This is a genomic window from Psychrobacter aquaticus CMS 56, from assembly GCF_000471625.1.
Classification (GTDB): Bacteria; Pseudomonadota; Gammaproteobacteria; order Pseudomonadales; family Moraxellaceae; genus Psychrobacter; species Psychrobacter aquaticus.
This window is the reverse complement of sequence record NZ_AUSW01000014.1, coordinates 57,672-114,373: the sequence shown is the minus strand read 5'-3', so window position 1 is coordinate 114,373 and position 56,702 is coordinate 57,672. Positions and strand designations below refer to the sequence as shown.

Genomic DNA, 56,702 nt, shown 5'->3' with positions numbered 1-56,702 from the left:
GCCCAGCGATTTGCATCGGATATACATGCTCATTACGATCAACACAAACGTCAATAAATACCAGTCTGTCTTTTATAGCCATAGCTTCAGCCAACTGTGCTTCCATGGTTGCAGGATCAGTAATCTTGATACCAACGTGACCATAGCTCTCAGCCAATTTCACAAAGTCTGGTAGTGAGTTCATATAAGATTGGGCATGGCGACCTTCGTACAACATGTCTTGCCACTGTTTTACCATACCCAACTGTGCATTATTAAGGTTTAGGATTTTGACTGGTAAATTGTACTGTAGACAGGTTGACAGCTCTTGGATATTCATTTGAATAGAGCCTTCACCAGTAATACAAACCACATCGCGCTCAGGACAGGCAAGTTTCGCTGCCATGGCATATGGCAGACCAACACCCATCGTGCCAAGACCACCTGAGTTCAACCATTGACGAGGCTCATTGTACGTATAGTAAAGAGCCGCAAACATTTGATGTTGACCGACATCGCTTGTTATAATAGCTTTGCCATCCGTCACTTTACATAAGGCTTGTACGACACTTTGCGGCTTAATACCATTATCGGTGTTGGTGTCATAACGCAATCCATGACGTTTGCGCCACTCATTAATTTGTGACCACCAGTCTAATAAAGCATGTTGCTCAAGTTCTTTATCGTCACCAATAATGTCTAACATATCGGTCAACACAGATTTTACATCGCCGACGATCGGGATATGCGCAAGAATCGTTTTAGAAATCGAAGCAGGATCAATATCAATATGGATAATCGTCGCGTTCGGACAGAATTTTTTGACATTATTGGTCACACGGTCATCGAAACGCGCACCGACTGCCAAAATAACATCGGCATGGTGCATGGTCATATTGGCTTCATAAGTACCATGCATGCCGAGCATACCTAAAAACTGACGATCAGAACCAGGGAAGGTACCAAGACCCATCAACGTGTTGGTGACTGGTAGATTTAGTCGATGCGCCAGATCGGTAAGCTCTTCATGAGCTTTACTCCAAATCACGCCGCCGCCAGCATAAATAACAGGGCGCTGTGCTGACAGTAAGGTCTCAACTGCTTTCTTAATTTGACCAGTGTGGCCTTTTACCGACGGCTGATAAGAACGTATAAATACTTCTTTTGGATATTCGTAAGCAAATTTTTCGCTGGGTGCCGTCATGTCTTTTGGTACATCAATTACGACAGGACCTGGGCGTCCAGATTGGGCGATATAAAAAGCTTTTTTGACAATCATTGGGATTTCGCTGGCATGGCGTACTTGAAAGCTATGCTTAACGATAGGACGCGACACACCGACCATATCTGTTTCTTGAAAAGCATCCTCACCAATTAGGCTGCTTGGTACCTGACCTGCGATAACAACCATAGGCACAGAGTCCATATACGCTGTGGCAATGGCCGTCACCGTATTGGTTGCACCAGGGCCTGACGTTGCCAATACAACACCAGTGTTGCCAGTCACTCGCGAATAGGCATCTGCCATATGACCAGCCGCTTGCTCATGGCGTACTAAAATATGCTCGATGTTTTCTTGTTGAAACAAAGCATCATAGATGTGAAGAACGGCACCGCCTGGGTAGCCAAAAATGTATTTAACGCCTTCATCAGTCAGTGATTGCACCAACATCTCAGCGCCAGACATCATTACAGGCTGATGATTGTTTTCAGCAAGGCGTTGTTGCTTTTCTTCAAAATTTTTGGCAGCATTACCCGTTTGGGTATGTCCAGTCATATTTGGACTTTGCGTGGTTTGCGTCACTGTCGTCACCTTTTTTTGTGGCAAAGATTGCGTTATTTTATAAAAGAAAACAACCACGTTTGCACATTGTTATTTCTCTTGTAAAAATAAATGCTAATCCTTGTCCATACCAAGAATTTATGCCCGCTACATTTGGTTCATGCCGCTTTATAGAACAGCATATCACTCAAACACAGCAATATATTTTGGGTCAGCGTTGTGACAGAAGGTTATCGGTATACAGTGACAAGATAGATGCAGGCGCATCTACAAAAGAAGCTTATTATTGATGATGAATATCAGCAAGCACTTGTATAAATTGATTTATACAGATGCATTGATATAGACAAAAAAACTTTCATAGCAAGTACTACTCACGATATCAATAGATATCCTTATAGACTCATGAAGAAAATCCAATATCTAAACATATTGCCATATTTAATACGATCGCTAGAATCGCATTTAGCACTTTCAAATAATAAGTTTGTCTTAGTCATTGTAGACAGATAAGTCCGGAGACAATATACAAAGTGATCAGTAGGAGTAAATAGAACTACGACCTTCTTTGTATGATTGTCACAAAGAAAATAGAACCGCATAAGCTACCGATAAGTAACGCATGATTCTCATTTTCGAGTGCCACGGCAATGTCATAAGAGCCGTTCACTGACCAATCAACTGCTATCATATTCGATGGTTTGAGTGCTATTGTCAAGAAAAAATTCTAAAACCCATACCTAACTATTGGTTATTAAATAATATGCATTCATAATAATTATTTGTTAAAATAAAACGCTCGTACATTTTTAATACTAATAAAATGTTTAAATGTTATATTTACGCGTGTATACACATTTGTTTTTACCTATTAAGAGGATTGCCACCATGGCATACGCATCTAAAATCAATACCGCCGTCAAACTGCTTATCAGCACTGCGTGTATGCTAATGCTGTCGATGAATGCCAGCCAGGCTATTCAAGTTTATAAATCTATTGGTGCATATGGTGAAGTCAAATACAGCCAACATGCGCCACAAAATGGTAAAAACATTGAGGTGATTGAATTTCGTAGTGACGGTAGACAGAACAATACAGGACAGTTGGCCGGTAAAACAGATGCCAATCAAGATGTCAACGCCCAAAGCGCAGAAGAACAGCGGGTTGCACAGTTAGAAGCGCGTATTAAAGAACAAGAAGCCCAAGCCAATGCTCAACGTTGTCAATCATTACGCAATAATTTGACCAACTTAAATGTCGGTGGGCGTATCTATGAGATGGATGCCAATGGCCAACGTCAATATCTAGATGGCCGTGAAATTGAGCTTAAGCGTGAGCGTGTGCAGCAAGCAATCAACCAGTATTGTGCCAATCCTACTACCTAGTATTGATATTAGTGTTAATTATAGACATCAACGCCCAACTGCATAACATGACGAATGGCTGCTGGCATATCCTGAGCCTGTAGCCCTCGCTGTCCAATCAATAGCGCGTTATTGTCACTGTCAGCACGCCTCATTTGGTTAACAAGCGTATCTCCTGCTAAACCATGTATCATAACGGCTTGATGTAAGCTGCGCATATCTGATGTTAGATCTTGCTGCGCTAACAAACCCGCAATGACGCCAGACAGTACATCACCCATGCCAGCCGTTGCCATACCAGCATTACCCACGCCGCAAACGTAAATTTGCGCGCCCTTTGACTGCTGCTCTAACACCAAAGAACCAGCCCCCTTTAGCACCCAATCACCGCCATAAGTCGCAGCGCACTGTTTGATCGTTGCCAACCTATCGCTTTCTACCTCGCTTATATTTTTATCAAGCAATGTGGCAGCTTCTCCACTGTGCGGTGTCAAACGAACTGGATAGTCAACGCTGTAGTCTCGCAGTTGAGTGATAAGTTCATGATTGTCCCTACTCAATGAAGCCAAATGATATAGACCGTCAGCGTCAATCACTAATGGCTTTTTTTCTGCAATAGCGGCGTTAATGTAGCTGATAAATAGCGCCTTCGCCTTTTCATCACGGCCCAATCCCATACCAATAGCAATGACACTGGCTTCTTTAATTAAAGCTTCTACCCCATCTGTATCATGCAGATTAAGAGTCATTGCGTCTGGCAATGAGGTCAATAAAGCCCCGTGAAATCTCTCATGACAGGCGACTGTGATTTTTCCCGCTCCTGTTGCCATTGTACTAGCCGCAGACAGTATTGCAGCGCCGCCCATACCTTGTGACTGATCAACACGATTACCACCAATGACCAATACATGACCATAGCTGCCTTTATAGCTATTTTGACGACGTGCAGTTAAACGATGTGCCGTCTTTAATAACATGGCAACTGGTACATTTGCTTGATTGACGTCTTGACCATCGTTTTTATCAGACGCGGCTTGGTCAAAAACCTTTTGAAAAGGTATCAAGGGTATATCAATTATTCCTCCGCTGTAATCCATTCCATCTTTGGTATGCAGACCGAATTTTCGTGCAATCAAACAGAGCGTTATATCAGCCTGTATCGCTAAACGGTCAAATACCTCGCCAGTATCAGCCACCAACCCACTCGGAATATCGACGGCGATTGCTAAGGCGTTATTTTGTTGTACTGCATCATTAAACCTGCGGATTACCTGCTCATACACCCCTTCAGGTGCACGATCAAATCCAATGCCAAATAGGGCATCAATATAGACATCAGCAGATAAAGCTATGCCTAATGAGTCATTTGGACAGCTGTTGCTATCTTCAAAGCGCTGATAATCACAACGAGCAGCCAAGGCTACTTGTAGAGCTTTAGTCGCATCCGTCATTGGATGTGCTGTATTAGAAACTTCCGCTGTATGATTTATATCAAAATTTTGAGTTTCAAAACCGACGGTTATTACAGTTACCTGCCAGCCAGCTTGACGCAGATAATAAGCGATAAGCCAACCATCACCGCCATTATTGCCCCTTCCTACCCAAATACTGGCCTTGCGCTGGCTTGTGTCAGAACGATACATGCTAGTGCTCATTGATGATTGCGTATTTAGATACTTTTGCTCGTAAAGCTGTTCGATATGTTGCGCCATTTGCCAAGCGGCTTGTTTCATCAACCCGAAACTGTCATGACCTTCTGTAAACCATGCTTGTTCCATAGCGTATATCTGCTTGCTGCTATAAAGCGCTATGGGTGTTGTAGTTTTTGTATACAGTAAATTGCAGTGCGATTGCATAATCGATCCTCAGCTATTTTTACTATAGTCAGTTCAGTATAAAAACGAGTCAGCGGGACTGGCATAAATTTTTTGCAGCATCGAGCTGCGCAGGCACAGCAAGCCAGAGAAATTTATGCCAGTTCAGCGTTGGAATATAATGTATTTGTTTTATTTAGAATCGACTATATAGTATTTTATATTGCGTTAATTTTTTACTTATATTAGCTTAGCAAAAGCTTACTTTGACTTATGTATCAATATGAATACGAGTTTATTTGCTTTTATGCTTGCGCTCTTCGCTCACAGGCTTATCATAACGGTATTTACTTCAATACCTAGTGCCAAACATGAATAATGACTCTCAACCAGACTTGCCATTTTTATCAACCAAGCAGCTATCTTCTACCCCTAACGATGCGTCGACAAAAAAGATTGCCATCACTCATGCGCCGGTATTTGCAACTGCGACAGATGTCAAGCAATGGATTAAAACTCAAGCACAGGCGCTCGGGTTTGCTGACTGTGGTTTCTTATCCGTTCACCACCCTCTATTTACTCAGCAGATTGTACAGTTGCAGCAATGGCTAGATAAAGGCTATGAAGGTCAGTTGCAGTTCATGCACAATAACCATCATCTGCGCGCTCATCCTGAACAGTTGGTAGAGGGCGCAAAGACTATCATTAGCGTGCGTATGGATTATCTAACGCAAACCCCGACACCGCGCACTATCAGTGACAATGACCACCCCAATCAAGGCATCATTGCCCGTTATGCCAGAGGGCGCGACTATCATAAGACGATGCGTAGTCGATTAAAGCAGTTGGCATTAACCATCGAAACCATGCTGCCTGAATGGCGGCATCTCAACATTGGCTCAGAAAAAGATTTTATTTTTAGACCCTTTAGTGATTCTGCGCCCATTTTTGAACGTCCCATTGCAGAGGCAGCTGGCCTTGGCTGGACAGGAAAGCATACATTATTAATCAACAAGCAAGCTGGCTCATTTTTTGTACTGGGTGAGCTATTTATAAGCCTTGAGTTGCCTGATGATGAGCCAGTAAAAGAGCACTGTGGTAGTTGCAGCGCTTGTATCGATATTTGTCCTACCCAAGCGATTGTCGCGCCTTATGAGCTAAATGCTTCTGCTTGTATCTCGTACCTGACTATTGAGCACGATGGTATCATTGATACTAAATACCGACATGCGATTGGCAACCGAGTCTTTGGTTGTGATGATTGTCAGCTTATCTGTCCATGGAACCGTTACGCCAATATCACGCCTGTAGAAGACTTCGCACCACGGCACAATCTTGATAACAGTAGTTTGCTTGAGCTATGGCAATGGTCAGAAGAAGAATTTATGAGAAAAACTGAAGGCAGTCCACTGCGACGCACAGGTTATGTCAATTTTTTGCGCAATATTACTATAGGCCTTGGCAATGCGAATGGCAGTCAACAAACTATCGCGCAACTACAATCAAAATTGGGTGTACATAATGAGATGCTCGATGAACATATCACTTGGGCGATAGCTGAACAGCGCGATAAATTAAAGATGGCTGAATCGTAGATTTCTACTGATCTAAACTAAAACCCAAACCAAAAAATACCTCTTAATAAGAGGCATTTTTTATTGGCTTATATTTCTAAAACATTCTTACATCTTTAAAAGCCCAAAAGCAACATTACGGCTTAGGAATACGTAGCACTTGACCTGGATAAATTTTATCAGGCTCAGAAAGCATAGGTTGATTGGCTTCAAAAATCTTCATATAGTCATTTGATGAACCATAAACATCTTGCGCAATTTTAGACAAACTATCGCCCGACTTTACGGTGTACATAGTAGATTCAGGTGCATCTTCTTCGATATCAATATTGTCGATTACTTTGGCCACGTTTTGCACATTGCCAATAGCAATAATCGCTTTTTCACGGTCTGCTTGGGTTTTGGCCTTACCACTAATTTCCGCAGTATCTGTTGAACCATTATATTTGATTTTTAGATCGCTGATATTAAGGTTTTGCTGTTGAATGCGACGCAGCAATATATTAGCGACTGATTGAGCAGAAGGCTCACTGCTTTGTACTGGTGTATTAGCATCTGCTTTCGTTTCCGCTTTGGCATCATGTTTGGCGTCATCACGATTAAAAATCTTATCGCCAATATCTTTTGCAAAACTGAACATACCCATATAATTATTCCTTAAAATATTATTATTTATTATTCATCGTTTTTTTTGTGATGATACAGATAATTAACTATCATCACTTCGCTGCTTTTACCGATACAAGTATAGACAAAGGAAAATGACATGGATAGTAAGAGTATGTTGAGTAATGTTGATTTGGCGTAGCTTATGTTAATGTATGGTCATAAAAAAACCGCCTATCTATCAAGATAAGCGGTCATATAAATCTTGTTGAGCCAGTAGCTAATTATAGCTGCGCTTGTACATAATCAATTGCTTTTTGAACTGTGGTCAATTCTGCTGAATCTTCATCAGGAATAGTAATGCCAAAATCACTTTCAAATGACATAACCAGTTCAACTAGGTCTAACGAATCAGCGCCTAAGTCTTCCATAAATGAAGCATCATTGCTGATATCTTCAACGTTCATACCCAATTGCTCAGCTACTGCAGCTTTAACTCTTAGCTCGGTATCATTACTCATGTAGATTTCTCCTTTTTGATCTATAATTTTGACAGATTGCCATAGCCCTATAATTAGGCTCTATAGCATTGTATATAAAATGGGATTTTCAGACTAGCATGGCTGTCTAAGTGCTTTATAACAAGTTATACGTTTTGACCAATATCTGGTAGAGCCTCGCTATAATACAGGGCTTTGGCATAAAAGTAACCGCCATTATAGCATTCTTTATTATAGTTTACACTCGTTCACACAGTTTTTTATTATAACTGTGTAACGCTTGTGTGTTACCTACATGTACATGCCACCATTGACAGGAAGAACCGCTCCTGTGATATAGCTGGCCTCATCACTGGCCAAAAAATGCACTGCGGCGGCGATATCTTCTGGTTGACCAAGACGACTGATTGGTACGGCATCTAACATAGAATTTAATAGACGTTCATCAAGCTCATCCGTCATATCTGTCTCGATTAAACCTGGAGCGACGCAATTAATCGTCACTTGTCGTGAGCCAATTTCACGTGCGAGCGTACGGCTAAAGCCTTCTACACCAGCTTTGGTCGCAGCATAGTTAGACTGACCAGCGTTACCCATTTGAGCGACAACAGAGGTAATATTGATGATGCGGCCACGGCGCGCCTTCATCATACCGCGTACGGCACGTTTGCTCATGCGATAAACTGAGGTCAAATTGGTATCCATGACATTTTCCCAATCTTCATCTTTCATGCGCATCAGCAGTCCATCTTGGGTGATACCGGCATTATTAACCAATACCTGTACCGCACCATAAACGCTTTCAATCTCTTCGAACAGTTTGTCAATTTGGGCAGTATCACGCACATCCAAGACACGACCAATACCGCCAGTATCGTGAAGGTAATCATCAATAAGCTCTGCGCCTTTTTCAGTGGTCGCTGTACCAATGACAAAATGCCCTTCTTTAGCAAAGCGTTTGGCGACTGCCTTGCCAATACCGCGGCTAGCGCCAGTAACCAATGTAATCGTACGGCTCATAATAATACCTCCAATAGTTTCTCTAGACGGGCAGGCTTGTCAGTAGGATAGCTTGTAATTGGCTGTGCTTGACGCTTCGCCAAATTACTCAGTACGTTGCCACTGCCACATTCGATTAATATGTTAATTTGCTTGTCAGCCAGCTCTTGCATGGTTTTCGACCACAATACAGGCTCACTTAGTTGCTCAGTTAATGCTTGCTTAATGCCTACCGCACTGGTCTCGACGCGTGCATAGCGATTTTGAATAACAGGAATGGTTGCTTGATCGAACTTGATGCCTGCTAATATTTCAGCCAAGGCATTGCTTGCAGGTTGCATCAATGCACAATGAGATGGCACACTCACTTTTAGAGGCACAGATTTTTTGCCAGTATTTTTTACTTTATCGATCACCGCATTAACGCCCGCAGCATTACCCGATATGACCACTTGTCCTGGGCTATTAAAGTTGGCAGCACCAACAATAGCACCGTCGACATGTTCAGTCGCTTGCTCGCACAGGTTTTCTACTCTGTTATCTTCAAGTCCCAGTACGGCAGCCATCGCAGTATCGACGCCAACGACCGCCTCTTGCATCAGCTGGCCACGCTTATGTACTAGATTTACTGCATCACCAAGCGATATAACATTGGCGGCACACAGAGCACTGTATTCGCCTAGAGAGTGACCAGCTAAATAACATGGCTTTTCTTTTATTTTTTGTTGTAAGACACGCCAAATTGCAATGCTAGCGGTTAGTAGTGCAGGCTGAGTGTATTGGGTTTGATTGAGTTTTTCTTCATCTTGACAGATTGCCCATAAATCCTCACCAAGCGCATCACTCGCTTCGGTAAAAGTATCACGTATCTCTGGATAAATATCAGCAAGCTCACTCGTCATCGCGACTGCTTGAGAGCCTTGTCCAGGAAAAATGACCGCGATACGAACGGGTTGCTTTTTTACCATATCGGGTACAGACGCCATAACCAATATTCCTTAGTTGATTACAAATATCCCTAAAAACACTGAGGGTATTATATTATTAGATTTCATACAAACTACTACTTTACGATAATCAATTCAAAGAAAAGACAATCTTAAAATAGCGTTCTTTTGCAAAGCACAGATTGTCTGTCAACTATACACTGACACACTCTATTATCATAGCGAATGCAAACTGAACAACAGTAGCAGAGCGCCATCCAAGTTAAAAGTATTCATTATATCAGCGTATTTTTCAAGTACTAACCATAGAACTTAGTGAGACAACAATCTAAATCTCAAATAACAAAAAGCCAAGTTATCCAGCTACATAATATATGATAGCGAAATAACTTGGCTTTTTTTAACTCAAAACTGATTGCCTAACAACAGCCAGACAAAGATAACAACAGTCACCAGTACTATCATTACTTCGCCCAAGCCATCATACAGCCAATGTCTTAGACGTCTTGGCTGACTTTGAATAACTGACGACCACGGTAGAAACCATCTTTAGTCATGTGATGACGGCGATGTTTTTCACCAGTAGTTGCATCTACGCTTAGCTCAGCAATTTCCATACGATGATGTGAACGGCGCATGTCACGACGAGAACGGCTTTTACGACTTTTTTGAACAGCCATGATATAGCTCCTATACTTAAAAGGGATAAGCTTGAAATTCAGCTTTAGTCGATACTGACAGAGGCTATATAATCACAACAACCTAAGTCTTAAGCATCATTAGTTAAATAGATTGTCGCTCACATAAAGCGCTGACTTCATCTAAAATTTATAAAAAATTCAATCAGTCAGCTTCTATCAGCAAGCAACAGGTTGCTCGAATGCAATAAACCGGATATTATACGCATGTTTATTCAATTAATAAAGCCCTGCCTTTCACTCTTCTGCACAAAGCTAATAAAAGACACTTAAATACATTAAACAAATCACTTTTATAGCTTGCCTTTTAGCGAAGCCAACGCAGCAAATGGATTTTCACTCTCTTCTTCTTCTGGTATTTCACCAAACTGCTCAACCGACATTTCACAATCATCATGTTTTGGTGCCATTGGAGTTTTGAGCAATATCTCATCTTCTACCAGTTTCTTGAATGGTAATAAGCGCTCTGGTGATTGCTCAGTAACGACTTCATCGAGCAATAAATAATCTTGCTCTTCATTAACTGAGCGCACCTGGCTGTCATTTTCAAGTAGCGCAACATCATAATCATCAGACAAATCTATAGCGACTGGTTGTAGACAGCGTTGGCAAGTTAACCAGACTTCACCTGTCAGTGTAAATGCTAAATGCAAGACGTTATTACGGCGATACAAATGAGCATCTAACTGTGTTTTTGACTGCTCATGCTCAGTACTTAGGGTGGCAGCAAGACGATCAAAAGAGTTTGGCTCGACCTCTCCTGACCATTCGAAACCCGCATCCGCCCACTTATCCAAAGAAATATGCTCAGGCATGCTGGTAGATACAGGCGCTTTTTTATTGTCGGCTTGAAGTGCTGACGGTTTAATTGCTGGAGTGCTTGACATGCGCGACCTCATTCATAAAAACGATGTATAATATTGCCTGCCATACTAATGGAAAGCGCCGAGCTGCGCCAGCGCTAGTGTGTTAATATTTTTTTATCTCTAGGTTGTTTTAGTCTCCTATTCCTTATTCTCTATTTGATCAGTATTTTATCTATGAGCTCATTCAACAATCAAACTAATTTTTCTAACTTGCTATCTGATATCGAAGCCAATAATCTACTGCAACATCTGACCGATCTGACAAACCATATTCAAGAAAATGCTCCCGCCTCATTAATTTTTAAACGAGATGAACATTTAAGCGAATGGAAAAAAGAATGGCAAAGACTCTCTAGCGTGAAAATATATGATAACGCTCAACAAGCATTAGATCAAAATGAAAGAGCGGCGACAGACTGGCTTATGAAATTATTCAATGTCTTATTTGATGATCAAAAAGTCTTATTAACTCGCAGTGCTGGAGAACCAGAATACTTCCCTCATCAACATAATGAACCAGCAAGAATTGAATTTGCGCATGGTTTTTTTGCCAGTGCGCTGCATGAATTAAGCCATTGGTGCATCGCTGGTAAAGCGCGTAGAGCACTTAGTGATTTTGGCTACTGGTATGCACCAGATGGACGCTCAGCAGCCCAACAGCAAGCTTTTGAGCGTGTAGAAATTAAACCACAAGCACTGGAGTGCCTGTTTACCCTCGCTTGCGGACGAGAGTTCCAAGTGTCGCAGGACAATTTGTTTGCAGAATTTGACACTAAAGGCAGTACTTTCACTAGTGACGTTTATCTACAAGCTAAAGAGTACATTACAAAGCCACATACCCTACCACGTGATGCCAAAATCTTGTTGCACACTTTGTTAATGGTTTGTGCTTCTGATTAATCTCAATCAGCTCAAAGCTAACTGTTTAACTTTACTGTTCTATCGTTAACGATTCCCAACGGACAGTAACGCCACGTCACTAAAATTATATTTTCTTTACGCTATACTGGTAGGTATCTTAAATGCAATTGATCGTCATCTAAATGATGATATATACATTTCATGAAAGCACATATATCTTAATGGCTAAAAACCAATAACTATAAAATAAGGAACCATTATGCAAGTACTTTATATCCATCCAGACAACCCACAACCACGCCTGATTGAACAAGCAGCCGATCTATTGCGTAAAGACCTATTAATCATCTATCCCACTGATACCAGTTATGCTTTTGGTTGTCGCTTGGGTGCAAAAGACGCATTAGAAAAGCTCAAGCAAATTCGAGAGCTTGATGACAAACACCAGTTTACCTTATTGTGCCGTGACTTAAGCGAGATTGCCAACTACGCTAGTGTAGACAATGTACAATTCAAACAACTCAAAGCACATACCCCAGCACCTATTACTTTCATCCTAAATGCCACAAAAGACGTACCAAAAAAACTTGCTCATGCGAAGAAAAAAACCATCGGTATTCGCGTACCTAGCAATCCTATTGCGCAGGCACTTTTGGAAGCGATGGATGAACCAATCTTAACCAGCTCATTAATACTACCTAATAGAGATGATATAATCGACGATCCATTCGAAATTGAAGAGTTACTGGGCAATCAGATAGACGGTTTGATTAATGCGGGTGTCAAAACTACCAAGTTAACAACCATTGTAGATATGACCAGCAGTCAGCCTGAAGTGATAAGACAAGGTGCAGCCAATGTCGATTCATTAGTACTATAATGATTAGAAAATAATAAAGAATCGCCCATAAAAAAGCTCCAATTCAATTGGAGCTTTTTTATAAGTTTATATTTTCAGTGTAAAACTAGTCACGATCAACCAATTCTACATAAGCCATTGGCGCATTGTCACCATCACGGTAACCACATTTTACGATACGCAAATAACCACCTGGACGTGTCTGGTAACGAGGACCTAACGTGCCAAATAATTTGCCTACCATAGCTTTGCTACGCATACGACTGAATGCTAAACGACGGTTAGCAACGCTGTCTTCTTTAGCCATAGTGATCAATGGCTCGGCAACGCGACGTAATTCTTTAGCTTTTGGTAAAGTTGTTTTAATCAGTTCATGCTCAAATAATGAGTTGGTCATGTTCTGAAACATTGCCTTACGATGACTGCCGGTACGACCCAGCTTGACTCCACTCTTACGATGGCGCATAGTCAAAAATCCTTAAAGTTTAACGGCTACGATAAGAAAAGCGATCATCAACACGTAAATCAGCTGGTGGCCAGTTATCTAGGCGCATACCAAGCTCCAAATCTTTAGACGCTAACACGTCTTTGATTTCCGTTAATGATTTCTTACCAAGATTTGGGGTTTTTAGTAGTTCAGTCTCTGAACGCTGTACCAAATCACCGATATAGTAAATGTTTTCAGCTTTCAAGCAGTTGGCTGAGCGAACCGTTAGTTCAAGATCGTCCACAGGGCGTAATAGCACCGGATCAACCTCTTCTTTTTCTTTCACAGGCTCAGGCGCTTCTTCAGCTTCTAGGTCAACAAAGATAGAAATCTGTTGTTGTAAAATAGTGGCTGCTTTACGAATTGCTTCTTCTGGATCTATAGTGCCATTAGTTTCAAGCTCAATGATAAGACGATCAAGATCAGTACGCTGCTCTACACGAGCGTTCTCAACCTGATAAGCAACACGAAGTACAGGACTAAAACTTGCATCAAGCTTTAAACGTCCAATTGCTTTAGTGTCACCATCTTCACGGCGCTGGTTTGCTGGCTCATATCCACGACCCATCACTACACGCAAACGCATCTTAAGATGACCACGATCGCTCAATGTACCCAAGACCAATTCTGGATTGATGATGTCAACATTGTGCGGTAACGCGATGTCTGCAGCAGTAATAGTGCCTGGACCTTGTTTATCCAAGGTCAAAAATACTTCATTTTGGTCATGAAGCGTAATTGCCAAACCTTTTAGGTTCAAAAGCAAGTCAAGTACATCTTCTTGTAGTCCTTCAAGCGTTGAGTATTCATGGTCAACACCATCAATCTCAGCTTCAATGACTGCAGCACCAGGTAATGAAGATAACAAGATGCGACGCAGAGCATTACCTAGGGTATGCCCAAAGCCGCGTTCTAACGGTTCGAGCGTGACTTTCGCAATCGTTTCATTAACCGTATCCACATTAATGGCATTCGGCGTTAGAAACTCAGTTGCATTTAGCATCATGATGTCACCTCGATTTATTAAACTGGTTTAATTAACGTTAATTGCTCAATGCTATTTTTATAGCATCGAGCATTACGTCATTTACTTAGAGTATAGCTCAACGATCAAACTTTCGTTGATTTCAGCAGGTAGATCAATACGATCAGGCGCGTTCTTGAACGTACCTTGTAATTTGCTGTGATCAACATCAAGCCATTCTGGAATACCACGTTGTGTCGCTAGTTCAATAGCGTTTTTGATACGTAGCTGTTCGCGAGACTTCTCTTGAATAGCGATGACATCACCATCTTGAAGCTGAATTGATGGAATGTTCACACGAACAAACTCATCACGACCAGCTTTTTTTACCATAACAGTACGATGACTGACTAGCTGACGTGCTTCAGCGCGAGTTGAGCCAAAGCCCATGCGATATACCACGTTGTCTAGACGGCTCTCAAGCATTGCTAGTAAGTTTTCACCAGTAGCACCGCGCTTACGAGCAGCTTCTTTATAGTAATTAGCGAACTGACGCTCTAGTACACCATAGATACGCTTAACTTTCTGCTTTTCACGCAGCTGTAGAGCATATTCTGAGGTCTTGTTACGGCTTACACCGTGTTGACCTGGTGGACGACCAGCTTTTTTCGTTTTTACGTCGTATGGTTTAACGCCAGACTTAAGACCTAAGTCTGTTCCTTCACGACGTGATAATTTGAGTTTTGGTCCAATATAGCGGGCCATTGTTATGTCTCCTATAAGCTTTTGGGATAAAAAGCTTCGTCTTTAATATTAGACGCGGCGCTTTTTCGGCGCACGGCAACCATTGTGTGGGATTGGGGTTACATCAGAGATGCTGTTAACTTTATAACCCAATGCACCTAGTGCTCTTACCGCAGACTCACGACCCGGTCCTGGTCCTTTGACCAAAACGTCGATATTCTTAACACCGTATTCTTGAGCCGCTTTACCAGCGACTTCAGCTGCAACCTGAGCTGCAAATGGTGTAGATTTACGTGAACCACGGAAGCCTTGTCCACCTGAAGTGGCCCAAGCCAATGCATTACCTTGACGATCGGTAATCGTAACAATGGTGTTATTAAAAGACGCATGGATATGGGCTATGCCCTCCGATACTGAACGACGAGCCACCTTTTTGCGACTGCGAGTGTCTTTTGCCATCTTTTAGCTTCCTAAGTTAATTATCTTTTGAGAGGACGTGTCGGACCCTTGCGAGTACGAGCGTTGTTCTTGGTGTTCTGACCTCTAACTGGTAGGTTACGACGATGGCGAATGCCACGGTAACAACCAAGATCAACTAAACGCTTAATATTCATTGAAACTTCACGACGAAGGTCACCTTCAGTCATGTAATTTGCAACTTGTGCACGGATAGCATCTAACTGTGTATCATCTAACTGACTAACTTTAGTAGTAGGGGCAATGCCAACTGCTTCTAAGATTTTCTGAGCAGTGGTACGACCTACACCAAAGATGTAAGTTAGTGAAATAACAGCATGCTTATTATCCGGAATGTTTACGCCGGCAATACGAGCCATTGATTTCTCTCCATTAAAGAAAAATAAGCGTTATTTATCAATAAGGCATTATTTTTCAGATTTGTTGCTGTTAATACTAGAGCTCTTATAATTACTATCACTGTTTTGACTTGGTTACAAACCTATCCATTGATAATATTATAAGTAATTCTGCATAAACACGGCAAGTGGCGGATGATATCCCATCCGCCTTTATTTTTCAAGTATTAATTTAAATAGTAACAAAAGTTGAAAAACTCTGATACTAAATATTAACCTTGGCGTTGCTTGTGGCGAGGTTCTGCAGTACAAATAATATGTACACGGCCTTTACGGCGCACAACTTTACAGCTACCACAAATCTTTTTAACTGATGCTTGAACTTTCATAGCATGCTCCTTGGAATATCACACCGCTCATTTAAGGTTGAGTGGGCGTTTGAATTAACGTCTGATCATGATATTGATGGGTCATCAAATGCGCTTGAATTTGCGAGATGAAATCCATTACCACAACCACCATGATCAGTAAAGACGTACCACCGAGTTGAAACGGCACACCAAACGATGACTGAACGACCATTGGCATTAAACAAATAACCGTCATATACATCGCGCCAATAAAGGTCAGTCGGTTTAATACATGATCGAGGTAACGCTGAGTTTGTTGTCCGGGGCGAATACCTGGAATATACGCACCACTGCGCTTAAGGTTTTCAGCTACTTCTCGCGGACTAAATACCAATGCCGTATAGAAATAACAGAAGAAAATAATCATCGCACCAAACAATACTAAATATAGCGGTTGTCCTGGAGACAATACCAGTGCCATATTTTGTAATATTTTTTGTGTAAAGGTGGGATCAGTCGATTGACCAACCCACTGCCCTAAACTTGCAGGAAACAACAATAAAGAGCTGGCAAAAATGGCTGGGATAACTCCTGCCATATTAAGCTTCAACGGCAAATGAGATTGCTGTTGAGCATAAATTTTGCGACCTTGTTGTTGTTTTTGCGCATAATTTACGGGAACACGGCGCTGAGCACGTTCGATATAAACAATACCAGCAGTAACCGCGATACCTAGTAGCACAAAAATAAATAACACAATCAAGTTCATCTGACCTTGATTGACTTGTTCGATAGACTGCGAAATCATACCTGGCGTACCAGCCACAATACTCGCAAAAATGAGCATTGAGATACCATTACCAACGCCACGTTCTGTAATTTGCTCTCCAAGCCACATTAAGAACATTGCGCCCGCTACTAATGAAGTAACGGCTGGAATATAAAAAGTAAGACCAGAAGATAAGGTAAGATTTTGGCTGATTAAGCCAGCACACATTCCTAATGACTGTACTAGAGCTAACGCAAGTGTTCCCTGACGGGTATACTTGTTTAGCTTACGTCGTCCCGCTTCGCCCTCTTTTTTGAGGGCTTCAAGTGAAGGCAATACTGCAGACATCATTTGTACAATAATCGATGCTGAAATATATGGCATAATGCCAAGTGCCATAATGGACATACGCTCTAGTGCACCACCTGAGAACATGTTAAACATGCTCAAGATGGTATTTTCGTTGCGCGAAAACAGATCAGCCAAATTAACTGGGTTAATACCCGGTACTGGAATATGTGACCCTAAACGATAAACAATCAATGCGCCGATTAAGAATAATAAACGCGTCCATAATTCGTCATATTTACGTATGAATGCAAATGGATTAAGCGGTATACCAGCCGATGACATTGATTGTTTTGACACGTTACTACTCCTCGATGCTACCACCAGCAGCTTCGATTGCTTGCTTGGCACCTTTAGTCACTTTAATACCTTTAAAAGTATAAGCTTTAGTGACTTCGCCTGACAACATAACACGGGCACGCTTCATATCATGACGGATAAGATTGGCAGCTTTAAGTGTTTCAAGGCTAACCACATCACCTTCAATTTGATTCAGTTCAGAAAGACGCACTTCAGCAGTCTTCATAGCCATTTTACTGGTAAAACCAAATTTTGGTAGACGGCGATATAAGGGCATTTGACCACCTTCAAATCCTGAGCGAATGCTAGAACCTGAACGAGATTTCTGACCTTTTACACCACGACCACCAGTCTTACCAAGACCTGAACCGATACCACGACCACGACGTTGGGCAGTTTTCTTTGCGCCAACACCTGGTGATAATTCATTTAATCTAAGACCCATTACGCTTCCTCCACTTTTACCATGTAGTTAACGCGATTGACCATACCACGGGTTGAAGGAGTATCTTCTACTTCAACAGTATGATTAATACGGCGTAAACCCAATCCTTTCAAGCTCGCTTTGTGGCTCTTTAGGCGATGGGCACCCGATTTAAATTGAGTGACTTTCATTTTTTTCATCGTAACTCACCTAGTCTAAGTTAACCCAAGATTTCGTCTACAGATTTACCACGTTTAGCTGCCATCTTTTCTGGAGTTGACATATCACGTAAACCGTTAAACGTTGCGCGAACAACGTTAGCAGTATTGGTAGAACCATAACATTTAGTCAAAACATCTTTGACACCAGCAACTTCTAATACAGCACGCATTGCGCCACCAGCGATTACGCCAGTACCTTCAGATGCAGGCTGCATATAAACTTTACTAGCACCATGACGTGCTTTGATTGGATGATACAAAGTTGCATCATTTAGTTCAACAGTAATCATATTACGTTTGGCAGCTTCTAGTGCTTTTTGGATAGCTGCTGGCACTTCACGTGCTTTACCGCGACCAAAACCAACACGACCATTGCCATCGCCCACTACGGTTAACGCAGTGAAAGAGAAAATACGACCACCTTTAACAACTTTTGCAACGCGATCAACGGTAACTAAGCGTTCTACTAAACCGTCAGTCTGCTCATTTTTATCATTTTTATCATTTCTAGCCATGATTAAAACTCCAATCCATTTTCGCGAGCAGCTTCTGCTAAAGCTTTAACTCGACCATGATATTTAAAACCACTACGGTCAAAGGCAACTTTAGTGATACCAGCTGCTTTTGCGCGTTCTGCGATCATTTGGCCCACAGACGTTGCTGCATCAGCATTGCCAGTCGCGCCTGAGCGCAAGCTGCCGTCTAAGGTAGATGCCTGAGCAATCACTTCACCACCGGTAGGAGAGATAATCTGGGCATAGATATGTTTTGGCGTGCGAGTAACCGTTAAGCGATGAACGCCTAAGAAACGGATATGCGCGCGGGTTTTCTTAGCTCGACGCAGACGAGCTGCTTTTTTATCAAACATTTCAACTCACCTTATTTTTTCTTAGCTTCTTTGCGAATCACATGTTCGTCACTATAACGAATACCTTTACCTTTATAAGGCTCAGGTGGGCGGAAACCACGGATATTAGCCGCTGCTTGACCAAGCTGCTGTTTATTGTTTGATTTCAAAACAATTTCAGTCTGCGTTGGGGTTTCAGCTGACACACCTTCAGGCAACGTATATTCTACTGGATGAGAGTAACCAACGTTCAAAGTTACCTTATTACCAGCAACTTGTGCGCGATAACCAACACCAATTAACTGAAGACGTCTTTCAAAGCCTTCATTTACACCTGTAACATAATTGTTTAACAGGGCGCGCATGGTGCCAGTGTGCATCATAGCTTCTTTTGAATCGACTGTAGGTGAGAAAATGATCGCATCATCTTCCTGTTTCAGCTCGACCAATTCATGCAGGCGTAAAGACAAATTACCGTTCTTGCCTTTCACTTCGACCTGCCGATCGTTCAAAGTAACACTTACGCCGTTTGGCAGTGTCACTGGGGCTTTAGCCACACGAGACATAGGAATATTCCTTAAAAAATTAACTTCTTTATATTAGCGAAAAAACTAACAGGCTAAAAAGCGTGTTAGTTTAGCATAGTTGACCGCGTTAGACACCTATCAATTTGAAATAATTTATCATCACTCAATTAATAGAAGTCTAACAACTATCAAATAGACTTTATCATCGTATAGCTTACGCTACAAATGCGACGATTTCACCACCGATACCAGCAGCGCGTGCAGCACGATCACTCATGATACCTTGGCTAGTTGATACGATAGCAACACCCATACCTTGTTTAACAGTAGGGATAGCGTCTTTACCGCGATGCTGGCGTAAACCAGGACGGCTAAAACGTTGAATCGTTTCGATGACAGCTTTGCCTTCGAAATATTTCAATTCGATAGATAGGGTTGCTTTGTTGTTGTCTTCTTCTTTAACAACAGCGCTCGCCACATAACCTTCGCTAACTAGCAAATCAGCAATTGATTTACGTAATTTAGAGCTCGGCATTGCTACCGATACTTTGTTAGCCATTTGTGCGTTACGAATACGGGTTAGCATATCCCCAACGGTATCTTGCATACTCATATAGTTACCCCTTACCAGCTTGCTTTACGAACACCAGGCACATCGCCTTGCATGACACGCTCACGCAACATATTGCGTGATAAGCCAAACTTGCGGAAGTAACCGTGAGGACGACCGGTGATAGCACAACGATTACGCAGACGTACTGGTGATGAGTTGCGTGGAAGAGCTTGTAGCTCTAACATTGCTTCCATACGAGTTTCGTCACTTGCAGTCATATCACTGATAGTTTCTTTTAGCTTGATACGCTTATCCGCGTATTTAGCAACCATTTTTTCGCGCTTTAATTCGCGGTTAATCATGCTCTTCTTTGCCATAACGTCTTTACCTTATTTAAATGGGAAGCCGAATGCTTTAAGCAACGCACGACCTTCTTCATCAGTACCAGCTGACGTGGTGATTGTCACATCCATACCGCGAATACGATCAATCTTGTCAAAATCTACTTCTGGGAATACGATTTGTTCTTTGATACCCAAAGAGTAGTTACCACGTCCGTCAAAGGCTTTAGGTGAAAAACCGCGGAAATCACGAATACGAGGAATTGCAATGGCAATGAGACGATCTAAAAATTCGTACATTTGCTCACCGCGTAGCGTTACTTTACAGCCAATTGGCCATTCTTCACGAATCTTAAAGCCAGCAACTGATTTACGCGCTTTGGTGACGACAGGTTTTTGACCAGCGATAGCGGTCATGTCAGCTACTGCACCTTCAAGCAATTTCTTGTCTTGAGACGCGCCGCCTACACCCATGTTTAGTGTGATTTTAGTGATTTTAGGCACTTGCATCACATTTGCTAAACCAAGCTCTTCTTTGATTTGCTGCTTTAGTTCATCGTTATATAAAGATTTTAATCTTGCCATTACCATTACACCCTTAGTGTCTTACGCAGTCGCCACTACTTCACCGCTTGAACGATAGACGCGTTGTTTCTTGCCGTCTTCGCCAAACTGATAAGTAATACGGTCTGCTTTTTGGGTTTGCGCATTTAATATTGCGACATTTGAGATATGTAAAAAAGCTTCTTGCTTAAGAATGCCGCCTTCAACACCAGTCGCCTGATTTGGCTTCTTATGTTTTGTGACAATGTTAATGCCTTCAACTTTAATACGATCATTTTTTACAGCTTGTACAGTACCCTGCTTGCCTTTGTCTTTCCCAGCAATCACGATAACTGTATCGCCTTTACGTAATTTTGACATGGATTACCTCACAATACTTCTGGTGCTAGTGATACAATTTTCATAAACTGATCACCACGTAGTTCACGAGTTACCGGTCCAAAAATACGAGTTGCAATCGGTGCTTTATTTTGGTTCAACAATACAGCAGCATTGTCGTCAAAACGCAGAACAGAACCATCAGGGCGACGAACGCCTTTTTTGGTACGTACAACTACAGCATTCATCACGTCGCCTTTTTTAACACGACCGCGAGGAATGGCTTCTTTAACCGTTACTTTGATAATGTCGCCAACTGATGCATAACGACGATGAGAACCACCCAGTACTTTAATGCACTGAACTCGTCTTGCACCGCTATTATCTGCAACTTCCAGCATCGATTCAACCTGAATCATAGCGTTACTCCACACGTATGAGCAATAAAAACCAGTTGCTGCCGCTAGCACAGTATGAGTAGTCGGCATTTCAATAATAATAACCGCTACTACTCTTAATGTAAGTGATATACGCTCGGCGCAATCAGCATCCTTAAAAAGGCGGCTATTTTAACAGCTTCTGGCTTTTAATGCAATTTACTTAGATTTTTTCTACTTTTTCAACCACGTCAACCAAAGTCCATGACTTGGTTTTTGAGATTGGACGCGTTTCTTTGATGCGGACAAGATCGCCTTGTTGGCAAACATTATTCTCATCATGTGCTTTGATTTTTGTAGAACGACGAAGCTGTTTGCCATACAAAGGATGACGAACCAGACGCTCAATCAAAACTGTGATGGACTTGTCCATCTTGTCGCTGACAACTCGTCCTGTCAATACGCTAGCATTGGTAGCTGTTTGATTGTTATCGCTCATGAGTCGCCTCGTTGTTTCTCGTTAATCAAAGTCTGAATCTGAGCAATCGTGCGACGATTGCCTCTGACTTCATGGGTATTACCCAACTGACCGGTTGCTTTAGCCATACGAATACGGAAAGCATCAAGTTGCTTTTCATCAAGTAACTGGGTCAGTTCTTCTAATGATTTATCACGTAATTCACTGATCTTCATTACATTATCGTCCGCTTAACAATGGTAGTTTTAAAGGGCAGTTTTGCTGCAGCAAGCGTGAAGGCTTCGCGAGCAAGCTCTTCTGGCACCCCTTCAATTTCATATAGCACTTTACCAGGTTTGATTTCGCATACCCAATATTCAACAGGACCTTTACCTTTACCCATACGTACTTCTAATGGTTTGTTGGTAATTGGTTTGTCTGGGAATACACGAATCCAAATCTTACCGCCACGCTTGATTTTACGAGTGATGGTACGACGTGCTGCTTCAATTTGACGGGCAGTCATACGACCACGAGTCAACGATTTTAGACCAATTTGTCCGAATGCAACGGTGCTTCCACGATGAGCTAGCCCAGTGTTACGACCTTTGTGCATTTTACGAAACTTGGTACGTTTTGGCTGTAACATAGTTTAACCTCTGTCTGTGTTTCGACGGTTTCCGTTTCCACGACCACGGCGTTTTGGCGCACGAGCCTGCTCTTCTTTGACGGGATTGTATACACTGTTCATGCCGTCAAGGATTTCGCCACGGAAGATCCAAACTTTTACACCGATGGTGCCGTAAGTGGTTTCCGCACGTACTGACGAATAGTCGATATCAGCGCGTAGTGTATGCAGTGGCACACGACCTTCACGGTACCATTCAGTACGAGCAATCTCAGCACCGCCAAGACGGCCAGACAGCTCAACTTTAATACCTTTAGCACCAGAACGCATGCTGTTCTGTACTGCACGCTTCATCGCACGGCGGAACATAACACGACGCTCAAGCTGACTTGCAATGCCTTCCGCTACTAAATGAGCATCAAGATCAGGCGAGGTGATTTCTTCAATGTTGACCTGAGCAGGTACGCCCATAATTTTGGTCAATTCTTTCTGAAGTCTTTCGATATCTTCGCCTTTCTTACCGATAACGATACCAGGACGCGCAGTGGCGATGGTAATCTTAGCAGCACCAGTAGGACGCTCAATCATGATCTTGCTAATCATAGCACTATCAAGTTTCTTGCGCAGATATTCACGAACTTGAATGTCGTTAATTAGGTATTCTGAGTATTGTTTAGGGTTAGCATACCAATTTGCATTATGCTTTTTTACAACACCAAGACGAATTCCGATTGGATGTACTTTTTGTCCCATAACTTATTCCCCTACCTTTATAGTGATGTGACAAGTACGCTTGCTGATACGATCAGCGCGACCTTTGGCACGTGGTAGGATACGTTTTAGCGTAATGCCTTCATCAACATAGATAGTAGCGACTTTTAGGTCGTCAATATCTAGGCCGTGATTGTGTTCGGCATTGGCGATGGCTGAGTTAAGACATTTCTTAACAAATACAGCGCCTTTTTTATTACTATACGTTAGGATATCCAAAGCACGCTCAATAGATTTGCCACGAACTTCATCAGCAACGAGTCTAACTTTTTGTGCCGAAATGGCGGCACCGCGTAATTTTGCAGTTACTTCCATGGTAAGCACCTTATTTCTTAGCTTTTCTGTCAATGCCATGACCACGATACGTACGAGTCGGGGCAAATTCACCTAGTTTATGACCAACCATCTGCTCGCTTACGATAACCGGTACATGAGTACGGCCATTGTGAACAGATAAAGTTAGGCCAACCATTTGTGGCAAAATCATTGAGCGGCGCGACCAAGTCTTAATTGGCTTGCGTGAGTTGGTGTCTAATGCATTCTCAACTTTGGCAAATAAGTGCGCGTCTATGAATGGACCTTTTTTCAATGAACGAGGCATGAAATTCTTCCTTTATTTCTTCTTGGCGCGGCGGCGGATGATCATGTTGTCAGTACGCTTATTATGACGCGTTTTAAGTCCTTTAGACTTCTGACCCCAAGGGCTGGTTGGATGGCGACCTTTATTACGACCTTCACCACCACCATGTGGGTGATCAACCGGGTTCATAGCGACACCACGAACTGAAGGACGAACACCACGCCAACGTGAAGCACCAGCTTTACCAAGTGATTTCAAGTTGTTTTCAGTGTTAGAAACTTCACCAATAACAGCACGGCAATTTACGTGTACACGGCGTGTTTCGCCAGAGCGCATACGTAGAATAGCATAGATACCGTCACGGCCTAGTAGCTGAACGCTAGCACCCGCAGAGCGAGCCATCTGTGCACCTTTACCGATTTTGAGCTCGATATTGTGAATCACAGTACCCAATGGGATGTTTTTTAGCGGTAAGCAGTTACCTGGACGAATTGGAGATGTTTCGCCTGACATTACTGTATCGCCAACTGCTTGCTTTTTAGCAGCGATAATGTAACGACGTTCGCCATCAGCATACTTAAGTAATGCAATATGTGCAGTACGGTTAGGATCGTATTCAATACGCTCTACCGTTGCTGGGATATTGTCTTTAGTACGTTTAAAGTCGATAATGCGATAATGTTGCTTATGACCACCGCCAATGTGACGAGTAGTGATACGGCCATTATTGTTACGACCACCTGACTTACTTTTTGATTCTAGAAGCGCTGCATAAGGACGACCTTTGTAAAGGTGTGGATGCACCACTTTTTCAACAAAACGACGGCCTGGTGATGTTGGCTTTGCTCTTACGATAGGCATGAGTGTAATCCTTATTCGTTATTCGCTGTTTCACTAGTAGAAGCAGTCGTATTTGCGACCTCTTCACCAGCATCAGCCATTTGTACATCTTGACCAGCTTTTAAGGTAACATAGGCTTTTTTATAGTCGTTACGACGGCCGATGCTTTTACCAAAACGCTTTGTCTTACCTTTAACATTCAAAGTGTTCACCTTAGTGACTTCAACACCTTCAAACATCAACTCAACTGCTTTTTTGACTTCAAGCTTAGTAGCATTAGAATCAATTTTAAATACTTGCACACCCAGTGAGTCGCCAAGCATTTGAGATTTCTCTGAGAATACAGGCCCTCTTAAGACCTGATAAAGTCTTGCGTTGTTCATGCTAGTGCTTCCTCAAATTGTTTCGCAGCTTCAACTGACATGATCACTTTATCAAATGCGATCAGGCTCACTGGATCCACTTCACTTGTACCAAGTACATTGACATGTGGAATGTTGCGAGCGGCTAAGTATAAGTTTTCGTCAACTTCTTTAGTAACGATTAGTGCACGAGGTGCACCAAGCTCATTTAGCTTTGCAATCAGTTCTTTGGTTTTCGGCCCAGAAACGCTCAACTCTTCCACCAAAATCAAACGCTCTTGGCGAATCAATTCGGCTAGGATACACTGCATCGCACCGCGATACATTTTACGGTTTACTTTCTGTGACCAATCTTGTGGTTTTGCAGCGAATGCTCGACCACCTGAACGCCAGATTGGGCTACGTATAGAACCCGCACGAGCGCGACCAGTACCTTTTTGGCGCCATGGCTTAATACCACCGCCAGAAACTTCGGCACGGGTTTTTTGTGCGCGTGTACCTTGGCGAGCACCAGCTAAATAAGCGGTGACGACTTGATGCACTAGTGCTTCGTTGAATTCACGACCAAATGCCGTATCAGAAAGCTCAACCGCCGCACCTGTAACTGTTTTTAAATCCACGTTAATCCCCTTGCTTAGGCTTTGACTGACGGACGTACGATAACATCGCCACCGGTGGCACCTGGGATAGCACCCTTGATGACAAGTAACCCTTTTTCGGCATCAACCGAAATCACTTCTAGGCCTTGAACAGTAACACGTTTGTTACCCATCTGACCCGCCATCTTTTTGCCTTTGAATACTTTACCTGGTGACTGGTTTTGACCAGTTGAACCATGCGCGCGATGAGACACTGAGTTACCATGAGTAGCATCTTGCATACTAAAGTTGTGACGCTTTACAGGACCTTGGAAACCTTTACCTTTACTGTTTCCTGTCACATCAACCATCTGACCTTGTTCGAACAAGTCAGCTAGGATTTCGCCACCAATTTCACGACCTTCAAGATCGCTCTCATTAGCACGGAATTCCCAAACACCACGGCCAGCTTTAACACCAGCTTTAGCGAAGTGACCTTTTTGTGCGGCTGTTACGCGGCTGTCACGACGGGTACCTGTGGTAATTTGGATGGCTTGGTAGCCATCTACATCAGTATTTTTCACTTGAGTGATACGGTTTGCATCAATCTCAACCACTGTCACAGGGATAGATGCACCTGTTTCAGTGAAGACACGGGTCATGCCGCATTTTTTACCGACTAAACCGATCGCCATTTTAGACCTCTTTATATCTTATATTAATGGGTTGGGTGTGTAATGTGCATTAACCCAAAGCAATTTGGACGTCAACACCCGCCGCTAAATCTAATTTCATTAGCGCATCCACAGTTTTGTCAGTAGGCTGAACGATATCAACCATACGCTTATGAGTACGGATTTCGTACTGGTCACGAGCGTCTTTATTAACGTGTGGTGAAGTTAGAACGTTGAAGCGCTCAATGCGAGTCGGCAACGGTACAGGACCACAAACTTGCGCACCGGTGCGCTTTGCAGTATCAACAATCTCTTGTGCAGATTGATCAATCAGACGATGATCAAAAGACTTAAGACGGATACGGATTCTCTGGTTAGCCATGCCAGCAAGCTCCTAATATGTGCTTTCATCATTCTTGCGTTGCAAGATCATGATCAAAAGCAGTTTGGTTAAATATTCACTTAAAGCGGCCTTCTGTTCTTAACCAGAATGAGTTCTTTATCCGAACTTATAGCGTGCCAAAAGTAAAATAGTTTAAAGCCCCGCCGACTCTCCTATAATGGATGTCAGCAAAGGCATAATGAAATAGTGCTAGAAACGATGCTCTAGCTGTAATAGCGCCAGCTTTTTTAGTCGGCTGCGCATATATAATTCAGTGGTGTATATTATACATAGTATTTTGTGCATTGCAAGAGCAATCTAAAAGCGCTTTAAAGTATTAGTCTCTGTATATTACTTCATTTACTTATGATAACTGTATTTAGACTCATTAATGAGGCGCAAAATATTAGTCTAAAACGATATCATATTGCTCTTGAGTATATAAATTTTCAACATCAAAAGTAATCACTCTACCCAGTAAGTACTCTAGGTCTGCCACGGTATCCGACTCTGACGTTAACAATAAATCAATGACAGCAGCATGAGCGACGACGGTGAATTTCTTTGGAGAGTTATACGTGCGAGCACAGCGCATAATCTCACGGAATATCTCAAAACAGACGGTCTCTGCCGTCTTTACAAAGCCGCGCCCTTGACACGTTGAGCATGGTTCACAAAGTTGCTGCCCTAAAGATTCACGTGTGCGTTTGCGTGTCATCTCTACCAAGCCCAGCTCACTCACTTGTGTGATTTTGGTCTTGGCATAATCCTGTGCCAGCTGTGATTGCAGACTCTCAAGCACATCGTCTTTGTGCTGTTGCTCCAACATATCAATAAAGTCTAGGATGATAATACCGCCTAGGTTACGCAGACGCAATTGACGGGCAATGGCATGAGTAGCTTCTAGATTGGTTTTATAAACAGTGTCCTCTAATGAACGCCCACCTACGAAAGAGCCTGTATTGACATCAATGGTAGTCATCGCTTCTGTTTGATCAATAATCAGATAACCACCCGACTTTAGGTCTACGCGGCGTTTTAGCGCATCACGCAAGTCATCTTCGACGCGGTGAACATCAAATAACGATTGCTCTGCGGTATAATGCACGATTCGATCATAGATAAACGGAACAAATTCTTTGGCAAAATATCTTATTTGTTCATAAATTTGTATATTGTCGATAACGACTTTTTCGGTATCAGAATGTACCAAATCACGAATGGAACGCAGCGGCAATGACAACTCTTGATAAATGAGCTCTGAGCTTTGATGATGGTTGATTTCTTGGCGACGAGCACAGATGGTACGCCAAAGTTGCAATAGGTAATAAATATCTTCTTCTAGCTTATCGACACAGACATGCTCTGCGGCGGTACGAGCAATGAGACCACCCTTTAGATTGACCGTCTGCATCAAACTGCTCAGCTCTGTTTTTAAACGAGTGCGCTCCTCTTCCCCATCAATGCGCTGTGATATGCCGATATGTTCACTCGATGGTAAATAAACCAAATAACGCGACGGCAGCGATATATTAGTGGTTAAGCGAGCCCCTTTACTACCCAACTGATCTTTGGTCACTTGTACTAAAATACGCTGGCTTTCGTGTAGACGATGTTGAATGAGCGTTTTGGAAATAGGCACAACCTCGGTACTTTGTGCACTAACCACAGGTGGTGCGACCGCTAAATTTTTGACTAAATCGTCTATAGCCTCGCTATTCTTATCAATATCTGTGGTGGTCGTTGTGTTTTTGCTTTCTGATACTGGACGAGGCTCACGTTGCATATCATTGACATGTAGAAATGCTGTCCGCGATTGACCGATATCAACAAATGCAGCCTGCATACCAGGTAAGACACGAACGACTGTCCCTAGATAGATATTGCCAACCAAACCCAATTTATGATGACGTTCAATATAAATCTCGCCCAAGATACCGTTGTCTAACACTGCGACTCGGGATTCCATTGGACTAATGTTAATCAGCAGCTCTTCGGACATAATATTTTTTCTCTTATCTCTCAGCTTTTTGTGAGGCGTTCGTCGCCTATTCTCTTGACAGTGTAACAAATGCCACTTGCTCTTGCCCATTATCCTACCGTGTCATTATGTGCAGAAAATAAGCAAATCGTCTCTAATGTACTGATAGCCGCTACATCCACCTATCTCATTTCTTTAATTAACGCCACTGTCTGCGCCAGAGGCAATCCCACGACATTGGTATAGCTGCCATTGATACGGCTAACCCAAGCAGCACCCAAACCTTGAATGCCATAACCACCCGCTTTATCGGCAGGTTCGCCACTGTCCCAATAGTCACTCATCATTGCTGCTGTCAGCGGAATAAAGGTCACTTCTGTGCGTTCAGTGATTTGCTGTTGTTTGACAACTTGTAACGTTTGCTTGTGGTTTGGTGTCTGAGCCAATTTGGGTCGTAATGCTACTTGGGTCGCCTGAACCGCCGTCCACACTTCGTGGACACTGTCAGACATTTGCTGCCACATGCTATAAGCGTGTTCGCGGTCCATTGGTTTTACGAGCACCGTCCTGCCATCTGGTAGCACTCCAATAGTGTCTGAGGTTAAAACAATAAGTGGTTCAGAAAAATTGTCTTTGTTCGTTTGAAGTAGATCATTTAACTGTTGTATCGCTGCTTTTGCTTTGGTAGCGACCATGCGCTCAATATAGTCTTTTGGCGATTCATTATCATACGGCGTTTCATCGATATCCACATTTAAGGTACTAAAATCCAGTTGCGCGCTTGCCAGTAACTCGCGACGGCGCGGTGAACTGGACGCTAAAATAATATCCATCGCTATTCTCTTAGTATATAAATTGAGGTGTTTTTTATTGCAAAATTTTGCAAATGGGCAAATCAAAGTAAGCTGTTAATGACAGTAACTGCTTTAAAAACTGTTGCTATAACAGTATCCATCATTAACGTACAAATTTTCGCAAAGTAAATAGTACCAGCGGCCAGCTTAGGATACTCATCAATAATGATAAGGCGGATTGGCCGATAAAGACGTTTTGGATAAACATCTGTAGTATCCATAAAATCAATTGAAAGACGACCAATCCAGAACTTGCGATTAACCATGCACTAAGGGTATTTAATTGTCTGACATAAATACTGGTGATTTTGATAAGAAATGCAACTATCACGGCAGCAAAGGCTTGCTGTCCCAAGTGAGTATCCATTAGCAAATCGGCAATAAGACCAATGGTAAATGCCGTAAAAACACCAACATAACGCGGCTGAAATAACAACCAAAAAGTCAGTACCATCATCATGACCATCGGCCGCAATGTTGCCATGCTAGGACTTAGTGGATAAACGTTAAGTGATGAAGCAACGACAAAACTGAGAATAATGGTAGCAATCAAAAGTACCGGTGCATTCTCAGAGTCAGGATACGACATGATTACTACCTTAGCGAGTGTTAACGGCGGCTATTAAAGCATGATTAAGCATTCATTAATAGGATAAGCGCTGTGGCTGAAGAAGTGTAGATAGGCTTGCTACGCTTGCTACTAGATAACTATGCGACTACTTGATCAACGCTCAGCGATAGCAAGGTTGTTTTTATTCACTAGCTTATCTTGGAGCACCAATACATAAGCATTATCGATAAAGTTTGCCGCTGGTGTCACTTCTATACTTCTAAAGTTAGCGGCCTGTACATCTTCAATCTTGGCGATACGGCCGACACGATAACCTGCTGGGATACGGCCACCCAATCCTGATGATACCAGCTCATCACCCACGCGCACGTCTGAGGTTTTGAAAACATAATCGAGACTCAATGACGTTGGTATGCCTTGCCCCGTCACGATAGCACGTTGGCCCGTACGTTTGACAGTAACTGCAACCGATTGCTGTTCATCGGTAATCAATAGCAATCGACTGGTATTGGGATAAACATTAATGATTTGTCCCAAAATACCTTTTTCATCAATGACCGTTTGTCCCACTTGTACCCCATCTTGCGCGCCTTTATTCAGCACCACAATCTGTCTGAGCAAATTGGTATCTGTGCCAATAACTTGTGCTAGATTCAGATCAAACTGCTCAGGCTTGGTGGTTGATAAAATACCTTGCAGACGCGCATTTTGTGCCAAGATATAGTCTTGCTGTTGCAGCTTAGCCTGCGCGTGAATCAACTGTGACTTTAGCTGTATGTTTTCGCGGCGCAATGCTTCTTTAGATTGCAAGCTGCCACTCACCCAATGCTTGGCATAGCTAGGTAACAATGACAACTCATAAATAGGCTGCATGGCTGCATGGCTGGTGTTGCGTACCGGATTAAACCATTGTGAGTTTTTGCTATCGAACCACATCAGTATCAAGGCTGCTATTAATACGATAACAGTCTTACGAAGTGATAATGGCTGGCGCGCAAAAATACTTGGGGTCATAAGTCGTCTAATTCAGAGGTTATAAAACAATCCATAGCCAATAATGGGTTCTGGCACTTACTAATGTGATTAAAGGCAGCGCGACGGGCTACCTTTAATTTTATATCTTTTTAGGCTGGCATTTTATGCTCATCATAATCTAGTACGGGTTTATTGGCCTGAGTCCGTATTAAATCAAAACAGTCTACACAAAAATCATATTTAGGCTTTTGTTGTTAATGAAATCAAGCGCGATACCACCGCCACGGCTGACACAAGTCAGTGGGTCTTCAGCGACAGTCACAGGTAAACCTGTCTCTCTCGAAATCAATTTGTCTAAATCACGTAATAGCGCACCGCCGCCAGTCAACACGATGCCGCGCTCAGCGATGTCTGATGACAGCTCTGGAGGTGTTTGCTCGAGTGCCGCTTTTACCGCGCTAACAATCCCACTCAACGGGTCGCTCAATGCTTTTTGCACTTCTTCTGATTTCACGATAAAGGTTTTTGGCACACCTTCTGCCATGCTACGACCACGCACTTCGACTTCTAGCTGACTGTCTTCATTTAAGGCAGAGCCCACTTCTTTTTTGATACGCTCAGCCGTCGTCTCACCAATGACACAACCATGCGTACGGCGTACATGCGTAATAATAGCTTCATCAAACATATCACCACCGATACGAATCGACTCTGCGTAGACGCAACCAGATAGCGCGATAACCGCAATCTCAGTCGTACCACCACCGATATCAACCACCATAGAGCCACTGGCTTCATGAACTGGTAAGCCCGCACCGATTGCCGCTGCCATTGGCTCTTCTAACAATAGTACTTTACTCGCGCCTGCTGACGATACTGCCTCACGAATCGCTTTACGCTCAACCAGCGTAGACTTACAAGGAACACAAACCACTACGTTAGGCTGCGCCATAAAACGCTTGGCTTTTACCTTACCAATAAAGTGCTTTAGCATTTTTTGCGTCACTTCAAAATCAGCAATCACGCCATCTTTTAGTGGGCGAATAGCCGTAATATTGGCAGGCGTACGACCAAGCATTTGCTTGGCATCAAGACCGACAGCAGCAACGGTCGGGTTTTGAGTGCGATTACTTCGTAGCGCCACCACCGTAGGCTCGTCAAGTACGACGCCTTTATTAGGAATAAAAATAAGGGTGTTCGCAGTACCGAGGTCGATAGCGATATTATTTGATAAAAATCCAAACAGGTTCATGACTAATATATCCAGCGTCTTACGAATGAGCGAATGAGATTGACTGAGGCGTTACTCGTCAGTGTTGAGCAGGTCGTCGATAGACACTACTTGTGGTGAAAGTTAAACTTCACAACAAGTCAAACCTAAGCAATAATGATGAAATGGTAAAACTGAGCTAAATTATACCGATTTAGCTCAAAAAAAACACAGATATTTGCATCAGTAAGCAAGGATTTTGGTCTTAAACGCTAAAAGTTGTTACAAAGTTTGAAATAGCAGCAACGACCATTCAACTCAATGAAACATCGTTTGATTCAATAACTAACAAGAGTCTACAGGCAGACAATGATTTTGCTTTACAGCAGGTGCATACTGTAACGTATTTCGTAACGTAATGGGTGAGCAATTGAGATTCAATCGTGAATTATACGGTCAATTTTGCAAATCCTTCTGTCTTGGTTGATATTGTGCATCAATCGAGTGTCACACTCTGTAAACTTGGGACAGATGCTTTATAATAAGACAATTCTATATCCCATTTTATTTTAGTACTTGCGTATTTTATTTTTCTTAGCCACCTACTCTAACAAAAACTGTCCTTAACTGGAGAAACTATGTCTCAGCAACCAGCAACGTCTGACAACACTGTCAGCCGTGAAGAAATCCTAGAAGTTGCCAATCTTGCACGCTTGGGTGTCGATGAAAGTACTGCCGATAGCTATGCTGGCGATATCAGTAAAGTATTAAAGCTTATGCACACCCTATCCAACGTGGATACCACAGACATCAAACCCCTCGCAAATATCCACGAAGCTTGCCAAGAGTTGCGTACTGACGTCGCCAACCACGATATCAATCGCGAGCGTAATCAGTCAGTCGCCCCGGCTGTCGAAGATGGTTTATATCTGGTGCCGCAAGTGATTGAATAGCCTGCCGATGCTATTGTTGCCTTTATCTCATTTTATTTTATGCTATTAACATTTTGACGGACGACACCTTATGTCTGAACTTCATTTATTAAGTACCGAGCAGCTGATTACTGGCCTGCAAGACAAACAGTTTAGCAGCGCGGAATTAACTGAACACTATATTAAGCGTATCGATGCACTAGATGGCAAGATCAATAGCTTTATCACTCATACCTCTGAGACCGCACGAGCGCAAGCAAAAGCGGCGGATGAGATGCGTAAGCAAGGCGATCAGCGCCCGTTATTAGGCGTACCGATGGCGCATAAAGACATCTTTTGTACTCAAGGCGTGCTGACCACTTGTGGCTCTAAAATGCTACATAATTTTGTCTCGCCTTATGACGCTACTATTGTCTCTAATATCGACAAAGCAGGCATGATTAGTTTAGGCAAGCTCAATATGGATGAGTTTGCGATGGGCTCAGACAACAGCAGCTCTTACTATGGCACGGTGCAAAACCCTTGGAACCTAGAACGTGTCCCTGGTGGCTCATCTGGTGGCAGTGCCGCCGCTGTCGCCGCAGGTTTTATCCCTGTCGCAACGGGCAGTGATACTGGCGGCTCTATTCGTCAACCTGCCTCATTTTGTGGTTTGACAGGTATCAAGCCGACATATGGCCGCGTGTCACGCTTTGGTATGATTGCTTATGCGTCAAGTCTTGACCAAGCAGGTAGCATGGGACGCAGTGCCAAAGACTGTGCGTATCTGTTGCAGCCAATGATCGGTCACGATCCACGTGATGCGACGTCTATTCAATACGAGAAGCCTGATTACATACAAGACCTTAACGACGCAGAAGCCGCCGCTGGTGATAAACCCTTCGACGGCTTGCGTATTGGCGTCGCTAAGGAATACTTTAGCAAAGGACTAGATACCGAGGTTGAGCAAGCAGTATGTGCCGCGTTGAAAAAATATGAAGAGCTGGGCGCAACGATTGTAGAGGTGAATATCACCGATCCTGAAATCACACTTGCAACTTATTACATGCTGGCACCAGCAGAAGCATCGTCCAACCTGTCACGCTTCGATGGTGTGCGCTTTGGTTATCGCTGTGAAAACCCAACCGACCTTATCGACCTATACACACGCTCACGTTCTGAAGGCTTTGGCCCTGAAGTACAGCGCCGTATCTTGACGGGAACTTATGCTCTCTCGGCTGGCTACTTTGATGCTTACTATACTAAAGCACAAAAAATACGCCGCTTAATTGTCAAAGACTTTGATGAAGCGTTTGCCAGCTGCGATGTGATTGCTAGTCCAACTGCACCGACGGCGGCTTACAAGCTCAGTGACAACCTTGACCCTGCAACGATGTACTTGGGTGACGTTTATACCATCGCGGTCAACCTAGCGGGTCTACCTGCTCTCAGTCAGCCAGTTGGCCTGACCTTGGAGGGCCTACCTATTGGATTGCAATTGATCGGTAAACATTGGCAAGAGAGTCAATTGCTCACGACTGCGCATCTGTTCCAGCAGCATACCGACCATCATTTACAACACTCTACCATCGCGAAGGAGACGGTATAATGAGTACAGCTACTACTGATAACAATGCCGTCCGCGAGCATACCGTGCGTAAAGAGCTATTCGTCGATGGCTATGAAGTGGTCATCGGTATCGAGATTCACTGCCAGCTCAATACTGAAAGTAAAATATTTTCAAGTGCTCCCACTGACTTCGGTCATGAGCCAAATAGCCAGGCCAGTATCGTCGATTTGGGTTTGCCTGGTGTGTTGCCAGTTCTAAATGCTGGTGTGGTTGATCGCGCCCTAAAATTCGGCATTGGTGTCAATGCTGAATTGGGTTTGTTTAATACATTTGACCGCAAAAATTACTTTTATCCTGACTTGCCGAAAGGCTACCAAATCACCCAAATGGCCAACCCGATCGTTGGCGAAGGGTACATCGATGTTGTGGTCAATGAAGGGGACAAGAACGAATATCCAAAACGTATGGGTATCACCCGCGCGCATTTAGAAGAAGACGCGGGCAAATCCATACATGATGCCATCGATGGTATGACTGGCGTCGATCTCAACCGTGCTGGCACGCCACTAATCGAAATCGTATCCGAGCCAGATATGCGCTCAGCCCATGAAGCGCTTGCTTATATTAAGGCCATCCATCAACTGGTCACGTGGCTCGGCATCTCAGATGCAGTCATGGCTGAAGGCTCATTCCGCTGTGACTGTAACGTCTCTGTGCGCCGGCCTGGCGATGAGCTTGGTACACGTACTGAATTAAAAAACTTGAACTCGTTCCGCTTTATCGAACGCGCGATCAATCGTGAAATCGAGCGTCAAATTGACATTATCGAAGAAGGTGGTAAGGTCGTGCAGGCAACGATGCTGTATGACCCAGAGCGTGATGAAACTCGTACCATGCGTACCAAAGAAGATGCTAACGACTATCGCTACTTCCCTGATCCTGACCTGCTGCCTGTGCGTATCGAGCAGCACACGGTTGACGCGATTAAAGCGGCCATGCCGGAGCTGCCAGTTGCTCGTCGTGCCCGCTTTGAAGAGGCGCTGGGTCTTTCAGAATATGACGCACGCATCCTGACGGGTAGTCGTCAACTTGCCGATTACTTCGAAGATGTCGTCGCTGATGTGGGCGAAACCCACGCAAAAATGGCTGGTAACTGGGTGATGGGCGAGCTACTGGGTGCCCTTAATAAGGACGATACGGACATCATTGATGCCCCTATCAGTGCCAAACAACTCTCAGGGCTACTTAAGCGTATCAATGATGACACGCTGTCGGGTAAAATGGCCAAAAAAGTCTTCACTGCGTTATATGAGCGTGAAGGCGGCGATGCTGATGATGCGGCAGATAAAATCATCGAAGAAAAAGGCCTCAAGCAAGAAACCGATACGGGTGCTATTAAGGCAATCGTTGAAGAGGTTATCGCTAAAAATGAAGCGATGGTTGAAGAGTATCGCGGCGGTAAAGAAAAAGCCTTTAATGGCTTGGTCGGACAGGTGATGAAAGCCAGTCGCGGTAGTGCCAACCCGCAGCAAGTCAACCAAATCCTAAAAGAGCTATTGGGTTAACTGCTACTAGGTTAATTGCTGATTGGTTATGCTGACTGTGATATGTCAATTAGGGTTATAGATTTTGGTTAAAATAAATAGCCCTTGCAATGTGCCAAATTTTGCGTAAAATAGTCAGTCATTCGGGGCGTAGCGCAGTCTGGTAGCGCACTACACTGGGGGTGTAGTGGTCGCAGGTTCAAATCCTGCCGTTCCGACCAAATATAATATTAGGGTAGACTGTCATTGACCGTCTGCCCTTTATTTTGGGCGTTTTTCAGGTTTTCACTACTTTGTAGGTGTATGGCGTTCCATAGAGAATGTTGGTATTGAGCAGTACCAACAATACCAACAATAGATAGACCCATGCCCCTAACCCATACCAGTATCAACAAGCTGACCCCTAGCCCCACCTCGATTGATACAAAACGACCTGACAAACACAGTGATGATAACGGGCTGCAATGATGGGTTCGTTATACGGGCATTAAGTCATGGATCAGCGCCTACCGCTGGCAAGGTAAACAGCAAACCCTCACTATTGGCACTTATCTAGTAATGAGCCTACAAAATGCACGCCAGCGCAATATTGAGACCAAAAGATTAATAGCTGATGGTATCAGCCTAAAAGACGATAAAAAAAAGACACAAGCTGACAAGAAAAACCAAATCACATACCATGCAATGCTGGCTTAAAACTTGCCGTGATCTTGCCGTTGCCTAGTTTTCGGAGTCCATAAAAAGAGCGACTTTATGGAGCAGTACGCGCACGCGCAAGGTAATTTCTTAATAAGTAACGAGGCAGTTTATTACAACAGTACGTGCACGGGTGTAGCGTATGCTTAGGCACGCGCTTGAAACTCTACTTTGACAAACCGAGCATCACTCACTTTACCTTGTAGAGAGTTAAAGCGTACGTATATACCGTTGCTGTCTTTTGTGGCGTACCAGTACTCGCCATTGTCTATATATATTTCAAAAAACTTCTTGTTCACGATATTACCAACTGTATAAATCTGTCCTTCTACAAAAAAAGCATTGCCATTCGTACACATTAATTGATCACCAGTATTTATCATACTTTGCTCCCTGTGTTTTAGACTACAAATGTCTATAAAATGCCTAGATTTCTTATAACATACAATAGCCAAAGGCATGGTCGGTAGAAAGTCTTTACTAAACGGTAAGTGGGGGATAACAAACATAACTATTGTAGGTTTTTCATAGGATCTAACTACTACACATAGCTAATGCAACTGTGGCAGCGACCCGATGCACGTTTGCAAGTAGTAAGACACCGTTTAGGCGGGCATGATGGACTATATCAACCACATAAAACTGCGATAAACGCCTAACTCATAACATAGCCCATGTAAGCCGTAGCGTCCGTTACGGCTCAATACACTACATGGAGCTAAACAAATGACTCACCTAAACCAGAACTCGCAACAGCCACCTGAAAACCAACTCAGCAAAACACAAAGTTGGCAGCGTTTTTTACTTAAAACGATGCTTGGTGTTTTATTGCCCTACCTACTCTCACCGCCTGATATCAGCATCTATATTTATCACATTACTATTGCCCTTCCTCATAACGACAGCGTGCGCACTGCCCTGACTGATACTTACCATAACTAGACTTTTAGTAGGTGAACCGTTAGGGTAAAAGCTTTACCATTAGATGATTTATCTTATGTCCGAGACACTTGCTCAGTCTGACTTGATCCTTACAAGTGACACACGTTGGAATGCATACCAGCGACCTTATGTGCGCGATTTGGCTTATGTGCTGGCATGCCCCAACGTCTTGACACAGTGGCTAGACTTTGCGCTGCATCAAAACACACATGAGGTTGCCATACATAGCGCCAGCTTTTGGCAACAGCAGTTTGACGCGTATCGACAACGCCTAGCAGAGCTGGATACCACCAATGCCTATCAGGTACTCACCCGCTATTTATTAAAAAGACCCAGTCCGAACCGTTTGGGGTTTCACTTCGAAGGATTATTATCATTTTGGTTAGAGGATGGTTTTGCGCGTAAGCTGCATCCATACGAAACGTTGGCTAACAACGTACAACTGTACAATGGCAAACAGACGACGGGCGAGCTAGATTTGATTTTGTACAATCATGAAGAGAAGCTTGTCGAACATTGGGAGCTGGCCATTAAGTTTTTTATGGGATCAGCGCCTTTTGCGCCTGAGAATTGGGTTGGGATTAACTCCAAAGACAATTTGCAGCGTAAAATGACGCATATGCAAACCAAGCAGTTCCGGTCAGTCTGGGTAGATACTGAAAATCATGGGCAAGTCAAAATCGATAAGCGTTATGGGATAATAAAAGGACGGTTCTTTCTACCTATTAATAGCACAGATTTTGCTTATCCTGACTGGCTAGCACCAAGCTTTCCCATGCACGAATGGTGCGATAAGTACGACACGAGCACTCTCGCGATGCTTGACATCAATGCTTTGCGCGCTGCTCATTATATTGAATGGTTTAGCAAACGCAGCTTTTATGACAGCTATGATAGGCGGCAAGCACCCCTTGTCTGCTTTGACAATGAGACATTAAAGACAGGATTGTACTTCGAAGGCGATAGACCAATTGTCATTTATCCTAAACAGCTCGATAGCACTCAAGACAAGTTTTAAAAAGCGATAGTAAAATCCTTAATACGTTTCAATCACTTGCATCAGCTCATATCTGAGCATATCCGCACTGGGCATGCGCTCGGCATGAAAACGAACGATGGCAATACCGGCACTAGCAAGAGCCTTATCTTTTTTGTCATCGGCTTTTTGGCGTGCTTTACTACTATGCGTCCAGTCGTCAAGCTCGATAGCCAGTAGCGTGGTCTGTGAATCTACGTCAACGATGACATAATCGACGCTTTGACGACAGATGCGATTGAACCAAAAGCTACGCTCAGAGGTCTCGTCACTGTTGGCTTCGATAATTCGTGACAGCTGAACTTGAACAAAGATATGATATTCTGGCAGGGCATTTTTTAATTTTTTAAAAAAGATCACCTCGGTATCAGTCATAATTGGCATTGGCGCGAATGGCCAAATGTCCAAATCATCGCCGCGCACAGCTTTTGGCTCAGGCTCAATATATTGACGCTTACGCTTTGATAATAATTTTGGTAACGTAATCAGCCCCAAAAAGCCAACCGCCAACATTAAAAATATAACGCCAAATGACATGGTTTTACCTTATACAATATGAGAATGATTGGCTATATGTCATGACCTATCAAGGTCATCACTAGTCAATCACAACAGGGCAGCCCTTGCAGACTGACAGGTTATAAAAAAGAGAAAATAAAATGCTGCTCATCGTAACCAAACATGCGCCAATCAGCAAACGATAAAACAAAAAACACGACAATAGATGTCGTGTTTAGTAAGAAAAATAGAAGACTAAACAAATATAAATAAACAAAATTATTTATTTAGAAAGCTTTTAACCAAAGCGACCTAGACCGCCTTTTAGCGCCAGTAAAGTACCCAAGCACTGGTCGTATTTACCTTGGGATCGCTATTGATTTTGTCTTTTAAGGCTAAGGCGGCCACTTTACCACGTTCAGGGCCTACAATGACTCGAACACCACGACTGGTAGCACTAGTCTTAACCTGATAGCCTGCTGATTGGAATTTTTTTGCCAATTCATCCGCTTTACCTTGGTCATTTGCCAATGCCACTTGCACCCCAAAGCTGCCTTTGGCGTCTGTTTCTTTGACTTCTTTACGAGCGTCACTGAGTTTTTGCTGAGCGTCACGTTTCGCATCTGTCGACTTCTTGGCCAGCGCTTCTTCTTTTTGACGCTTTTCTTCACGCACTTGCTCAGCAGCCGCTGCTTCACGCTCTAAACGCTGCACCTGCTTACGTGAAGGGATAGTAATGTTTTGCCCCAACTGTAACGATGTCGATGGCGACATATCATTCGCCTGCGCCAACACTTCTACTGGCATATTGTACTGCCTTGCTAGTTTAATGAGCCCGTCACCTCTTTTGACTTGATAGTCAGAAGGCGACGTTGGCGGCTCTTTTTTTGCTGCTTCAGCATTTTCTCGATTTTTCTCAGCCTGTGCTTGCTGCTTCTTATCCTCTGCTTGCTTTTTTGCTTTGGCTTCTTGTAATGCCTCATCTGCTGCTTTAATCAGTTTCTCAGTATCTTGCGCCTCTTTGCTTTTGACATCACTTTCTGTATTTTTTTCGGTTTCTACCTCAGCATTTTGCTCATTCGTTGAAGCAATATTTTCTACATACTGCTGACTTTCGGCACGGGCTTTTGCTAATGCTTGTGCTTCAGCAGTTTCTTGTTCTGTTAAAAACTGCTGAGCGAGCCTTTCTTGTTCTGCCACGCGAGCCGCGCGCTCTTTTTGTTTTTGCGCTAAGATACGCTTTTCAGTCTCGATATCAGTGGTCAGTGGCTGCGGAGACTCTTGCTCGGTACTTGGCTTATCGATCATCGCTGACGTTGATTGCGGCTTATTACTGTCACCAATTTGTTGTACCATGGCGTATAGCATCACGCTACCGCCTAGAATCATCCCAATGCCCAATAAGGCTTGTCTCGAAAAGTTCATCCGTTTACGTCTCTTAGTTGGTGATAAGGTTGATTGAGCGGCGCGGTTGCGGTCTCAAAACTATGCCATAAATAGCATCGATAATCAGTCATTGTCGCCGATTGCCTTCATTATGTGTCAATTATATGCTATCTGTCTAAATCACTTTGATTATAAAGCATATTTTTCACGCTGTCTGCCATCGTGCTATCACTAAGATTAACAGTAAACAAACCCAGTTTTGGTTTGAATCCTTATACCTCAAGCGCAGCCAGCGTCTCTCCAATGGTATGAAAAGAGCCGCACACCACGATTAAATCTTGCGGCTGACTGGCGTTTATTACCGCCCAAGTTGCTTCTGATAAACGATTGAATTCATGTATTTGAGCGCCATCGACATAGTTCGTTAAAATACCTTGTAACTGCTCGGTACTGGCCGCGCGTGGATAATCAATTTCGGCAATAAACCAATCACTAATGGGCAGCCCTGCATCGGTCAAACGCTGCACAACTTTATCAATGTCTTTATCGCCCAGCATCGAGAATAGCATTTTAATTGTTGCAGGTGCACGGCTGGCTTGACCGCCTGTAGGTTGATTGGCCAAATGCTGCTGCCAAAATGCCAACAATTGCGTCAGTAAAAATTCAACGCCTTGCTCATTGTGTGCCACGTCAAACAACCAATGACGGTTTTTCACTTCACGGTAATCAAAGCGACCTGCCAACTTAACAGATTGCAATGCTTGCTCGATAGCACTTATATTAATGTTTAACGGACTTGCCAATACAGCTGACAAGGCATTGGCGGTGTTCGTCAATGATAGTGCTGGGCGAGGTAATTGCATCGTGATAGCGGCATTACTATATTGCCACGTGGTTGCATCCAATGCGCGGTAACTAAAATCTTGCCCAAACTGATAACAAGTTGCTTGATGCTTATCAATGGTTTGCTGCACGCTATTTGGCATCTCAGTAGCGCCATAAATTAACGTCAGATCGTCACGTAAAATACCCGCTTTCTCACGACCGATATCCTCAACATTGTCACCCAGCCAGTCGACATGATCGATACCGATATTGGTAATGACCGCCATGTCAGGATCGATGATATTCACCACATCCAATCGCCCACCTAGCCCCACTTCCAACACCCACATATCACAGTCTGCTTCAGCAAATATCAGTAACGCTGCCAGCGTCGTCATCTCAAAAAACGATAAGGTCAAATCACACTGCAACCGTGCGGCTTCTACTTTACTAAAGGCTTGAATTAATGTCTGATCGCTGACCATCTCACCATTGATGCGCACACGCTCATTAAAGACACTCAGGTGCGGCGATTGATACAGTGCTGTTTTATAACCAGCGGCTTGGCACATCTGGGCGATGACAGCAGTTGTTGAGCCTTTGCCATTGGTACCTGCTACGGTAAACACATAGGCATCATCTTTCGCAGACTGCACCACACCCAGCGCCTCAGCGACTGGTAATACTCGTGACAGTCCCATATCTATCGCAGAGACGTGTATCTGCTGCATATAATCAAGCCATTCGGTTAGGCTGGCTTTATCATTAGGGGTATGCGTATGAGAAATTAAAGAATCAGACATGGAAAAAACCTATATGACATTTTGTGATAAAGAATCAAAACAGTATAACGAGCTTGGTCAAAACAAAAAATAGCATTTACCGTTATTTACGATAAATGCTATTCGTTGGTTTTACCTATCTGGCAAATACTTATTGAGTAGATATTGGCACAACACTAAATCGTTATAGTGAGTCTAGTATAAAAACGAGTCAGCGGGACTGGAATGCTTATCTTTAAACGAGAATTTTCGCCGCATCGAGCTGCGAAGGCACAGCAAGCAAGAAAAATTTATACCAGTTCCGCATTGAAATATAATGTATCTGTTTTATTTAGAATCACTATACCTACCCAATAAACTCATTGGCCTATTGAGCGTCAACATTGGGTACGCGGCACAATTTTGCCAGTAGGCGATAAATAGTATCAATCAATTGATGACGATGCACCACTTCATCAACCACGCCATGCTCTAGCAAGAATTCTGCACGCTGAAACGGCTCTTCTAACGTCTCACGAACTGTTTGCTCAATCACTCGCTTACCCGCAAAACCAATCATCGCTTTTGGTTCTGCCAAGTGAATATCACCAAGCATCGCAAGTGATGCCGTCACGCCACCATAAACAGGATTGGTCAGTACCACAATATACGGCACGCCAGCTATTCTTAAGCGTTCAATGGCAGCCGCGGTTCGTGCCATTTGCATCAATGACAACAGACCTTCTTGCATACGCGCACCGCCCGAAGCAGCAAAACAAACCAAAGGCACGTTATCTTCAAGTGCTTTTTCGGCCGCTTGTACAAAACGATCCCCAACCACTGACCCCATAGAGCCGCCCATAAAACGGAAATCAAAGGCACAAGTGACAACATCAAGATTACGCAGTTTGCCGTACATGACGATCAACGCCTCAGACTCGCCCGTCTTTTCTTGCGCTTCACTCATACGCGCAGGGTACGGCTTGCTGTCCACAAAGCGTAATGGATCTTTGGCAGTAAATTCTTGCCCCAGCTCCCCATCTACTGTATCAAGTAGCCAGTTCAAGCGTTCACGAGCACTCATGGGTAAATGATGGTCACAATGTGGGCACACGTAACCATTAAAAATCAGCGCTGTGTTGGTAATCATTGAGTGACAGCTGCTACATTTCGTTGATGGCTCGGTCTCTACCGCCGTCAATGGCGCAGTCAATTGTTGCTTAATACCTGGTATTGAGCGATTAAACCATGATTGCCCAGCGGTATTGCGACTTTGCTCAAGGCTAGGCGCGCTATCGTTACTAGAATTGGGTTTTGTTATCGTATCAGTCATATTATTCGCCATTATCGAAGGCTTATCGGCAAGTTGGCTCATTCACTTGTCCTTAAGAGTAAATTTAAGAGTCACATACAGTCATAACATGAGCAGTTATAAAGCACGCTTACGCGCAACTGCAACAATTTATATTGTGATGTTAGTTTACACACGTAAACTAACTTTAGCAAAGTCATTTGACCTCATCTTTATAACTGGTCTTTATAAACATTGTGACGATCACTTTACTCAGCCATTTTACCCTGATAAATTTTAGCACTCACATTCATATGATTTGAGCGCCAAATATGTCATTCATAATCGCCCCAGCTGTGAATTTGCTTTAACAGTTGCACTCTTTACACATAGTTCATTCACTATAAATGATGATTTTTTAGGATCAACGCTATCAGATTATGCACTCAAACTATCGAGAGCTGCCCGCAACTCATCCATTTTAGCCATGATTTTTTGCTGGGCATTCGTAACCGCATCGGTATCATTGGCATCTATATCAGCGAAGTTTTGTACCAATGCACTGCCCACAATAATACCGTCTGCATGAGTACCAATTGCCCTAGCTGAAGCAGCATCACGAATACCAAAGCCCACACACACTGGTAAGTCTGTCTCTGCCTTAATCGCTTGCACTTGAGTCGCAACATCATCAGTATCGAGTGTTGCCGAACCAGTGACACCTTTTAAAGACACGTAATAGATATAACCACCGCAGTGGGTCAATACTTGCTCGCGGCGCTCAGGCAACGTGGTGGGCGACAATAAGAAAATCTCATTCATCGAATGTTCAGTCAAATGCTGGGTAAAACTACCCGCCTCTGCTGGCGGCAAGTCCACCATCAAAATACCATCAATGCCTGACTGCTCACATAGGGCGACGAAGTTATCATAACCGATAATCTCAACAGGATTGAGATAACCCATCAGGATAATAGGCGTTTGTGTGTCTTGCTGACGGAACTCTGCGACCATTTTTAACGCATCACGCGTACTCGTACCTGCGGCTAATGCACGCTCGCCTGCCAAAGCGACGACTGGACCATCTGCCATGGGATCAGAGAATGGCAGGCCAACTTCGATCATATCTGCGCCGTGCTTGACTAAGTCATGAAGTAAGCCCACGGTGGTTGTAGGATTGGGGTCACCTGCCATGACATAAGGAATCAGGGCTTTTTTATTTTGTGATTTTAGAGTTTCAAAAGTGCTTTCAATTCGGGTCATAGGGTTCTCTTAATTATTATAAAATTAATTCGTAGTTATAGAGTCACGCAATATACGCATTTGTTCTACTGACTGATCAAAGTTAGCTTTGGCTTTATCTATAATAGTTTCCATTCGAGCCAGTACTTCTGCATCTACTTGGCTCATAATTGAATGTTTTTGCCATGTCTCTATTTTTGCTACTCGTTCCATATAGATACTATCAGATAAATTCTTGCATTTATTTATCAAAAACTCACGCCATGGCGTTTCTCTTTTTTCGTCACCATTACAAATATGACATGCCAGCACAAAATTATAGATATTATTGCTACCGCCATCTTGAACAGCCAATAGGTGATCAAGATGTCCTTGACGACTATTAGGATCGATAGCTACGTCACAATACGCACAACAATTATCAAAATAACACCATATCTGCTGTTTTTGCGTTTTATTGGGATGTGAATCTACAATTTGAAGCAAGCTACGTTTAATTTGGTTTTTTGCCATAGACGGTGTGACTTTTGCCATCAATCTATACCTCTTACAGGTAAAAAATAGGATATAGAGAGCTCCATAACTGAAGGTCGTAATATTTCATTGACTATATTATTTAGCCTTCTACTTTTTTCGTAGAAGGCCTTGCCATAAACTATAGAAAATAATTATCTATAGAAGACAGTATTAACTACATCTCAATCCCTTCTGCTTTCATCACTGAATGCAGATCTTTATCACCGCGACCCGACATATTAACGACGATGGTTTGGTCTGGCGTCATGGTTTTCGCTAATTTCAAGGCATAAGCGACCGCATGAGCCGTTTCCAGCGCTGGGATGATGCCCTCTTTACGAGTGGCTTCATGGAAACCTTCTAGCGCCTCTTTATCAGTACAACCCACGTACTCAACGCGCTTCATATCTTTTAAGAAGCTGTGCTCAGGGCCAACACCAGGATAATCAAGGCCTGCCGAGATAGAATGGGTTTCTTGAATTTGACCGTCATCATCTGCCATCAGATACGTACGGTTACCATGCAGCACGCCGATACGACCAGCAGCTAACGGTGCTGAGTGGCGACCTGACTCTATGCCGTCACCTGTGGCTTCAACACCATACATTTTTACGTCAGTGTCATTTAAGAAGTCAAAGAATAAACCAATGGCGTTTGAGCCACCACCGACACAAGCGACTAGGGCGTCTGGTAATTTACCCGTTCTTTCTAAATGCTGGATACGCGTTTCTTTACCGATGATCGCTTGAAAATCACGTACCAATAGTGGATAAGGATGTGGCCCTGCAACCGTACCGATGATGTAATAGGTGCTATCGACATTGGTGACCCAATCACGCATCGCTTCATTCATGGCGTCTTTGAGGGTGCGCGAGCCAGAAGTGACTGGCACTACTGTCGCGCCAAGCAAGCGCATACGATAAACGTTCATCTTTTGACGCTCGACATCGTCAGCACCCATATAGACGATACACTCTAGCCCCAAACGTGCTGCAATCGTCGCCGTTGCCACGCCATGCTGCCCTGCGCCCGTCTCAGCAATGATACGTTTTTTGCCACACATCTTGGCCAGCAATGCTTGACCGATGGTGTTATTCACTTTATGTGCACCAGTATGGTTGAGGTCTTCACGTTTAAAATAGATTTGTGCCCCGCCTATCTCATCACTCAAACGCTTAGCATGATAAAGTGGCGTTGGACGACCGACATAATTGACCAAATCATTGTGATACTCTTCCCAAAATGCAGGATCGGCTTTCACTTTGGTATAAAGAGCCTCTAGCTCTTCAAGCGCTGCCATTAGTGTCTCAGAGACAAAACGACCACCATGTACACCAAAATGTCCACGGGCATCGGGATACTGGTTAAAGTCGGACACGTTTTCGGGATTGGTAAAAGTATTGACAGATTGCGCTGTGGCAGATAAATCTTTATTAGCGACATGACTCATGATAATTCCTACTGTAATAAGTGGTATTTTTTAGAATAAATATGGGAAAAATAGTGTGAGTAGTCAACAGTTTGACTGGTAGAGCTAGCTACTCATGTTCGAAGGTTCGCTAAGCGTCTCGTTTTGCCATCGGTCACGTTTTACCGCTTTCATAAAGGCACGCATCTTGGCAGCGTCTTTTTTGCCTTTATCCTGCTCGATACCGCCACTGACATCGACCGCGTAAATAGGCAGCTCTACAGTCGCAGCGATATTTTCGGCATTCAATCCACCCGCTAAGATAATGGGTAGCGTACTGTTTTGTGGTATCAAACTCCAATCAAAGCGTGCCCCCGTACCACCATATTTATGCTGATGATAAGCATCAAGTAAGATGCTACTCGCTCCTGCTGCGGCAAACTTGTCAATCTGGGCATTCACGCTAGCAATACTGTGTTGCTCAGCATTGATACGAAGCGCTTTAATCCAGCGCTTATTGACGGCACTTGCCAGCTGTTGGCACTGCTCTGGCGTTTCATCGCCATGAAATTGAATAATATCAAAAGACACGTTATTTGCTAGCTCAATCATTTCATCCTGAGACATATTCACCACCAATGCCACCACGCTGACAAAAGCCGGTACAGCGGCAATCAATGCTTGCGCCTGAGCGATAGTCACAGCGCGCGGACTTGGTGGATAAAACACCAAACCGACTGCATCTGCACCCAATTGCACAGCAGTATGGACATCACTAAGCTGGGTAAAACCGCAAAACTTAACGTGCATGATATGACCTTAAATACGACACTTAGTATAACAGTGATGAACCAGCTAGCGATAAAGGTTAGTCGTCACTGCCAACGATGAATATGATGATAATTTGTTAAAAAAATAGCAAATCAATTGCATCCAAAAACTTATCCTAGCATACTTTTATTCCTAATTTTGTTTATGATTGAGATAAGGATACTTGAATGTCTAACACTGCGTCGGCAACCGCTAAAAACACCGACCATAACGTTAAGAGCACTCACGCTAGTCCGTTGCATTATTTAATGTGGTTTCGTCGTGATCTACGGGTTCATGATAATACTGCTTTAGCGGCGCTTTGTGAACGAGCAAACACAGACAATGCTCAGGTCAGCGCAGTGTTTTTTCTGACGCCTGAGCAATGGCAAGCGCACAATATGTCGCTTGCACAGGTGGATCATATCACTCGCACCTTACCTCTACTCGCACAAAATTTGCAAACACAACTGCATATTAAACTGCTCGTTCAGGTTTCTCCAAGCTTTTCTGACTGTATTGAGACGCTAAGCGATTTTTGCACGACCAATAATATCACTTGTATCATGGCAAATCATGAATACGAAGGCAATGAAATTGCGCGTGACGAACAATTAACCAAACAGCTCGCAAAAAACGACATCGAATTTATCCGTTTCCATGACCAATGTATCTTGCCACCGCACAGCATCACCACTAATGACGACAGCATGTATCAAGTGTTTACCCCTTTTTATAAAAAATGGCGACATACCTTAGAGGTGAGTACCATTCAAATTCATAAGGCAGCAACGATCAAAAAGCATAGCAACGTTGATTTAACGTTATCACAAGACAGTGCGAACACCATCAAAGAGATAGAGATTCTTGGTAAAAAGACAACCAATAATTATCAAAAAATGCTACAAGACAGTGAATCGCTACAGCATATCGATATAGAGGCTCAGATGACGCAAGCACGTGAAGCCTATCCTGCTGGGGAAACGGATGCTTGTCAGCGGTTAGAGGACTTTATTGCAGAAGATATCGATAACTATGATGTGAGTCGCGATGTACCGAGCCTACAGGCGACCAGTCAGTTATCTGCTTACCTCACGATTGGGTCAATCAGCCCCAGACTTTGCTACTTACAAGCGTACAAGGCACAAGAAAAGCTGCACGGCAATGATAGTGATAATGACGATATCAATCGCTGGATAAGTGAGCTGGCGTGGCGAGATTTTTATCGTCATGTATTGGTAGAAAAGCCAGAGCTGATCCGTCATCAAGCCTATAAAAATGAGACAGATAAAAATATCAGCTGGTCATACAACACTGATGATTTTGCAGCGTGGTGCAGGGGCAAAACTGGTGTGCCATTAGTCGATTCCGCCATGCGAAATCTCAATGCAACTGGCTTTATGCACAATCGCCTGCGGATGGTTACTGCCATGTTTTTGACCAAAGACTTACTGATTGATTGGCGCTTGGGCGAACGCTATTTTATGCAGCAGCTCATCGATGGTGACTTTGCCTCTAATAATGGCGGCTGGCAATGGAGCGCCTCAACAGGTACAGATTCTGCACCCTACTTTCGTATTATGAATCCTTTTAGCCAAGCCAGTACTCATGATGCTAATGGTGAGTTTATTAAGACTTGGCTTCCTGAATTAAAAGACATTCCTACCAGTATTTTGCATTCAGAAGAAAAGCTCCGTAAAGCGCTTAGCAAAGGTGGTAAATTTGTCAATATTGACTACCCTCTGCCAATGGTCGAGCATAAAACAGCACGCCAGCTCGCCATTGCAGAATTTAAAAAATAGCGGCTAAGCTCAAAAATAACAGGCCAGCTCAAAAAATAATACAGTCGATACTAGAATCTATACTAGGGCGTGTTTGAATCATCAAACACGCCCTAAATAAAATGGATATACGAAACTATAATTTGTACCAGTCTTGCTAACTCTCTTTTATATTGACCTAACACCAACTTTCGCTATGAGGTTAGCTGGCATTTGATGTGGCTATTGGCAACTGACACGCGCCTGTACCCTGAGTCGTGACCGTCACAACTGCACCTGTCAAAGCAAATAATTGCTGCAATTGCGTTTGAGCATTTTTTAATGCCATGTTCATGACATCACCACGGCATGCGCGTTCAAGGACTTCTTTTTTGGCCATAGTCTGTGCCTGCGCCAATATCTTGGGATCGACTTGCATCATACCAAAGGCACCAGTCTGCCAGTCATAAATTTCGATATCATCTAGGTATACGGAGAATATCTCTGATGGTGGCAAGGTAATATTGATTTGTGGCATGAGAGCAACTGAAGCCTCTTCTTGGTCGGCATTGAGCGTTGCTGTGGGCGGTATTACTTGTACCATTTCAGGCGTTAAGGCACTCAAATCAATGCCCGCTTCTACACGACCACGCGCAATAAACAATGCCTTCTGCTCATCCTGCCATAGCTTCATCCAACTGCCAGGGCGCTCGCTAGTGATGACAGTATCTACGCTGAATGCGACCGTTTGCAGACGATTGAGCTGATGGATCTGAGTGATGACACCCTCGCGAGTAATGGTCTCTATGGGTTTTTCTTCTGTTATATTTTGCACACTATAAATAGCAAAGACGAGCGCGGCCAAACCAATCAGTAATACAATCCATGACATCATGGCAATCGGTTTTTTCCCTTGTGGATTCGTCACCTTGTGCTCAACAGAAGAGCGATCATCAGGATTGTTCATATGAGCCACCTCAAAATTTTAACGTTTATTTTTATAAAGTATATGCCAAACCACTGTTTCATATATAAATGCCGCTTTTAGGCAGCGACTTCAAGTAATGACTATCAATATGCTACACAATTGCTGATAGCCGCATTTCTAAACCATACTCTATTTATTCATTATAAATATACTCAAAACGATTAAATAATCTAGTCATAGAGTTTTAATCTGACGCTTTCAGTAACGTTCGGGCTGAAACAACAAAAAGTCATTGCGTCTTAGCCAAACTTTACCTAACATAGTCAGATTGCATTGATAAAACGTCGATATAGATTTGGTTTTCAGGCATTTGACTTGAAAATAATCCATTTAAGCGCTCGATATATCATTAGATCAATCATAGTTTATCCCTCTTTGGTTAAAAGAGTTTTACTTATGTGCTCATTTACAAGTATATGAGTCACTAGGACGTATCCTAGATTATTGCTAAGTGATAAAGGTAAGCTTGCGGCGGCAATGAAACGATTAGCCATACGCTCAACATCCTACTACTTCTTCTTATTTTTTATCGTTGATAAGGTTACGCTTTATTTATGAAAGCCAGTCAATTTTTATTTGCTACCCTAAAAGAAACCCCAAATGATGCCGATATCGCTTCAAGCCAATTGATGGTGCGTGCCGGTCTTATTCGTAAAATCGCTTCTGGATTATATATCTGGTTGCCTATGGGGCTGCGCGTTTTACAAAAGGTCGAACGCATTGTTCGTGAAGAGATGCAAAATGTGGGTGCGCAAGAAGTACTTATGCCGATGACACAACCTGCAGAGCTTTGGCAGACGACGGGACGTTTTGACGATTATGGCCCTGAGCTGTTGCGCTTTAAAGACCGTCATGATCGTGATTTTGTGCTGGGCCCCACTCATGAGGAAGTCATCACTAATCTAGCCCAAGGCGAACTTCGTAGTTATAAACAGCTACCCATCACTTTTTTCCAAATTCAAGGCAAGTTCCGTGATGAGATTCGTCCACGTTTTGGTGTGATGCGCGCTCGTGAATTTACGATGAAAGATGCCTATTCATTTCATGTTGATCAAACGTCATTGGCCAAAACCTATCACGATATGTATGAAGCTTATACACGCATCTTTACCCGCTTGGGTCTGGATTTCCGTGCAGTACAAGCGGATACAGGTTCTATTGGTGGCTTTGCGTCCCATGAGTTTCATGTGTTGGCAGATAGCGGTGAGGATGACATTGCCTTCTCAGACTCATCTGACTATGCTGCCAACGTTGAGCTGGCCGAATCGGTAAGCACTGCTGAACGTCAAGCGCCTAGCCGAGAACGCGAAGACGTCTTAACAGAGAACATGCCCACCTGTAAGATGGTCGCTGAGCATTTAGACATTCCTTTAGAACAAACGGTCAAAACCTTGATTGTACATGGTCACACAGAAGACAATGAGCCACAACTGATTGCTATCGTCTTACGCGGTGATCATCAGCTTAACACCATCAAAGCTGAGAAAATCGAAGAAGCCAACGTGCCATTGACCTTGGCATCTGATGAAGAATTAAAGGCTGCTGGTTTATATAAAGGCTATATTGGCGTTGACTTAGATATGCCTGTATTCGTTGATCGTTCGGCAGCCGCCTTATCAGATTTTGTGGCGGGTGCCAATGAAGTGAACAAACACACCATTGGTTTGAACTGGGAGCGCGATGCCCGTATTACTCGCATCGTTGATGTCCGTAATGTTCAAGAAGGTGATCCATCTCCTGATGGAAAAGGCAGCCTAAAAATCAAACGCGGTATCGAAGTCGGCCATATTTTTCAGTTGGGTGACAAGTATTCACAAGCGATGAACTGCACGGTATCTGGTGAAGATGGCAAACCCGTCACTCTCATGATGGGTTGTTATGGTATCGGTGTTAGCCGTATTATCGCAGCGGCCATCGAGCAGAACAACGATGAAAACGGTATCATGTGGCCAAATACGCCTGCAGTCTCTGATTCACTGGCGCCTTTTGAAGTGGCCATCATACCGATGAAGTCAAAAGAAGAGACCGTCATGCAAACGGCGACCGCCCTGTACGAAGAGCTAAAGGCTCAAGGCATCAATGTGCTACTCGATGATCGTAACGAGCGTCCAGGCGTTAAATTTGCGGATTTAGAATTGATCGGTATTCCGCATCGTATCGTGGTCTCTGATCGCAATCTTGCCGAAGACAAATACGAATACGTCAATCGCCGCGAAGCAGAGAAACAAATGCTGAGCCGTGAAGAGATTTTGGCAAAAGTAAGCGGTAAGTAGTTTTATCAGTAAAGACTGTCTAAAAAAAGCGCCTATCTCATCTAATGAGGTAGGCGCTTTTTTATTGTTATGAGATCGTCTTGAGCTTTTAATTGGTAGTGACAATTAATTGGTAGTGACAATCTTACTGCCGAATGAGACGGCTGGGCTTAGGTAACAGGCTGACATTACTGACACGGCAAGGATTGATATCGATGCCGCCACGGCGCGTATACCAAGCACGTACCATTAACTCACTTGGGGCATAATACTGACTCAAATCCGCAAATATCTGCTCAACGCATTGCTCATGAAAGCCATTATGCTGACGAAAGCTTAATATATAACGCAGCATATTTGCTTCATTGACTGATTTTTCACTCGTTATCGACACCGCCAATGTGCCCCAATCTGGCTGATTGGTCACCGGACAATTACTACGCAGTAAGTTAGAATAAAAAGTATAAGGCTGAGGTTTACCACTTTCCAACTTACTATCATCTGCCTGCGTTTGATCCTGCAACAATGATGCATCCGGATGCTCGCACAGTGTCACTTTGTCTGTGGTATCTGCCAGGGCACTGTCAATACATACACCCTCAGGCTGAATAATTAACAGCTCTGACCTATCATCTTCTAAACCAAACAATTCAACCGTCACATCAGCTTGCACACACGCTGATAAATCTTTGGCAATCAACGTCTCTACGTCTTCCCAACTGGCAAATTCAGTAAAATTAATACTGTTCAAATACAACTTAAGTGATTTTGATTCTACGATAAATGGCGAGCTGGCCGGAATACTAAAGCGCGCAATGGCGACTTGCGAAAGTCCTTGAGTGTTGAGCCAAGACATCTCAAATGCTTGCCACCAATCCACGCCAACCGCTAATTTGCCTGCGTGCCAGGCAATGGCATCACGTCCCATGCTACGTGCAATTGGGTATAGCGTTTCTGGATTATACTCGGTGGGATAATCGGTGGTTTGTTCGCCTAAGATACCGTGAATACTCATTTACTTTCCTAATATTAAACCGTTAAAAAATTGTGTTGCTTTACTCTCAATGAGGTTGTGTTATCAAAAATACATTGAGGCGTTTTTTCTTTATTTATGCTGTCTTTTGGACAAAACATATTACAAGCGCACGCGTGAGCCATTACTCAGCAAACGATAGGCAATTGTGTAAAATATCGCACAGAATACGAAAATAGCGACCATTGAATACCAGACGTTTACATCAGAATAGCCAAGGATACCGTAACGGAATGCATTGACCATATAAACGATAGGGTTCAACAACGAAATGTTTTGCCAAAATGGTGATAAGTTTTCTAGCGAATAAAACACGCCGCCAAGATAAGTCAATGGCGTTAGCACAAAGCTTGGAATGATAGAAATATCATCAAATGATCGGGCAAACACCGCATTGATAAAGCCGCCAAGTGAAAATAGGATAGATGTACCAAGTACGGTAAATATCGTCACAAACAAATGCTCAATACCAAGATCCGTAAAAAACAGCGCCACTATCGAGACAATGACTCCAATCGCTAATCCACGAAAGATACCACCGCTGATATAACCCATCAAAATAGCGTGCTTGGAGACAGGCGAGACCAAAAGCTCCTCAATACTCGCTGTAAACTTGGCACTAAAAAAGCTTGAGACCACATTGGAATAACTGTTGGTGATGATCGACATCATAATCAAACCAGGCACGATAAACTGCATGTATGGCACCCCGCCCATCTCGCCCACACGCGAACCAATCATCTTACCAAAAATGACGAAATAAAGGCTCATGGTAATAACTGGCGGCAACAGTGTTTGTGGCCAAATACGCAAAATTCGGCGAATCTCTTTGAACCAAATAGTACGAAACGCGATCCACTTCTTACTCCACGACATGGTTTTATTATGATCGATCATTTCCTGACTCATAACCCCGCCTCCTTCATGCTGTCTGCACTTTGAATATTTTTGTCTACTAAACGCATAAACAACTCTTCTAATCGATTGGCCTTATTACGCATACTCGCCACGGTGATGCCTTGCTCAGACAGTTGATCAAAGACACCATTTAAAGACTCACCTTCAGTCAGCGTGACTTCAAGTGTCTGGTTATCTGGCTGGAAAACGTCTGTCACACCTGTCAAAGCCAACTGACGCATGAGCGGTGTATCTAGATCAAAAACAAACGTCTCAACCGATAGCTGCGCCAACAAGTCTTTCATTTCTGTATTAATACGAATCTCACCATGATCCAAAATCGCAATGCGTTTACACAGCTGCTCGGCTTCCTCAAGATAGTGAGTGGTCAAAATAATCGTGGTATTTTCTTCAATGTTAATTTGCTGCATAAACTCCCACATGGAGCGGCGCAGCTCAATATCGACCCCAGCCGTTGGCTCATCCAAAATCAACAGCTTTGGTTTATGAATCAACGCACGCGCAATCATCAAACGGCGCTTCATACCACCGGATAACTCACGCGACTTACTATCGCGCTTATCCCACAGACCAAGTGCTGTTAATAGTCTCTTTGCCCGTGGTCGTGCTTCTTTGGCAGGAATACCAAAATAACCCGCTTGAGTAATCAAGATATCTTCGACTTTTTCAAACATATTAAAATTAAATTCTTGTGGTACAACCCCAAGATATTGCTTGGCAATCGAAGGATTCTCTAACAAGTCTGTGCCAAAAATATGCACACTGCCTGTGGTAGGTTTGAATAGTGAACTGATAATGCCAATCATTGTGGACTTACCGGCACCATTAGGGCCAAGTAACGCAAAGAACCCGCCTTGCGGGACGGTTAAGCTGACATCTTTTAGTGCCGAAAACCCATTGTCATAGGTTTTGGATAAATTTTGGATAGCAAGGGCTGGTACTTCAGACATGAATACCTCTTTATTTGTGATGAATTTACATAATACCAATTCCAAAAAATATGATTCGCTATAGCAAACTCGCTTAGTCTATAAATATAGTACTTGCACTCGTTTTACTTGCTACTCAAATTTTTGAAAATGTTATAAGAACGTTGTTAAAAAATAAGTATATAGAAGAGACGATATAATCTGATGAAATGAGGCTATGGCTGGTGAATTTCAACTGCGATGTCTTAGAAGCACTATATTGATAATACTGATGATTAAAAAAGCGCCTATCTCATTACATGAAATAGGCGCTTTTTAGGTAGGTATCGTAAAAAATTAGCAAAATACTTAATAAAAACTAGCTCGCTTCACCAACCATATAATCTACAGCATTTTGGACTTCTTCATCAGGGATATCAGCACCACCCTTTGCAGGCATGGCATTGAAACCATTGATAGCATGTGTATATAAGGTCTCTTTACCTTTTGCTATACGTGGTCCCCATGCACCAGCGTCACCCAATATTGGCGAACCAAGTAACCCTGCGGCATGACAAGTCTGGCACACAGCATTGTACACAGCTTTACCATCACGAGGACCGTCACCAGCTGCCGGGCCAGCTGCGCGTGCCGTTACATCACAAACCTCATCCTCTTCAAAACACACGTTAGCAACAGGCTGAATGCGAGCAATCAAGTTAGGATATAGAGCGATCAGCTTTT

Annotated in this window: 67 protein-coding genes, 1 tRNA gene and 1 pseudogene (2 of these 69 cut by a window edge); 13 read left to right on the top strand and 56 right to left on the bottom strand. The window is 43.2% G+C overall.

Features of this window, described 5'->3' with window-relative positions; all coding sequences use genetic code 11:
- Positions 1-1,669: the 5' portion of an acetolactate synthase 3 large subunit gene (locus tag M917_RS03570; RefSeq protein WP_040641850.1), read on the bottom strand. Its footprint begins 44 nt before the window's first position; only the first 1,669 of its 1,713 coding nucleotides appear in the window; its start codon is at positions 1,667-1,669; the stop codon falls past the left edge of the window.
- Positions 1,670-2,650: 981 nt separating this feature from the next.
- Here M917_RS03570 and M917_RS03565 point away from each other — a divergent pair.
- The gene (locus tag M917_RS03565) at positions 2,651-3,148 is read left to right on the top strand and encodes a DUF4124 domain-containing protein (RefSeq protein ID WP_021813398.1); all 498 of its coding nucleotides are present in this window, start codon (positions 2,651-2,653) and stop codon (positions 3,146-3,148) included.
- A 14-nt stretch (positions 3,149-3,162) separates the two neighbouring features.
- On the opposite strand, the gene M917_RS03560 is transcribed toward M917_RS03565, so the two are convergent.
- On the bottom strand, positions 3,163-4,983 hold the full coding sequence (locus tag M917_RS03560) for a bifunctional ADP-dependent NAD(P)H-hydrate dehydratase/NAD(P)H-hydrate epimerase (protein ID WP_040641833.1): 1,821 nt from the start codon (positions 4,981-4,983) through the stop codon (positions 3,163-3,165).
- A gap of 329 nt (positions 4,984-5,312) precedes the next feature.
- On the opposite strand from M917_RS03560, the gene queG reads away from it, so the two are divergent.
- Positions 5,313-6,536 (top strand): tRNA epoxyqueuosine(34) reductase QueG, encoded by a 1,224-nt coding sequence (gene queG / locus M917_RS03555; protein ID WP_021813396.1) that lies wholly within the window; start codon positions 5,313-5,315, stop codon positions 6,534-6,536.
- Between the two features lie 115 nt (positions 6,537-6,651).
- Here queG and lysM read toward each other — a convergent pair whose 3' ends face one another.
- From lysM to M917_RS03525, 6 genes are all read right to left on the bottom strand, one after another.
- Positions 6,652-7,161, bottom strand: coding sequence for a peptidoglycan-binding protein LysM (gene lysM / locus M917_RS03550; protein ID WP_021813395.1), 510 nt, complete (start codon positions 7,159-7,161; stop codon positions 6,652-6,654).
- Between the two features lie 244 nt (positions 7,162-7,405).
- Complete coding sequence (gene acpP / locus M917_RS03545; protein ID WP_021813394.1) at positions 7,406-7,642, bottom strand: acyl carrier protein; 237 nt, start codon at positions 7,640-7,642, stop codon at positions 7,406-7,408.
- Positions 7,643-7,912: 270 nt separating this feature from the next.
- On the bottom strand, positions 7,913-8,647 hold the full coding sequence (fabG, locus tag M917_RS03540; RefSeq protein ID WP_264629260.1) for a 3-oxoacyl-ACP reductase FabG: 735 nt from the start codon (positions 8,645-8,647) through the stop codon (positions 7,913-7,915).
- The gene (gene fabD / locus M917_RS03535) at positions 8,638-9,606 is read right to left on the bottom strand and encodes an ACP S-malonyltransferase (RefSeq protein ID WP_021813392.1); all 969 of its coding nucleotides are present in this window, start codon (positions 9,604-9,606) and stop codon (positions 8,638-8,640) included. Before fabD ends, fabG begins: the two co-directional genes overlap by 10 nt.
- A gap of 458 nt (positions 9,607-10,064) precedes the next feature.
- Positions 10,065-10,247: a 50S ribosomal protein L32 gene (rpmF, locus tag M917_RS03530; protein WP_021813391.1), complete on the bottom strand. Its 183-nt coding sequence runs from the start codon at positions 10,245-10,247 to the stop codon at positions 10,065-10,067.
- 311 nt (positions 10,248-10,558) lie between these two features.
- Positions 10,559-11,152 (bottom strand): YceD family protein, encoded by a 594-nt coding sequence (locus M917_RS03525; RefSeq protein WP_021813390.1) that lies wholly within the window; start codon positions 11,150-11,152, stop codon positions 10,559-10,561.
- A gap of 153 nt (positions 11,153-11,305) precedes the next feature.
- On the opposite strand from M917_RS03525, the gene M917_RS03520 reads away from it, so the two are divergent.
- Complete coding sequence (locus tag M917_RS03520) at positions 11,306-12,031, top strand: elongation factor P hydroxylase (protein ID WP_021813389.1); 726 nt, start codon at positions 11,306-11,308, stop codon at positions 12,029-12,031.
- A 220-nt stretch (positions 12,032-12,251) separates the two neighbouring features.
- Positions 12,252-12,872: an L-threonylcarbamoyladenylate synthase gene (locus tag M917_RS03515; RefSeq protein WP_021813388.1), complete on the top strand. Its 621-nt coding sequence runs from the start codon at positions 12,252-12,254 to the stop codon at positions 12,870-12,872.
- A gap of 85 nt (positions 12,873-12,957) precedes the next feature.
- Here M917_RS03515 and rplQ read toward each other — a convergent pair whose 3' ends face one another.
- The 33 genes from rplQ to M917_RS03350 all read right to left on the bottom strand — a co-directional run bounded on the left by rplQ (position 12,958) and on the right by M917_RS03350 (position 32,714).
- Positions 12,958-13,317, bottom strand: coding sequence for a 50S ribosomal protein L17 (gene rplQ / locus M917_RS03510; protein ID WP_021813387.1), 360 nt, complete (start codon positions 13,315-13,317; stop codon positions 12,958-12,960).
- Between the two features lie 19 nt (positions 13,318-13,336).
- Positions 13,337-14,344 (bottom strand): DNA-directed RNA polymerase subunit alpha, encoded by a 1,008-nt coding sequence (locus M917_RS03505; RefSeq protein WP_021813386.1) that lies wholly within the window; start codon positions 14,342-14,344, stop codon positions 13,337-13,339.
- An 81-nt stretch (positions 14,345-14,425) separates the two neighbouring features.
- Positions 14,426-15,067, bottom strand: a complete 642-nt coding sequence (gene rpsD / locus M917_RS03500) for a 30S ribosomal protein S4 (RefSeq protein ID WP_021813385.1) — start codon at positions 15,065-15,067, stop codon at positions 14,426-14,428.
- A 48-nt stretch (positions 15,068-15,115) separates the two neighbouring features.
- Positions 15,116-15,505, bottom strand: a complete 390-nt coding sequence (gene rpsK / locus M917_RS03495) for a 30S ribosomal protein S11 (protein WP_010196728.1) — start codon at positions 15,503-15,505, stop codon at positions 15,116-15,118.
- Positions 15,506-15,525: 20 nt separating this feature from the next.
- Positions 15,526-15,882: a 30S ribosomal protein S13 gene (gene rpsM / locus M917_RS03490; protein ID WP_021813384.1), complete on the bottom strand. Its 357-nt coding sequence runs from the start codon at positions 15,880-15,882 to the stop codon at positions 15,526-15,528.
- Positions 15,883-16,133: 251 nt separating this feature from the next.
- Positions 16,134-16,250: a 50S ribosomal protein L36 gene (rpmJ, locus tag M917_RS03485; RefSeq protein ID WP_010196721.1), complete on the bottom strand. Its 117-nt coding sequence runs from the start codon at positions 16,248-16,250 to the stop codon at positions 16,134-16,136.
- Between the two features lie 31 nt (positions 16,251-16,281).
- Positions 16,282-17,613, bottom strand: coding sequence for a preprotein translocase subunit SecY (gene secY / locus M917_RS03480; protein WP_200861737.1), 1,332 nt, complete (start codon positions 17,611-17,613; stop codon positions 16,282-16,284).
- Between the two features lie 19 nt (positions 17,614-17,632).
- Positions 17,633-18,073: a 50S ribosomal protein L15 gene (rplO, locus tag M917_RS03475; protein ID WP_021813382.1), complete on the bottom strand. Its 441-nt coding sequence runs from the start codon at positions 18,071-18,073 to the stop codon at positions 17,633-17,635.
- A complete protein-coding gene (gene rpmD / locus M917_RS03470) occupies positions 18,073-18,252 on the bottom strand; it encodes a 50S ribosomal protein L30 (protein ID WP_010196714.1) in 180 nt (59 codons plus the stop codon). Before rpmD ends, rplO begins: the two co-directional genes overlap by 1 nt.
- A 20-nt stretch (positions 18,253-18,272) precedes the next feature.
- The gene (gene rpsE, locus M917_RS03465) at positions 18,273-18,788 is read right to left on the bottom strand and encodes a 30S ribosomal protein S5 (protein ID WP_010196711.1); all 516 of its coding nucleotides are present in this window, start codon (positions 18,786-18,788) and stop codon (positions 18,273-18,275) included.
- A 2-nt stretch (positions 18,789-18,790) separates the two neighbouring features.
- Positions 18,791-19,141: a 50S ribosomal protein L18 gene (gene rplR / locus M917_RS03460; protein WP_021813381.1), complete on the bottom strand. Its 351-nt coding sequence runs from the start codon at positions 19,139-19,141 to the stop codon at positions 18,791-18,793.
- A gap of 11 nt (positions 19,142-19,152) precedes the next feature.
- Complete coding sequence (gene rplF / locus M917_RS03455) at positions 19,153-19,686, bottom strand: 50S ribosomal protein L6 (RefSeq protein ID WP_021813380.1); 534 nt, start codon at positions 19,684-19,686, stop codon at positions 19,153-19,155.
- A 175-nt stretch (positions 19,687-19,861) separates the two neighbouring features.
- On the bottom strand, positions 19,862-20,260 hold the full coding sequence (gene rpsH, locus M917_RS03450; protein WP_021813379.1) for a 30S ribosomal protein S8: 399 nt from the start codon (positions 20,258-20,260) through the stop codon (positions 19,862-19,864).
- 11 nt (positions 20,261-20,271) lie between these two features.
- The gene (gene rpsN, locus M917_RS03445; RefSeq protein ID WP_021813378.1) at positions 20,272-20,577 is read right to left on the bottom strand and encodes a 30S ribosomal protein S14; all 306 of its coding nucleotides are present in this window, start codon (positions 20,575-20,577) and stop codon (positions 20,272-20,274) included.
- Positions 20,578-20,589: 12 nt separating this feature from the next.
- Positions 20,590-21,126 carry a 50S ribosomal protein L5 gene (gene rplE / locus M917_RS03440; RefSeq protein ID WP_021813377.1) on the bottom strand — a complete coding sequence of 179 codons (537 nt, stop codon included), beginning with the start codon at positions 21,124-21,126 and terminating at the stop codon, positions 20,590-20,592.
- A 21-nt stretch (positions 21,127-21,147) separates the two neighbouring features.
- Positions 21,148-21,465, bottom strand: a complete 318-nt coding sequence (gene rplX / locus M917_RS03435; protein ID WP_021813376.1) for a 50S ribosomal protein L24 — start codon at positions 21,463-21,465, stop codon at positions 21,148-21,150.
- An 8-nt stretch (positions 21,466-21,473) separates the two neighbouring features.
- On the bottom strand, positions 21,474-21,842 hold the full coding sequence (gene rplN / locus M917_RS03430) for a 50S ribosomal protein L14 (RefSeq protein ID WP_010196702.1): 369 nt from the start codon (positions 21,840-21,842) through the stop codon (positions 21,474-21,476).
- Positions 21,843-22,023: 181 nt separating this feature from the next.
- Positions 22,024-22,299: a 30S ribosomal protein S17 gene (gene rpsQ / locus M917_RS03425; RefSeq protein ID WP_021813375.1), complete on the bottom strand. Its 276-nt coding sequence runs from the start codon at positions 22,297-22,299 to the stop codon at positions 22,024-22,026.
- Positions 22,296-22,493, bottom strand: coding sequence for a 50S ribosomal protein L29 (gene rpmC, locus M917_RS03420; RefSeq protein ID WP_010196696.1), 198 nt, complete (start codon positions 22,491-22,493; stop codon positions 22,296-22,298). Before rpmC ends, rpsQ begins: the two co-directional genes overlap by 4 nt.
- Complete coding sequence (gene rplP, locus M917_RS03415; protein ID WP_010196693.1) at positions 22,493-22,906, bottom strand: 50S ribosomal protein L16; 414 nt, start codon at positions 22,904-22,906, stop codon at positions 22,493-22,495. Before rplP ends, rpmC begins: the two co-directional genes overlap by 1 nt.
- Positions 22,907-22,909: 3 nt before the next feature.
- A complete protein-coding gene (gene rpsC, locus M917_RS03410) occupies positions 22,910-23,638 on the bottom strand; it encodes a 30S ribosomal protein S3 (RefSeq protein ID WP_021813374.1) in 729 nt (242 codons plus the stop codon).
- A gap of 3 nt (positions 23,639-23,641) precedes the next feature.
- On the bottom strand, positions 23,642-23,971 hold the full coding sequence (rplV, locus tag M917_RS03405) for a 50S ribosomal protein L22 (RefSeq protein ID WP_021813373.1): 330 nt from the start codon (positions 23,969-23,971) through the stop codon (positions 23,642-23,644).
- A gap of 10 nt (positions 23,972-23,981) precedes the next feature.
- Positions 23,982-24,257, bottom strand: coding sequence for a 30S ribosomal protein S19 (rpsS, locus tag M917_RS03400; RefSeq protein ID WP_021813372.1), 276 nt, complete (start codon positions 24,255-24,257; stop codon positions 23,982-23,984).
- A gap of 12 nt (positions 24,258-24,269) precedes the next feature.
- Positions 24,270-25,097 carry a 50S ribosomal protein L2 gene (gene rplB, locus M917_RS03395; RefSeq protein WP_021813371.1) on the bottom strand — a complete coding sequence of 276 codons (828 nt, stop codon included), beginning with the start codon at positions 25,095-25,097 and terminating at the stop codon, positions 24,270-24,272.
- An 11-nt stretch (positions 25,098-25,108) separates the two neighbouring features.
- The gene (gene rplW / locus M917_RS03390; protein WP_040641832.1) at positions 25,109-25,459 is read right to left on the bottom strand and encodes a 50S ribosomal protein L23; all 351 of its coding nucleotides are present in this window, start codon (positions 25,457-25,459) and stop codon (positions 25,109-25,111) included.
- Entirely contained in the window at positions 25,456-26,058 is a 603-nt protein-coding gene (gene rplD / locus M917_RS03385) for a 50S ribosomal protein L4 (RefSeq protein ID WP_021813369.1), read from the bottom strand. The genes rplW and rplD overlap by 4 nt, the downstream gene beginning before the upstream one ends.
- A gap of 14 nt (positions 26,059-26,072) precedes the next feature.
- Complete coding sequence (rplC, locus tag M917_RS03380) at positions 26,073-26,711, bottom strand: 50S ribosomal protein L3 (protein WP_021813368.1); 639 nt, start codon at positions 26,709-26,711, stop codon at positions 26,073-26,075.
- 49 nt (positions 26,712-26,760) lie between these two features.
- Complete coding sequence (gene rpsJ, locus M917_RS03375; protein WP_010196670.1) at positions 26,761-27,072, bottom strand: 30S ribosomal protein S10; 312 nt, start codon at positions 27,070-27,072, stop codon at positions 26,761-26,763.
- 406 nt (positions 27,073-27,478) lie between these two features.
- The gene (locus M917_RS03370) at positions 27,479-29,074 is read right to left on the bottom strand and encodes an Rne/Rng family ribonuclease (protein WP_021813366.1); all 1,596 of its coding nucleotides are present in this window, start codon (positions 29,072-29,074) and stop codon (positions 27,479-27,481) included.
- A gap of 161 nt (positions 29,075-29,235) precedes the next feature.
- A complete protein-coding gene (locus M917_RS03365) occupies positions 29,236-29,886 on the bottom strand; it encodes a Maf family protein (protein WP_021813365.1) in 651 nt (216 codons plus the stop codon).
- A gap of 124 nt (positions 29,887-30,010) precedes the next feature.
- Entirely contained in the window at positions 30,011-30,496 is a 486-nt protein-coding gene (gene mreD, locus M917_RS03360) for a rod shape-determining protein MreD (protein ID WP_021813364.1), read from the bottom strand.
- Positions 30,497-30,631: 135 nt separating this feature from the next.
- On the bottom strand, positions 30,632-31,492 hold the full coding sequence (mreC, locus tag M917_RS03355) for a rod shape-determining protein MreC (protein ID WP_021813363.1): 861 nt from the start codon (positions 31,490-31,492) through the stop codon (positions 30,632-30,634).
- A gap of 184 nt (positions 31,493-31,676) precedes the next feature.
- A complete protein-coding gene (locus M917_RS03350) occupies positions 31,677-32,714 on the bottom strand; it encodes a rod shape-determining protein (RefSeq protein WP_040641831.1) in 1,038 nt (345 codons plus the stop codon).
- Between the two features lie 587 nt (positions 32,715-33,301).
- Here M917_RS03350 and gatC point away from each other — a divergent pair.
- From gatC to M917_RS03330, 4 genes are all read left to right on the top strand, one after another.
- Positions 33,302-33,616 carry an Asp-tRNA(Asn)/Glu-tRNA(Gln) amidotransferase subunit GatC gene (gene gatC / locus M917_RS03345; protein ID WP_021813361.1) on the top strand — a complete coding sequence of 105 codons (315 nt, stop codon included), beginning with the start codon at positions 33,302-33,304 and terminating at the stop codon, positions 33,614-33,616.
- 70 nt (positions 33,617-33,686) lie between these two features.
- Positions 33,687-35,183: an Asp-tRNA(Asn)/Glu-tRNA(Gln) amidotransferase subunit GatA gene (gene gatA / locus M917_RS03340; RefSeq protein ID WP_021813360.1), complete on the top strand. Its 1,497-nt coding sequence runs from the start codon at positions 33,687-33,689 to the stop codon at positions 35,181-35,183.
- The gene (gene gatB / locus M917_RS03335) at positions 35,183-36,709 is read left to right on the top strand and encodes an Asp-tRNA(Asn)/Glu-tRNA(Gln) amidotransferase subunit GatB (RefSeq protein WP_021813359.1); all 1,527 of its coding nucleotides are present in this window, start codon (positions 35,183-35,185) and stop codon (positions 36,707-36,709) included. Before gatA ends, gatB begins: the two co-directional genes overlap by 1 nt.
- Positions 36,710-36,832: 123 nt before the next feature.
- Positions 36,833-36,909 (top strand) — tRNA-Pro (locus tag M917_RS03330).
- Positions 36,910-36,918: 9 nt separating this feature from the next.
- On the opposite strand, the gene M917_RS14185 is transcribed toward M917_RS03330, so the two are convergent.
- Positions 36,919-37,056 carry a hypothetical protein gene (locus M917_RS14185; protein ID WP_021813358.1) on the bottom strand — a complete coding sequence of 46 codons (138 nt, stop codon included), beginning with the start codon at positions 37,054-37,056 and terminating at the stop codon, positions 36,919-36,921.
- A 115-nt stretch (positions 37,057-37,171) separates the two neighbouring features.
- On the opposite strand from M917_RS14185, the pseudogene M917_RS14590 reads away from it, so the two are divergent.
- Positions 37,172-37,384: pseudogene (locus M917_RS14590) on the top strand (Arm DNA-binding domain-containing protein); the annotation flags it as partial.
- A 146-nt stretch (positions 37,385-37,530) separates the two neighbouring features.
- Here M917_RS14590 and M917_RS03325 read toward each other — a convergent pair.
- Positions 37,531-37,767, bottom strand: coding sequence for a hypothetical protein (locus M917_RS03325; RefSeq protein WP_021813356.1), 237 nt, complete (start codon positions 37,765-37,767; stop codon positions 37,531-37,533).
- 343 nt (positions 37,768-38,110) lie between these two features.
- On the opposite strand from M917_RS03325, the gene M917_RS03320 reads away from it, so the two are divergent.
- Positions 38,111-38,326 (top strand): hypothetical protein, encoded by a 216-nt coding sequence (locus M917_RS03320; RefSeq protein WP_021813355.1) that lies wholly within the window; start codon positions 38,111-38,113, stop codon positions 38,324-38,326.
- A 55-nt stretch (positions 38,327-38,381) separates the two neighbouring features.
- Positions 38,382-39,344 (top strand): DUF1853 family protein, encoded by a 963-nt coding sequence (locus M917_RS03315; protein WP_021813354.1) that lies wholly within the window; start codon positions 38,382-38,384, stop codon positions 39,342-39,344.
- Between the two features lie 18 nt (positions 39,345-39,362).
- Here M917_RS03315 and M917_RS03310 read toward each other — a convergent pair whose 3' ends face one another.
- From M917_RS03310 to M917_RS03275, 8 genes are all read right to left on the bottom strand, one after another.
- Positions 39,363-39,899, bottom strand: coding sequence for a DUF2726 domain-containing protein (locus M917_RS03310; RefSeq protein ID WP_021813353.1), 537 nt, complete (start codon positions 39,897-39,899; stop codon positions 39,363-39,365).
- A 285-nt stretch (positions 39,900-40,184) separates the two neighbouring features.
- Complete coding sequence (locus M917_RS03305; RefSeq protein ID WP_021813352.1) at positions 40,185-41,285, bottom strand: SPOR domain-containing protein; 1,101 nt, start codon at positions 41,283-41,285, stop codon at positions 40,185-40,187.
- Positions 41,286-41,518: 233 nt separating this feature from the next.
- Complete coding sequence (locus M917_RS03300; RefSeq protein WP_021813351.1) at positions 41,519-42,874, bottom strand: bifunctional folylpolyglutamate synthase/dihydrofolate synthase; 1,356 nt, start codon at positions 42,872-42,874, stop codon at positions 41,519-41,521.
- 346 nt (positions 42,875-43,220) lie between these two features.
- The gene (gene accD / locus M917_RS03295) at positions 43,221-44,177 is read right to left on the bottom strand and encodes an acetyl-CoA carboxylase, carboxyltransferase subunit beta (RefSeq protein WP_040641848.1); all 957 of its coding nucleotides are present in this window, start codon (positions 44,175-44,177) and stop codon (positions 43,221-43,223) included.
- A gap of 384 nt (positions 44,178-44,561) precedes the next feature.
- Entirely contained in the window at positions 44,562-45,386 is an 825-nt protein-coding gene (trpA, locus tag M917_RS03290) for a tryptophan synthase subunit alpha (protein WP_021813349.1), read from the bottom strand.
- A gap of 24 nt (positions 45,387-45,410) precedes the next feature.
- On the bottom strand, positions 45,411-45,899 hold the full coding sequence (locus M917_RS03285) for an HNH endonuclease (protein ID WP_021813348.1): 489 nt from the start codon (positions 45,897-45,899) through the stop codon (positions 45,411-45,413).
- A gap of 157 nt (positions 45,900-46,056) precedes the next feature.
- On the bottom strand, positions 46,057-47,331 hold the full coding sequence (trpB, locus tag M917_RS03280) for a tryptophan synthase subunit beta (RefSeq protein WP_021813347.1): 1,275 nt from the start codon (positions 47,329-47,331) through the stop codon (positions 46,057-46,059).
- An 84-nt stretch (positions 47,332-47,415) separates the two neighbouring features.
- Positions 47,416-48,099: a phosphoribosylanthranilate isomerase gene (locus tag M917_RS03275; protein WP_021813346.1), complete on the bottom strand. Its 684-nt coding sequence runs from the start codon at positions 48,097-48,099 to the stop codon at positions 47,416-47,418.
- A 188-nt stretch (positions 48,100-48,287) separates the two neighbouring features.
- On the opposite strand from M917_RS03275, the gene M917_RS03270 reads away from it, so the two are divergent.
- Positions 48,288-49,901: a cryptochrome/photolyase family protein gene (locus M917_RS03270; protein ID WP_021813345.1), complete on the top strand. Its 1,614-nt coding sequence runs from the start codon at positions 48,288-48,290 to the stop codon at positions 49,899-49,901.
- Between the two features lie 181 nt (positions 49,902-50,082).
- On the opposite strand, the gene M917_RS03265 is transcribed toward M917_RS03270, so the two are convergent.
- Positions 50,083-50,826 (bottom strand): DUF4230 domain-containing protein, encoded by a 744-nt coding sequence (locus M917_RS03265; protein ID WP_021813344.1) that lies wholly within the window; start codon positions 50,824-50,826, stop codon positions 50,083-50,085.
- A gap of 575 nt (positions 50,827-51,401) precedes the next feature.
- Between M917_RS03265 and M917_RS03260 the strand changes: the two genes are divergently transcribed.
- Complete coding sequence (locus M917_RS03260) at positions 51,402-53,120, top strand: proline--tRNA ligase (protein ID WP_021813342.1); 1,719 nt, start codon at positions 51,402-51,404, stop codon at positions 53,118-53,120.
- Between the two features lie 124 nt (positions 53,121-53,244).
- Here the strand turns inward: M917_RS03260 and queF are convergent, their stop codons facing one another.
- The 4 genes from queF to M917_RS03240 all read right to left on the bottom strand — a co-directional run.
- Entirely contained in the window at positions 53,245-54,114 is an 870-nt protein-coding gene (gene queF / locus M917_RS03255; RefSeq protein ID WP_021813341.1) for an NADPH-dependent 7-cyano-7-deazaguanine reductase QueF, read from the bottom strand.
- A 120-nt stretch (positions 54,115-54,234) separates the two neighbouring features.
- Positions 54,235-55,008, bottom strand: coding sequence for an ABC transporter permease (locus M917_RS03250; RefSeq protein WP_040641844.1), 774 nt, complete (start codon positions 55,006-55,008; stop codon positions 54,235-54,237).
- A gap of 29 nt (positions 55,009-55,037) precedes the next feature.
- The gene (locus M917_RS03245; protein WP_021813339.1) at positions 55,038-56,000 is read right to left on the bottom strand and encodes an ABC transporter ATP-binding protein; all 963 of its coding nucleotides are present in this window, start codon (positions 55,998-56,000) and stop codon (positions 55,038-55,040) included.
- Positions 56,001-56,337: 337 nt separating this feature from the next.
- Positions 56,338-56,702 carry the 3' portion of a c-type cytochrome gene (locus M917_RS03240; protein ID WP_040641827.1) on the bottom strand. 298 nt of this gene lie beyond the right edge of the window, so 365 of the gene's 663 nt are visible here — the last part of the coding sequence; its start codon lies off the right edge, out of view — the gene reads right to left on this strand; the stop codon is at positions 56,338-56,340.

Coding starts and splice junctions, on each gene's coding strand:
- M917_RS03245 (WP_021813339.1), bottom strand. CDS start 56,000: ATGTCTGAAGTACCAGCCCTTGCTATCCAAAATTTATCCAAAACCTAT.
- rplO (WP_021813382.1), bottom strand. CDS start 18,073: ATGGGTCTTAGATTAAATGAATTATCACCAGGTGTTGGCGCAAAGAAA.
- secY (WP_200861737.1), bottom strand. CDS start 17,613: ATGTCATCGGCTGGTATACCGCTTAATCCATTTGCATTCATACGTAAA.
- rplN (WP_010196702.1), bottom strand. CDS start 21,842: ATGATTCAGGTTGAATCGATGCTGGAAGTTGCAGATAATAGCGGTGCA.
- M917_RS03525 (WP_021813390.1), bottom strand. CDS start 11,152: ATGTCAAGCACTCCAGCAATTAAACCGTCAGCACTTCAAGCCGACAAT.
- M917_RS03515 (WP_021813388.1), top strand. CDS start 12,252: ATGCAAGTACTTTATATCCATCCAGACAACCCACAACCACGCCTGATT.
- trpA (WP_021813349.1), bottom strand. CDS start 45,386: ATGACCCGAATTGAAAGCACTTTTGAAACTCTAAAATCACAAAATAAA.
- gatB (WP_021813359.1), top strand. CDS start 35,183: ATGAGTACAGCTACTACTGATAACAATGCCGTCCGCGAGCATACCGTG.
- rplX (WP_021813376.1), bottom strand. CDS start 21,465: ATGTCAAAATTACGTAAAGGCGATACAGTTATCGTGATTGCTGGGAAA.
- rplE (WP_021813377.1), bottom strand. CDS start 21,126: ATGGCAAGATTAAAATCTTTATATAACGATGAACTAAAGCAGCAAATC.
- trpB (WP_021813347.1), bottom strand. CDS start 47,331: ATGAGTCATGTCGCTAATAAAGATTTATCTGCCACAGCGCAATCTGTC.
- M917_RS03365 (WP_021813365.1), bottom strand. CDS start 29,886: ATGGATATTATTTTAGCGTCCAGTTCACCGCGCCGTCGCGAGTTACTG.
- M917_RS03305 (WP_021813352.1), bottom strand. CDS start 41,285: ATGAACTTTTCGAGACAAGCCTTATTGGGCATTGGGATGATTCTAGGC.
- mreC (WP_021813363.1), bottom strand. CDS start 31,492: ATGACCCCAAGTATTTTTGCGCGCCAGCCATTATCACTTCGTAAGACT.
- queG (WP_021813396.1), top strand. CDS start 5,313: ATGAATAATGACTCTCAACCAGACTTGCCATTTTTATCAACCAAGCAG.
- M917_RS03285 (WP_021813348.1), bottom strand. CDS start 45,899: ATGGCAAAAGTCACACCGTCTATGGCAAAAAACCAAATTAAACGTAGC.
- rpsS (WP_021813372.1), bottom strand. CDS start 24,257: ATGCCTCGTTCATTGAAAAAAGGTCCATTCATAGACGCGCACTTATTT.
- fabD (WP_021813392.1), bottom strand. CDS start 9,606: ATGGCGTCTGTACCCGATATGGTAAAAAAGCAACCCGTTCGTATCGCG.
- rpsJ (WP_010196670.1), bottom strand. CDS start 27,072: ATGGCTAACCAGAGAATCCGTATCCGTCTTAAGTCTTTTGATCATCGT.
- gatC (WP_021813361.1), top strand. CDS start 33,302: ATGTCTCAGCAACCAGCAACGTCTGACAACACTGTCAGCCGTGAAGAA.
- M917_RS03370 (WP_021813366.1), bottom strand. CDS start 29,074: ATGTCCGAAGAGCTGCTGATTAACATTAGTCCAATGGAATCCCGAGTC.
- M917_RS03260 (WP_021813342.1), top strand. CDS start 51,402: ATGAAAGCCAGTCAATTTTTATTTGCTACCCTAAAAGAAACCCCAAAT.
- M917_RS03560 (WP_040641833.1), bottom strand. CDS start 4,983: ATGCAATCGCACTGCAATTTACTGTATACAAAAACTACAACACCCATA.
- rplV (WP_021813373.1), bottom strand. CDS start 23,971: ATGGAAGTAACTGCAAAATTACGCGGTGCCGCCATTTCGGCACAAAAA.
- rplP (WP_010196693.1), bottom strand. CDS start 22,906: ATGTTACAGCCAAAACGTACCAAGTTTCGTAAAATGCACAAAGGTCGT.
- rplB (WP_021813371.1), bottom strand. CDS start 25,097: ATGCCTATCGTAAGAGCAAAGCCAACATCACCAGGCCGTCGTTTTGTT.
- M917_RS03325 (WP_021813356.1), bottom strand. CDS start 37,767: ATGATAAATACTGGTGATCAATTAATGTGTACGAATGGCAATGCTTTT.
- acpP (WP_021813394.1), bottom strand. CDS start 7,642: ATGAGTAATGATACCGAGCTAAGAGTTAAAGCTGCAGTAGCTGAGCAA.
- rplQ (WP_021813387.1), bottom strand. CDS start 13,317: ATGCGCCATCGTAAGAGTGGAGTCAAGCTGGGTCGTACCGGCAGTCAT.
- rpsM (WP_021813384.1), bottom strand. CDS start 15,882: ATGGCTCGTATTGCCGGCGTAAACATTCCGGATAATAAGCATGCTGTT.
- M917_RS03320 (WP_021813355.1), top strand. CDS start 38,111: ATGACTCACCTAAACCAGAACTCGCAACAGCCACCTGAAAACCAACTC.
- rpmC (WP_010196696.1), bottom strand. CDS start 22,493: ATGAAGATCAGTGAATTACGTGATAAATCATTAGAAGAACTGACCCAG.
- rpmF (WP_021813391.1), bottom strand. CDS start 10,247: ATGGCTGTTCAAAAAAGTCGTAAAAGCCGTTCTCGTCGTGACATGCGC.
- M917_RS03275 (WP_021813346.1), bottom strand. CDS start 48,099: ATGCACGTTAAGTTTTGCGGTTTTACCCAGCTTAGTGATGTCCATACT.
- rpmD (WP_010196714.1), bottom strand. CDS start 18,252: ATGAAAAAAATGAAAGTCACTCAATTTAAATCGGGTGCCCATCGCCTA.
- M917_RS14185 (WP_021813358.1), bottom strand. CDS start 37,056: ATGGGTCTATCTATTGTTGGTATTGTTGGTACTGCTCAATACCAACAT.
- rpsD (WP_021813385.1), bottom strand. CDS start 15,067: ATGGCCCGCTATATTGGACCAAAACTCAAATTATCACGTCGTGAAGGA.
- M917_RS03310 (WP_021813353.1), bottom strand. CDS start 39,899: ATGTCATTTGGCGTTATATTTTTAATGTTGGCGGTTGGCTTTTTGGGG.
- M917_RS03505 (WP_021813386.1), bottom strand. CDS start 14,344: ATGATGCTAAATGCAACTGAGTTTCTAACGCCGAATGCCATTAATGTG.
- M917_RS03315 (WP_021813354.1), top strand. CDS start 38,382: ATGTCCGAGACACTTGCTCAGTCTGACTTGATCCTTACAAGTGACACA.
- M917_RS03270 (WP_021813345.1), top strand. CDS start 48,288: ATGTCTAACACTGCGTCGGCAACCGCTAAAAACACCGACCATAACGTT.
- rpsH (WP_021813379.1), bottom strand. CDS start 20,260: ATGAGTATGCAAGATACCGTTGGGGATATGCTAACCCGTATTCGTAAC.
- rplW (WP_040641832.1), bottom strand. CDS start 25,459: ATGAACAACGCAAGACTTTATCAGGTCTTAAGAGGGCCTGTATTCTCA.
- rplC (WP_021813368.1), bottom strand. CDS start 26,711: ATGGCGATCGGTTTAGTCGGTAAAAAATGCGGCATGACCCGTGTCTTC.
- M917_RS03520 (WP_021813389.1), top strand. CDS start 11,306: ATGAGCTCATTCAACAATCAAACTAATTTTTCTAACTTGCTATCTGAT.
- M917_RS03300 (WP_021813351.1), bottom strand. CDS start 42,874: ATGTCTGATTCTTTAATTTCTCATACGCATACCCCTAATGATAAAGCC.
- rplR (WP_021813381.1), bottom strand. CDS start 19,141: ATGTTTGATAAAAAAGCAGCTCGTCTGCGTCGAGCTAAGAAAACCCGC.
- M917_RS03565 (WP_021813398.1), top strand. CDS start 2,651: ATGGCATACGCATCTAAAATCAATACCGCCGTCAAACTGCTTATCAGC.
- rpsC (WP_021813374.1), bottom strand. CDS start 23,638: ATGGGACAAAAAGTACATCCAATCGGAATTCGTCTTGGTGTTGTAAAA.
- M917_RS03265 (WP_021813344.1), bottom strand. CDS start 50,826: ATGAACAATCCTGATGATCGCTCTTCTGTTGAGCACAAGGTGACGAAT.
- mreD (WP_021813364.1), bottom strand. CDS start 30,496: ATGTCGTATCCTGACTCTGAGAATGCACCGGTACTTTTGATTGCTACC.
- rpsN (WP_021813378.1), bottom strand. CDS start 20,577: ATGGCAAAGAAGAGCATGATTAACCGCGAATTAAAGCGCGAAAAAATG.
- queF (WP_021813341.1), bottom strand. CDS start 54,114: ATGAGTATTCACGGTATCTTAGGCGAACAAACCACCGATTATCCCACC.
- rpsE (WP_010196711.1), bottom strand. CDS start 18,788: ATGGCTAGAAATGATAAAAATGATAAAAATGAGCAGACTGACGGTTTA.
- rplF (WP_021813380.1), bottom strand. CDS start 19,686: ATGTCTCGTGTGGCTAAAGCCCCAGTGACACTGCCAAACGGCGTAAGT.
- gatA (WP_021813360.1), top strand. CDS start 33,687: ATGTCTGAACTTCATTTATTAAGTACCGAGCAGCTGATTACTGGCCTG.
- lysM (WP_021813395.1), bottom strand. CDS start 7,161: ATGGGTATGTTCAGTTTTGCAAAAGATATTGGCGATAAGATTTTTAAT.
- rpsQ (WP_021813375.1), bottom strand. CDS start 22,299: ATGAGCGATAACAATCAAACAGCTACCAATGCTAGCGTATTGACAGGA.
- M917_RS03250 (WP_040641844.1), bottom strand. CDS start 55,008: ATGTCGTGGAGTAAGAAGTGGATCGCGTTTCGTACTATTTGGTTCAAA.
- rpsK (WP_010196728.1), bottom strand. CDS start 15,505: ATGGCAAAAGACACTCGCAGTCGCAAAAAGGTGGCTCGTCGTTCAGTA.
- accD (WP_040641848.1), bottom strand. CDS start 44,177: ATGGCGAATAATATGACTGATACGATAACAAAACCCAATTCTAGTAAC.
- rpmJ (WP_010196721.1), bottom strand. CDS start 16,250: ATGAAAGTTCAAGCATCAGTTAAAAAGATTTGTGGTAGCTGTAAAGTT.